The organism is Methylocystis sp. NC52PC, from assembly GCF_055698645.1.
This window is the reverse complement of record NZ_CP170127.1, coordinates 3,118,875-3,175,015: the sequence shown is the minus strand read 5'-3', so window position 1 is coordinate 3,175,015 and position 56,141 is coordinate 3,118,875. Positions and strand designations below refer to the sequence as shown.

51 protein-coding genes and 2 pseudogenes (2 of these 53 cut by a window edge) are annotated in these 56,141 nt (G+C 66.2%); 27 read left to right on the top strand and 26 right to left on the bottom strand.

The genetic code is table 11. The annotated features are described in order from the left end of the window. From amoC to ACETII_RS17430, 3 genes are all read right to left on the bottom strand, one after another. On the bottom strand, window positions 1–556 hold the 5' portion of the coding sequence (gene amoC, locus ACETII_RS17440; protein WP_363345979.1) for a bacterial ammonia monooxygenase, subunit AmoC. 212 nt of this gene lie to the left of the window's left edge; only the first 556 of its 768 coding nucleotides appear in the window; it begins with the start codon at window positions 554–556; its stop codon lies beyond the left edge, outside the window. Window positions 557–1,133: 577 nt separating this feature from the next. Next, entirely contained in the window at window positions 1,134–2,519 is a 1,386-nt protein-coding gene (gene acpA, locus ACETII_RS17435; RefSeq protein ID WP_363348058.1) for an acid phosphatase, read from the bottom strand. Window positions 2,520–2,628: 109 nt separating this feature from the next. Further along, window positions 2,629–3,666, bottom strand: coding sequence for a cytochrome-c peroxidase (locus ACETII_RS17430; protein ID WP_472786357.1), 1,038 nt, complete (start codon window positions 3,664–3,666; stop codon window positions 2,629–2,631). A gap of 290 nt (window positions 3,667–3,956) precedes the next feature. Between ACETII_RS17430 and ACETII_RS17425 the strand changes: the two genes are divergently transcribed. Next, window positions 3,957–5,525, top strand: a complete 1,569-nt coding sequence (locus ACETII_RS17425) for a TadE/TadG family type IV pilus assembly protein (RefSeq protein ID WP_472786356.1) — start codon at window positions 3,957–3,959, stop codon at window positions 5,523–5,525. A 36-nt stretch (window positions 5,526–5,561) separates the two neighbouring features. On the opposite strand, the gene guaB is transcribed toward ACETII_RS17425, so the two are convergent. From guaB to ACETII_RS17410, 3 genes are all read right to left on the bottom strand, one after another. Then, window positions 5,562–7,049 carry an IMP dehydrogenase gene (gene guaB, locus ACETII_RS17420; protein WP_363348052.1) on the bottom strand — a complete coding sequence of 496 codons (1,488 nt, stop codon included), beginning with the start codon at window positions 7,047–7,049 and terminating at the stop codon, window positions 5,562–5,564. A 188-nt stretch (window positions 7,050–7,237) separates the two neighbouring features. After that, window positions 7,238–7,663 (bottom strand): nuclear transport factor 2 family protein, encoded by a 426-nt coding sequence (locus tag ACETII_RS17415; RefSeq protein ID WP_472786355.1) that lies wholly within the window; start codon window positions 7,661–7,663, stop codon window positions 7,238–7,240. Window positions 7,664–7,735: 72 nt separating this feature from the next. After that, window positions 7,736–9,550 carry an ABC transporter transmembrane domain-containing protein gene (locus ACETII_RS17410; RefSeq protein ID WP_472786354.1) on the bottom strand — a complete coding sequence of 605 codons (1,815 nt, stop codon included), beginning with the start codon at window positions 9,548–9,550 and terminating at the stop codon, window positions 7,736–7,738. A 380-nt stretch (window positions 9,551–9,930) separates the two neighbouring features. Here ACETII_RS17410 and ACETII_RS17405 point away from each other — a divergent pair, with 380 nt between their 5' ends. After that, a complete protein-coding gene (locus tag ACETII_RS17405; RefSeq protein ID WP_363348046.1) occupies window positions 9,931–10,098 on the top strand; it encodes a hypothetical protein in 168 nt (55 codons plus the stop codon). A gap of 170 nt (window positions 10,099–10,268) precedes the next feature. Here the strand turns inward: ACETII_RS17405 and ACETII_RS17400 are convergent, their stop codons facing one another. From ACETII_RS17400 to ACETII_RS17390, 3 genes are all read right to left on the bottom strand, one after another. Further along, complete coding sequence (locus tag ACETII_RS17400) at window positions 10,269–11,927, bottom strand: acyl-CoA synthetase (protein ID WP_472786353.1); 1,659 nt, start codon at window positions 11,925–11,927, stop codon at window positions 10,269–10,271. Window positions 11,928–12,021: 94 nt separating this feature from the next. Then, window positions 12,022–12,738 (bottom strand): DUF1013 domain-containing protein, encoded by a 717-nt coding sequence (locus tag ACETII_RS17395; RefSeq protein ID WP_363348042.1) that lies wholly within the window; start codon window positions 12,736–12,738, stop codon window positions 12,022–12,024. A gap of 204 nt (window positions 12,739–12,942) precedes the next feature. Next, entirely contained in the window at window positions 12,943–14,016 is a 1,074-nt protein-coding gene (locus tag ACETII_RS17390; RefSeq protein WP_472786352.1) for a hypothetical protein, read from the bottom strand. Window positions 14,017–14,171: 155 nt separating this feature from the next. On the opposite strand from ACETII_RS17390, the gene purM reads away from it, so the two are divergent. From purM to ACETII_RS17375, 3 genes are all read left to right on the top strand, one after another. Then, window positions 14,172–15,236 (top strand): phosphoribosylformylglycinamidine cyclo-ligase, encoded by a 1,065-nt coding sequence (gene purM / locus ACETII_RS17385; RefSeq protein ID WP_472786351.1) that lies wholly within the window; start codon window positions 14,172–14,174, stop codon window positions 15,234–15,236. Between the two features lie 70 nt (window positions 15,237–15,306). Further along, window positions 15,307–15,972, top strand: coding sequence for a phosphoribosylglycinamide formyltransferase (gene purN, locus ACETII_RS17380; RefSeq protein ID WP_472786350.1), 666 nt, complete (start codon window positions 15,307–15,309; stop codon window positions 15,970–15,972). Further along, entirely contained in the window at window positions 15,965–16,675 is a 711-nt protein-coding gene (locus ACETII_RS17375) for a glutathione S-transferase family protein (protein ID WP_472786349.1), read from the top strand. The genes purN and ACETII_RS17375 overlap by 8 nt, the downstream gene beginning before the upstream one ends. Window positions 16,676–16,792: 117 nt before the next feature. Here the strand turns inward: ACETII_RS17375 and ndk are convergent, their stop codons facing one another. Continuing rightward, on the bottom strand, window positions 16,793–17,215 hold the full coding sequence (ndk, locus tag ACETII_RS17370; RefSeq protein ID WP_281927358.1) for a nucleoside-diphosphate kinase: 423 nt from the start codon (window positions 17,213–17,215) through the stop codon (window positions 16,793–16,795). Window positions 17,216–17,307: 92 nt separating this feature from the next. Beyond that, entirely contained in the window at window positions 17,308–18,081 is a 774-nt protein-coding gene (gene tpiA / locus ACETII_RS17365; RefSeq protein ID WP_472786348.1) for a triose-phosphate isomerase, read from the bottom strand. A gap of 488 nt (window positions 18,082–18,569) precedes the next feature. Between tpiA and ACETII_RS17360 the strand changes: the two are divergent. After that, window positions 18,570–18,841: pseudogene (locus ACETII_RS17360) on the top strand (arsenic resistance protein); the annotation flags it as partial. On the opposite strand, the gene ACETII_RS17355 reads toward ACETII_RS17360, so the two are convergent. Beyond that, window positions 18,835–19,128: a hypothetical protein gene (locus ACETII_RS17355; RefSeq protein WP_472786347.1), complete on the bottom strand. Its 294-nt coding sequence runs from the start codon at window positions 19,126–19,128 to the stop codon at window positions 18,835–18,837. The pseudogene ACETII_RS17360 and the gene ACETII_RS17355 overlap by 7 nt on opposite strands. Before the next feature lie 441 nt (window positions 19,129–19,569). Beyond that, window positions 19,570–20,583 (bottom strand): polyphosphate kinase 2, encoded by a 1,014-nt coding sequence (gene ppk2 / locus ACETII_RS17350; protein WP_472786346.1) that lies wholly within the window; start codon window positions 20,581–20,583, stop codon window positions 19,570–19,572. A 223-nt stretch (window positions 20,584–20,806) separates the two neighbouring features. On the opposite strand from ppk2, the gene ACETII_RS17345 reads away from it, so the two are divergent. Genes ACETII_RS17345 through ACETII_RS17335 form a run of 3 tightly spaced genes read left to right on the top strand, consistent with a single transcriptional unit; the run spans window position 20,807 to window position 24,813 of the window. Further along, the gene (locus ACETII_RS17345; RefSeq protein ID WP_363348026.1) at window positions 20,807–22,711 is read left to right on the top strand and encodes a SurA N-terminal domain-containing protein; all 1,905 of its coding nucleotides are present in this window, start codon (window positions 20,807–20,809) and stop codon (window positions 22,709–22,711) included. Further along, a complete protein-coding gene (gene trpE, locus ACETII_RS17340) occupies window positions 22,708–24,243 on the top strand; it encodes an anthranilate synthase component I (RefSeq protein WP_472786345.1) in 1,536 nt (511 codons plus the stop codon). Before ACETII_RS17345 ends, trpE begins: the two co-directional genes overlap by 4 nt. 54 nt (window positions 24,244–24,297) lie before the next feature. Next, window positions 24,298–24,813, top strand: coding sequence for a DUF6163 family protein (locus tag ACETII_RS17335; protein WP_472786344.1), 516 nt, complete (start codon window positions 24,298–24,300; stop codon window positions 24,811–24,813). Window positions 24,814–24,874: 61 nt separating this feature from the next. Here ACETII_RS17335 and ACETII_RS17330 read toward each other — a convergent pair whose 3' ends face one another. Beyond that, window positions 24,875–25,882: a bifunctional nicotinamide-nucleotide adenylyltransferase/Nudix hydroxylase gene (locus ACETII_RS17330; protein ID WP_472786343.1), complete on the bottom strand. Its 1,008-nt coding sequence runs from the start codon at window positions 25,880–25,882 to the stop codon at window positions 24,875–24,877. A gap of 266 nt (window positions 25,883–26,148) precedes the next feature. On the opposite strand from ACETII_RS17330, the gene ldtR reads away from it, so the two are divergent. The 9 genes from ldtR (at window position 26,149) to ACETII_RS17285 (ending at window position 34,169) form a co-directional block, all read left to right on the top strand. Continuing rightward, window positions 26,149–26,658, top strand: a complete 510-nt coding sequence (ldtR, locus tag ACETII_RS17325; protein WP_363351369.1) for a transcriptional regulator LdtR — start codon at window positions 26,149–26,151, stop codon at window positions 26,656–26,658. A 153-nt stretch (window positions 26,659–26,811) separates the two neighbouring features. Then, window positions 26,812–27,915 (top strand): site-2 protease family protein, encoded by a 1,104-nt coding sequence (locus ACETII_RS17320; RefSeq protein WP_363348018.1) that lies wholly within the window; start codon window positions 26,812–26,814, stop codon window positions 27,913–27,915. A gap of 83 nt (window positions 27,916–27,998) precedes the next feature. Further along, window positions 27,999–28,613 carry an anthranilate synthase component II gene (locus ACETII_RS17315; protein WP_472786342.1) on the top strand — a complete coding sequence of 205 codons (615 nt, stop codon included), beginning with the start codon at window positions 27,999–28,001 and terminating at the stop codon, window positions 28,611–28,613. A 9-nt stretch (window positions 28,614–28,622) separates the two neighbouring features. Further along, the gene (gene trpD / locus ACETII_RS17310; RefSeq protein ID WP_363348014.1) at window positions 28,623–29,642 is read left to right on the top strand and encodes an anthranilate phosphoribosyltransferase; all 1,020 of its coding nucleotides are present in this window, start codon (window positions 28,623–28,625) and stop codon (window positions 29,640–29,642) included. A 139-nt stretch (window positions 29,643–29,781) separates the two neighbouring features. Further along, entirely contained in the window at window positions 29,782–30,573 is a 792-nt protein-coding gene (gene trpC / locus ACETII_RS17305; protein WP_363348012.1) for an indole-3-glycerol phosphate synthase TrpC, read from the top strand. Window positions 30,574–30,601: 28 nt separating this feature from the next. Next, a complete protein-coding gene (moaC, locus tag ACETII_RS17300; protein WP_472786341.1) occupies window positions 30,602–31,084 on the top strand; it encodes a cyclic pyranopterin monophosphate synthase MoaC in 483 nt (160 codons plus the stop codon). A gap of 210 nt (window positions 31,085–31,294) precedes the next feature. Beyond that, a complete protein-coding gene (locus tag ACETII_RS17295; RefSeq protein WP_472786340.1) occupies window positions 31,295–32,512 on the top strand; it encodes a molybdopterin molybdotransferase MoeA in 1,218 nt (405 codons plus the stop codon). 126 nt (window positions 32,513–32,638) lie between these two features. Further along, window positions 32,639–33,337: a phosphatidylserine decarboxylase gene (locus tag ACETII_RS17290; protein WP_363348005.1), complete on the top strand. Its 699-nt coding sequence runs from the start codon at window positions 32,639–32,641 to the stop codon at window positions 33,335–33,337. 13 nt (window positions 33,338–33,350) lie between these two features. After that, a complete protein-coding gene (locus ACETII_RS17285; RefSeq protein WP_472786339.1) occupies window positions 33,351–34,169 on the top strand; it encodes a CDP-alcohol phosphatidyltransferase family protein in 819 nt (272 codons plus the stop codon). Here the strand turns inward: ACETII_RS17285 and ACETII_RS17280 are convergent. The 3 genes and pseudogenes from ACETII_RS17280 to ACETII_RS17270 all read right to left on the bottom strand — a co-directional run bounded on the left by ACETII_RS17280 (window position 34,166) and on the right by ACETII_RS17270 (window position 35,998). Further along, window positions 34,166–34,558: pseudogene (locus ACETII_RS17280) on the bottom strand (PIN domain-containing protein). The gene ACETII_RS17285 and the pseudogene ACETII_RS17280 overlap by 4 nt on opposite strands. 8 nt (window positions 34,559–34,566) lie before the next feature. Continuing rightward, a complete protein-coding gene (locus tag ACETII_RS17275; protein WP_472786338.1) occupies window positions 34,567–34,779 on the bottom strand; it encodes an AbrB/MazE/SpoVT family DNA-binding domain-containing protein in 213 nt (70 codons plus the stop codon). 76 nt (window positions 34,780–34,855) lie between these two features. Further along, entirely contained in the window at window positions 34,856–35,998 is a 1,143-nt protein-coding gene (locus ACETII_RS17270; RefSeq protein ID WP_472786337.1) for an alpha/beta hydrolase, read from the bottom strand. A gap of 267 nt (window positions 35,999–36,265) precedes the next feature. Between ACETII_RS17270 and pqqB the strand changes: the two genes are divergently transcribed. The 3 genes from pqqB (at window position 36,266) to pqqE (ending at window position 39,547) form a co-directional block, all read left to right on the top strand. Then, on the top strand, window positions 36,266–37,195 hold the full coding sequence (pqqB, locus tag ACETII_RS17265) for a pyrroloquinoline quinone biosynthesis protein PqqB (protein ID WP_472786336.1): 930 nt from the start codon (window positions 36,266–36,268) through the stop codon (window positions 37,193–37,195). Further along, window positions 37,192–37,947 carry a pyrroloquinoline-quinone synthase PqqC gene (gene pqqC, locus ACETII_RS17260; RefSeq protein ID WP_363347994.1) on the top strand — a complete coding sequence of 252 codons (756 nt, stop codon included), beginning with the start codon at window positions 37,192–37,194 and terminating at the stop codon, window positions 37,945–37,947. Before pqqB ends, pqqC begins: the two co-directional genes overlap by 4 nt. A gap of 142 nt (window positions 37,948–38,089) precedes the next feature. Continuing rightward, window positions 38,090–39,547, top strand: coding sequence for a pyrroloquinoline quinone biosynthesis protein PqqE (gene pqqE, locus ACETII_RS17255; RefSeq protein ID WP_472786335.1), 1,458 nt, complete (start codon window positions 38,090–38,092; stop codon window positions 39,545–39,547). 184 nt (window positions 39,548–39,731) lie between these two features. Here the strand turns inward: pqqE and ACETII_RS17250 are convergent, their stop codons facing one another. Next, on the bottom strand, window positions 39,732–45,200 hold the full coding sequence (locus tag ACETII_RS17250) for a GH36-type glycosyl hydrolase domain-containing protein (RefSeq protein ID WP_472786334.1): 5,469 nt from the start codon (window positions 45,198–45,200) through the stop codon (window positions 39,732–39,734). Window positions 45,201–45,414: 214 nt separating this feature from the next. Here ACETII_RS17250 and ACETII_RS17245 point away from each other — a divergent pair, with 214 nt between their 5' ends. Then, on the top strand, window positions 45,415–46,122 hold the full coding sequence (locus tag ACETII_RS17245) for a hypothetical protein (RefSeq protein ID WP_472788183.1): 708 nt from the start codon (window positions 45,415–45,417) through the stop codon (window positions 46,120–46,122). Here the strand turns inward: ACETII_RS17245 and ACETII_RS17240 are convergent. Further along, entirely contained in the window at window positions 46,107–47,003 is an 897-nt protein-coding gene (locus ACETII_RS17240; RefSeq protein WP_472786333.1) for a metallophosphoesterase family protein, read from the bottom strand. The two genes, ACETII_RS17245 and ACETII_RS17240, sit on opposite strands and share 16 nt — an antisense overlap. Before the next feature lie 82 nt (window positions 47,004–47,085). Between ACETII_RS17240 and ACETII_RS17235 the strand changes: the two genes are divergently transcribed. After that, the gene (locus tag ACETII_RS17235; protein ID WP_472786332.1) at window positions 47,086–47,583 is read left to right on the top strand and encodes an NUDIX domain-containing protein; all 498 of its coding nucleotides are present in this window, start codon (window positions 47,086–47,088) and stop codon (window positions 47,581–47,583) included. Window positions 47,584–47,609: 26 nt separating this feature from the next. Then, window positions 47,610–48,086: a hypothetical protein gene (locus ACETII_RS17230; protein WP_472786331.1), complete on the top strand. Its 477-nt coding sequence runs from the start codon at window positions 47,610–47,612 to the stop codon at window positions 48,084–48,086. On the opposite strand, the gene ACETII_RS17225 is transcribed toward ACETII_RS17230, so the two are convergent. Continuing rightward, window positions 48,055–48,654, bottom strand: coding sequence for a GNAT family N-acetyltransferase (locus ACETII_RS17225; protein ID WP_472786330.1), 600 nt, complete (start codon window positions 48,652–48,654; stop codon window positions 48,055–48,057). The two genes, ACETII_RS17230 and ACETII_RS17225, sit on opposite strands and share 32 nt — an antisense overlap. A 59-nt stretch (window positions 48,655–48,713) precedes the next feature. On the opposite strand from ACETII_RS17225, the gene ACETII_RS17220 reads away from it, so the two are divergent. Both ACETII_RS17220 and zapE read left to right on the top strand, forming a co-directional pair. Beyond that, the gene (locus ACETII_RS17220; RefSeq protein ID WP_363347982.1) at window positions 48,714–49,211 is read left to right on the top strand and encodes a GNAT family N-acetyltransferase; all 498 of its coding nucleotides are present in this window, start codon (window positions 48,714–48,716) and stop codon (window positions 49,209–49,211) included. Between the two features lie 2 nt (window positions 49,212–49,213). Further along, the gene (gene zapE, locus ACETII_RS17215; RefSeq protein ID WP_472786329.1) at window positions 49,214–50,347 is read left to right on the top strand and encodes a cell division protein ZapE; all 1,134 of its coding nucleotides are present in this window, start codon (window positions 49,214–49,216) and stop codon (window positions 50,345–50,347) included. Between the two features lie 19 nt (window positions 50,348–50,366). On the opposite strand, the gene ACETII_RS17210 is transcribed toward zapE, so the two are convergent. The 4 genes from ACETII_RS17210 to surE form a co-directional block, all read right to left on the bottom strand. Then, window positions 50,367–50,660 (bottom strand): hypothetical protein, encoded by a 294-nt coding sequence (locus ACETII_RS17210; protein ID WP_363347978.1) that lies wholly within the window; start codon window positions 50,658–50,660, stop codon window positions 50,367–50,369. 149 nt (window positions 50,661–50,809) lie between these two features. Then, complete coding sequence (locus ACETII_RS17205; protein ID WP_472786328.1) at window positions 50,810–52,336, bottom strand: peptidoglycan DD-metalloendopeptidase family protein; 1,527 nt, start codon at window positions 52,334–52,336, stop codon at window positions 50,810–50,812. A gap of 201 nt (window positions 52,337–52,537) precedes the next feature. Then, on the bottom strand, window positions 52,538–53,218 hold the full coding sequence (locus ACETII_RS17200) for a protein-L-isoaspartate O-methyltransferase family protein (protein WP_472786327.1): 681 nt from the start codon (window positions 53,216–53,218) through the stop codon (window positions 52,538–52,540). Beyond that, window positions 53,215–53,988, bottom strand: coding sequence for a 5'/3'-nucleotidase SurE (surE, locus tag ACETII_RS17195; protein ID WP_363347972.1), 774 nt, complete (start codon window positions 53,986–53,988; stop codon window positions 53,215–53,217). Before surE ends, ACETII_RS17200 begins: the two co-directional genes overlap by 4 nt. Window positions 53,989–54,118: 130 nt before the next feature. Between surE and ACETII_RS17190 the strand changes: the two genes are divergently transcribed. Then, complete coding sequence (locus tag ACETII_RS17190) at window positions 54,119–54,406, top strand: SH3 domain-containing protein (RefSeq protein ID WP_363347970.1); 288 nt, start codon at window positions 54,119–54,121, stop codon at window positions 54,404–54,406. A gap of 62 nt (window positions 54,407–54,468) precedes the next feature. Here ACETII_RS17190 and serS read toward each other — a convergent pair whose 3' ends face one another. Together serS and tatC are read right to left on the bottom strand one after the other, a co-directional pair. Beyond that, the gene (gene serS, locus ACETII_RS17185) at window positions 54,469–55,809 is read right to left on the bottom strand and encodes a serine--tRNA ligase (RefSeq protein WP_472786326.1); all 1,341 of its coding nucleotides are present in this window, start codon (window positions 55,807–55,809) and stop codon (window positions 54,469–54,471) included. 301 nt (window positions 55,810–56,110) lie between these two features. Further along, window positions 56,111–56,141: the 3' end of a twin-arginine translocase subunit TatC gene (gene tatC / locus ACETII_RS17180; protein ID WP_472786325.1), read on the bottom strand. 758 nt of this gene lie beyond the right edge of the window; the window shows 31 of its 789 coding nt (coding positions 759–789); its start codon lies beyond the right edge, outside the window; it ends in the stop codon at window positions 56,111–56,113.

Below are 56,141 nucleotides of genomic sequence, written 5' to 3'. Positions count from 1 at the left end.
CGACGATCAGGAACGCCAGCGAGTAGCCATGAGCAAAATACGGAATGCGGGTCTTCGCATAGAAGAACGCGCCAACCGCGATCACCGAATAGATCGGATAGCTCATGTAGAACTCGATGATGTGCGACGGCGTGAAGTCCGTGTCGCGAATCACCGTCATGTGCCAGGTGCCGTCCTGCTCCGTGAAGAACGACGCGCCCCAGTAAATGGCGATGCCGTAAACGACAAGCCACTGAACCAGAACCACCAGGCGGCGCATCTCTTCGCGCGGCGTCACCGCGTCGACGTTGCGGTCGCGGGTCTTCCAGAGATAGCCCGCAAGGCCCAGACCAGAGACCAGCTCCAGCGGGATCTCGGTCCAAAGGATCGACATCCAGTAGGTCTGGAACTCCGGCGCGAACGAATCCAGGCCAGCGCGCCAGCCGTAGACCTGCTCGTAAATGCGCACGATCAGATAGAAGATGTTGAGGACCGCAAGGCCGATCCACATTCCGCGAAGATCGACTATTTGTACCTCAGCAGCTGCGCCAGCAGCTGCGCTCGTCGTCGAAGCCATATTAACTCCTCCTATGTGCTCCCAGGGATATGCGCGTGACCGGTATCGCTCCGCCTCCCAGAACAGAGCTGCTTCGTCCTCGTTTGTCTTAAAACGTTAGGCAGGGCCCCCTAAAGGTCGCCCCACGCCATACCGCCCTTTCTTGACGCGGCCATCGGACATGCAGCCTTCAGAAAAATTTCCCGAAAGACCGAACATCCAATCCTGCCGCTTGTTGTTATCGGACGAACACCGACGTCGCCGCCTAAACAAAGCCCACTAGGCCACCCTAAGGGACCAGCCCAGAAAACCCCGTTTAGCGTGGCCCAACCATTCCCCCTCACCAGCATAATGACAATATCCCTTGGTATAGCAAAATGCTGTCTATCGAATAGTAATAACAACCCCAGTGGGTTGGTTATAAACTGTCTTAACGGGTAGGTTAAGCGGCGCCTGCGGAAGACGGCGACTCTCTGCGAACTTGCTGATTTCCCTGATTTTATCTGTCATTGGACCCAGAATGGGCGAGCGGGCGCCAAATATGTGGCGCCACGTGCAGCCGCCCCGCCGACAGGACTGCGGCGATCTGTCAATGACTTTATTGGCCGAGCGGTTCGAGCGCGTTGCGAAAATCCGCCGCCGCCGCGTCTCTCGCCGTGAGCGGCGCCAGGCCGAAGCGGACCTCGATGGTGCGCAGAATCGAGGTTCCGTCATAGACGGTCTTGTCCACGAAGCCCTTGCGCGCAAAGGGAGAAATCAGGAGCCCAGGAACGCGCGTCCCAGGCCCGAAACGATCGATTCGCGGCGGGGCGACATGGTCCCAGAACCCCCCATTCTCGTCCGCGACCACGACGATCAGCATATCGCTCCAGTTCGGGCTGGCCCGGAGCTGGTCGACGATTTCGCCCAGATGCGCGTCGCCGGCGTCGAAAGCCGCATAGGCCGGATGTTCGTTGTAGCGGCCCACCGGCTTGTAGAATGACACCGGCGGCAGCGTCCCTTTTCGGGCGTCCTCCAGGAAATCCGCCTCGTCCTTGAGATGTTCGGCGCGCGCCCGCGTCCCCGGGCCGAAATTCTGGAAATAAATGAACGGCTGGTGGTGAATTTGAAAGTTGTCGGAACCCGAATACGGCTTGCTGCGCCCCGACACGACGTCGGCCCAGCCGCCGGCGTACCAGGCCCAGCTGATTCCCTTCTCGCTCAGCCTGTCCCCGATGGTCAGCGCGGTTTGCGCCGGCAGGACTTCGCCCTCCGCCTGATCGCCCGCGAGCGGCGCGAAGGGCAGAAAGGTGCCGACGGCGAAACCGTCCGGCGTGACCTTGCCGACGTTGCGCCAGTGCGGAACGCCGTCCAGCGCGCTCTTCGGCGAGGTCTGCTTTCGGGCGAGGCGCCCCTCTCCATCGAGCTGCGCAACGAGCTTGTCCGGCGCGTTGGGATAGAGCGGCGCGCAGGCGCAGACGAGGAAAAAATGATTGAGCAGCGAGCCCCCGAACGCAGGGTGGAAGAAATGGTCGGCCAGCGTGAAGTCCTGGGCGAGGCGCCATTGCCGTGAGCCTCTGGCGTCACGATAGCCCATCACGAGCCCGCCAGCGTTGGAGGCCTCTACGAAGCGATCCATTCGGCCGCCGTTGATCTGCTCCTGTTCGACGTAGAACTGGTGGATCGGATCGATTTTTTCCGGCCCGGCGAGCGGACCTTCCAGCAGAAAGGGGGCGTTGGCCTGCTGCGTGTCCAGGCCTGGAAGATAGGGAAGCGGACGGCCGTCCCGGTCGATCTGAGGATTGGCGCGACGGGCGCCCTCGAGCCCCTCGGCGCCGGGAAAGAGGCCAAAGACGTGGTCGAAGCTGCGATTCTCCACGACGATGACGACGATGTGCCCGATCCGCTCGAAAGGGTTGTCGGAAGCTGCGTCGCCCGCTTGCGCCGTCGCCGACGCGCCCAGCAGGCAAATGATCAGGAGCAGCCGCGAGAATGCTTTCGTCATGACCCTCCTACCCGCCACGTCGAGACGCGCCCCGTAGCAGGCGAAGACTGCGCTTTTGCGACAAAAGAAAAGGGCGAGCCTACCAGACCCGCCCCTTTGTTCGTGATGGTTATTGCGGCCGAGGCGTGTCCTTGGTGCGGGCCGGCAGGATCGGATAGGTCACCTTCGGCTGATCGCCCGAGAGCGACCCCAGGAAGGCGACGATGGCCGCGTTCTCGTCCGGCGTCAGGGTCGCGCCGAGCTGATCCTTCGCCATCACGTTGACCGCCTCTTCGAGCGTCCACACCGCGCCGCTGTGGAAATAAGGCGCGCGCAGCGCAACGTTGCGGAGCGGAGCCGAACGGAACACGAAGGCGTCGGCGTCATTGTTGGTGACCTTGGCGCGGCCGCGGTCGGCGACCGGAAGAATGGCGGCGTCCGGCTTCTGCGCGACGCCGAAGGGGAAGTAGCCGTTGCCGCCGACGTTCACGCCGCTGTGACAGCCGCTGCAGCCCTTGTCCATGAACAGGCGCAGGCCCTTCTTCTCCGTGTCGGTCAGGGCGCTGGCGTCGCCGGCGAGGAACTTGTCGAATTTGGCGTTGGGCGTCGTCAGCGTGGCTTCGAAGGCCTCGATGGCGTTGGCCATATTGTCGAAGGTGACGGGATTGGCGTCGCTCGGGAAGGCGGCCTTGAACTCCACCACATAGCCCGGCATGCTCTTGAGCGTCGCCTCGACCGCGGCCGGGGTGTTGTTCATCTCGACGTCGGCTTGCACCGGACCCTTGGCCTGGGCCTTGAGGTCGGTGGCGCGGCCGTCCCAAAACTGGGCGACGTTGAAGACGGCGTTGAGCACCGTCGGCGCGCGGCGCGGACCCTTGGCCCAGCCATGCCCGATCGACGTCGGGCCGGCGTCGACGCCGCCCGTGCCGAGGTTATGGCAGCTATTGCAGCTGATGATCTGGCTCTTCGAGAGGCGCGGATCGAAGAACAGCTTGTGGCCGAGTTCGATCTTCGCCGGGGTGATGGCGTTGTTCTTCACGACCGTGTTGATGCTCGCCGGATCGATAGGCTTGAAGACGGCGGCGGCGTCGGCGCGCAAGTCGTCCGCCTGCGCGAGAACGGGAAACAGCAGCAACGCGCCAGTGGCGACAATCCGAAGTCCGGACATTTCTTCTCTCCCCTACAGCTCTTCTTTGTAGCTGCGCCCCGCCGCCCCCGAGGCGCGCGAAGCTTGCGTCCTGCGCTACCACAACCCCCGACCCGGAGGAAGCCCTCGCCCGAGCGGGCGACGCGCGTCGGAGCGGCGACAGGCATGGAAGCGCGCCCGCGCAAAGATTTGCCGACCTTCGGCGTCGCCTTAAGAAAGGGGCCTTACTGTAAAGCTTCTGTCAAGCCTTCGGCAGCCATAGTCGCCTTTGTCCTCGCTCGATCGACACAGGGAAAAAGGGGCGCGCAATGTTGTTTGGGCAGTTCAAGCGCGGGGCCGCTACGCGGCTCTCCGCCTTCGGGAGGGACAATCGCGGCGTCGTCGCCGTGATCTTCGGCCTGACGCTGGCGCCGGCGCTTTTCCTCGCCGGCGCGGCGATTGATTATGGTTCGGCGCTGCGGGTGAAGGGCAATTTGAAGTCGGCGGCCGACGCAGCCGTCCTTCAGGCCGCCAGAGGCTTTCTCAGCGCCGCGGATGGCGTCGACTGGTATTCCTACAACCTGTATTTGAAAAACAGCCAATATTCGAAATGGCAAGAAATAGACATCAAGCAGCAGACCGCGAAGGCTTTGACCGACGCAGCGATCTCTCAAGCTAACGCCAAGGCTCAAGCGATCTTCAAGGCGGGCGTCGACCCGAAAATCAGAGACGCCAAACTGGACATCACGACTACGGTGAACGACGCCGCCGTTGTCTCTCGGGGCGTATACTCCGGCGCGGCTGACGCCTCTTTAACGAAGGTCCTCGGGTTCAAGAGCCTTCCGATCTCCGGGACTGTCGAGGCGACGGCAGGCCTCCAGTATACTCAGAATTACAAGAACATCTATTTCCTGGTCGACGTCTCGCAATCCATGAGCGTCGGCGGCGCTCAGGCGGACAGGGACAGGCTCGCGCTCTACACGCCCGGCGGGTGCGTTTTCGCGTGCCACGACGTGAGGGACGGCGACGAAACGCTTCCTGTCCAAATCCCCGGCTACCTGACCAGAAAAAACGGGAGATTGACGACGGCCAACGTGGCGGTCGCTGGCGCATTAGGCATTCAGACGCGGCTCGACTACATCCGAAATGCGATGTTGGCGTTCGTCTCCGCCGTCGATCAAAAGGTCTCTCAAATGAAGACCGCGGCGGCCGACGCCGCAAGGAACAATGCGACACAGGCCGGCCTCAGTCAGAGTAAGATTAATAGTGCGGTGAACGATGCGATAAAGGACTGGAATAACGTCTATCGCTTCAGCATTTCGACAATGTATAAGGATAGTTTGGATTACACGGGTCGGACGGATAATTATCCAAACGTGATCGACAGGATCAAAGACAAGATCGTGCTGGGAGACGCGGAGGACAACGAAACCGGTCAGTCCAATATGGGCGATGTGCTTGGCAAACTCGCCTACAAGCTGAATGGCTCGGGTGACGCCGAGGCCAAAGGAACCGCGCAGGACTACGTGATAATCATAACAGATGGCGTCGTACATTATACGCAGCCCCACGACGGAAACGATATTGTAAAGGCCGTTGGATACGATAGTCTAACTTGCACAGGGTTCAAGAAGGATGGAACGAGACGCCGACCCGGCGACCCCGTCGTCATCGTAATTTATACGCCCTACATCAAGTTCATGCCGGGTTACAGCACATATTACGATACGAGTGTGAAACCCCATCAGGAACCCACCGACTGGTACGGGAAAGCATTGCAGGACTACTGCGCCTCGTCGCCGGAATGGTTTTTCGAGGCGAGCGAGGGCCCCGCCATCACAGACGCGCTAAACAAAGTGTACAGCAGGATCATGATGCCGTCTGTGGGGCTCACAAAATAGCGGGGGCGTCGAACGGCCCCCGCCCCTTCGGAGCGCCTACACGCCGGTCGGATAGTTCGGGCTTTCTCGGGTGATCGCCACGTCGTGGACGTGGCTCTCGCGCAGGCCGGCGTTGGTGATGCGCACGAATTGCGCGCGGTCCTGGAATTCGCGGATGGTCGGCGCGCCGACATAGCCCATGGCGGCGCGCAGGCCGCCGGCGAGCTGATAGAGGATGGGCGAGATCGGGCCGCGATAGGGCACCTGCCCCTCGATGCCCTCGGGCACGAGTTTGAGCTGGTCCTTCACGTCGCCCTGGAAATAGCGCGTCGCCGAGCCCGCCGTCATGGCGCCGACGGAGCCCATGCCGCGATAGGCCTTGAAGGAGCGGCCCTGATAGAGGAACACCTCGCCGGGCGATTCCTCCGTGCCCGCGAAGAGCGAGCCGATCATCACCACTTCCGCGCCCGCCGCGACCGCCTTGGCGAGATCGCCGGAATATTTCACGCCGCCGTCGCCGATCACCGGCACGTCGGCTTTGCGCGCCTCGGCGGAGGCTTCCATGATGGCGGTCAGCTGCGGCACGCCGACGCCCGCGACGATGCGCGTCGTGCAGATGGAGCCCGGCCCGATGCCGACCTTGATCGCGTCGGCGCCGGCGTCGATCAGCGCCTTGGCCGCCTCGGCGGTGGCGATGTTGCCGGCGATGATCTGCACCTTGTTGGTCTCGCGCTTCACCCTTGCGACTTGGTCGATCACCGCCTGCGAATGGCCGTGCGCCGTGTCGATCACGATGCAGTCCACGCCCGCGTCGATGAGCTGCAGCGCGCGGTCGAAGCCGTGGTCGCCCACCGTCGAGGCGGCGGCGACGCGCAGGCGCCCTTCCGGGTCCTTGCAGGCGTTGGGGTGCTGCGTGGCCTTCTCGATGTCCTTCACCGTCACGAGGCCGACGCAGCGATAATCCTCGTCGACGACCAGCAGCTTCTCGATGCGGTGCTCGTGCAGCAGCCGGCGCGCCTCCTCCTGCCCCACGCCCTCGCGGATGGTCACGAGCTTCTTCGTCATCAGCTCGGCGATCGGCTCTCGCCTGTCCTGCGCGAAGCGCACGTCGCGGTTCGTCAGAATGCCGACGAGCCGGCCTTTACCGCCGGTCGCCGAGCGCTCGACGACGGGGATGCCGGAGATGCCGTTCGACGCCATCAGATGCAACGCGTCGGCAAGGGTCGCGTCAGGGAAGATGGTGATGGGATCGACCACCATGCCGCTCTCGTAGCGCTTGACCTTGCGCACCTCGGCGGCCTGATCGGAGGGCGACAGATTCTGGTGAATGACGCCGACGCCGCCCGCCTGCGCCATGGCGATGGCGAGCCGCGCCTCGGTCACCGTGTCCATGGCGGCGGAGACGATCGGCAGATTGAGCGTGATCTCGCGGGTGAGGCGCGTCGAGATATCCACCGCCGACGGCATGACGCGGGAATGGCCGGGCCGCAGCAACACGTCGTCGAAAGTGAGAGCTTCGGTCAACGCGGCGGGCAAATGGGCCATGGGCCAACTCCTGTTTCGAGCGAGGCGGCGATGAAACGCGCCTTTGAGGGTTGGCGGGTGCTCTTAGCATTATTCCTTGCAAAGGCAAATGGCGCGAAGCGACGCCCTGCAGCGCGCCTCATCTTTGGCGGCGGCCGGCGATGCGTCCGCTTCGCACGGCGCTCAGCTTCGGCTCCCGCTGGCGCGCGTCAGTCCCGCACCGCTTCGAACATCGCCGCCGTATCGTAATATTCGAAGAACTCGAAGGCCTTGCCGTCCGCGTTGAAACGCCAGGCGTCGACCTTGGGCGTATCGACCGCCCTGCCGTTGGCCTTGTAGCGCCAGGCCGTGCGGCCGAGCATGACCACCCGGTCGCCCTGGGCGACAAAGTGGTCGACGACGTAATTGATCATCTCCCAGTCGTTGGTGAGCGCGCGCAGATAGCTCTCGACGCCTTCGGGAGAATAGCGCTGTTTGGTGAATTCGACCGCGCTCACGCGGCCCATGGCGAGCGAACCAAAGTCGATCTCGTCGGCCATGATCGACAGCCAGTGGTCGACGCTGCCGCCCTTCGTGTCCGCCCAAAGGCGATAAGCTTCCTGCAAAATGGCTGTGTTGCGCGCTTCCTGGGACATGGCGACGCTCCGGTGAAATGCACCGCCCGTGAGAGTAGACGGCTTTCCGCGGATGGGCCAGCGCTTCTGGCGCTACGCGGCCCCCGCCCGCTCCGTGTGGAACTGCAGCTTCGCCAGCCGCGCATAGAGGCCGCCGGCGGCGCTAAGCGTCGCGTGCGTCCCCTCCTCCACGATGCGGCCCTCGTCGAGCACGATGATGCGGTCGGCCTCGAGCACGGTGGCGAGGCGATGCGCGATGACGATGCTGGTGCGGCCGGCCATCACGTCGTGCAGCGCCGCCTGCACGGCGGCCTCGTTCTCGGCGTCGAGCGCGGAGGTTGCCTCATCGAGCAGCAGAACCGGCGCATCGGCGAGAATGGCCCGCGCGATGGCGAGGCGCTGGCGCTGGCCGCCGGAGAGCGTGACGCCGCGCTCGCCGAGCAGCGTGTCGTAGCCCTGCGGCAGCGCCTCGATGAATGCATGCGCCTGGGCGCGCTTGGCCGCCGCGACGATCGCCTCCCGCGTCGCGCCCTCGCGGCCATAGGCGATGTTTTCGGCGACGCTCAGGCCGAAAATCACCGGGTCCTGCGGCGCGAGCGCGATGGCGGCGCGCAGATCGAGCGGATCGAGCGCGCGCACGTCGACCCCGTCGAGCGCGATGGCGCCGCTGTCGACGTCGTAGAAGCGCAGCAGCAGCGAAAACAGCGTCGACTTGCCGGCGCCCGACGGGCCCACGAGCGCCACGCGCTCGCCGGGCTCGACGACGAGCGAGAGGTCGCGCAGCGCCGCGCGATCGGGCGCCGTCGGATAGGCGAAGACGACATGGTCGAAAGATATTTGCCCCCGCCAGCGCGCCGGCGCGGGCGTCGGATAAGGCGGCGCGACAATCTTCGGCTTCACCGAGAGAATTTCCGCGATGCGCGACGCCGCGCCGGCGGCGGCGGCCACTTCGCTCCACACCGAGGACAATTCGCCGAGCGAACTCGCGCCGAGCACGGCGTAGAGCACGAATTGCGAGAGCAGGCCGGCGCTCATACGCCCGGAGAGCACGTCCTGCGCGCCGAGCCAGAGAACGGCGACAATGCTGGTGAAGACGACGAGAATGACGCCCGCCGTCACGAAGGCGCGCATCAGCGTCGCCGCCTGGGCGGCCTCATAGGCGGTCTCCACTGCGCGGCGGAACCGGGAGACGGTCGAGGCCTGCGCGCCATTGGCCTGCATGGCGCGCACGGCGGACAGGTTCTCGCCGGCATAGGCGGCCGCCTGGGCGAGCATGTCCTGGGCATGTTTCGAGCGGCGCCGCACGCTGCGTCCCGACGCAATGAGCGGCAATACGATCACCGGGATCGCCGCCAGCGCCAGTCCCGCGAGCTTCGGGCTCGTCGCGAACATCATCACAACGGCCCCGATGAACATGAAAATGTTGCGCAAGGCGACCGACGCCGAAGAGCCGAAGGCGGATTTCAGCAGCGTCGTGTCGGCGGTCAGGCGGGACAAAAGCTCGCCGGTCTTGGCCGTGTCGAAAAAGGCGGCGTCGAGCGCGGTGAGATGCTTGAAGAGATCGGCGCGCAGGTCGGCGACCACGCGCTCGCCGAGCGTCATCACGAAATAGTAGCGCGTGGCGGAAGCCAGCGCGAGGGTCGCGGCGACGCCGATCATCGCGCCGAAATAGGCGTTCACTGTCCCCGCGCTGTCGGCGGTGAAGCCATGGTCGATCATGCCGCGCACGGCCGCGGGCAAGGTCAACGTCGCCCCCGCCGCGACGATGAGCGCCGCGAAGGCGAGCGCGATCGTCTGCTTGTATCGCAATGCGTAGGGCAGCAGCGGGCGCAGCGGCGCGAGAATCGCGCTGAAGCGTCGCGAATCGGAAGAGGGGGTCGAAGCGGCGGCGGATTGGGTCTCTGTCATAGGCCGTCCCTATAGCGCCCGCCGGGAATGAAAACGACTCTCAGTTTTCACGGCGCCCAGGGCGGCCCCGCTCCGTCCGCCGATGTCCTCGCGCTCTCGGTTCAGCGCCGCCCGGCGCGAACTTTGTGCGGCGGCGACAAAATTTTTTTCGGCCGCGGCGACAGATTTTGCGCTCCACAGCCTCGCAGAGGCAGTTTTTTCAGGGTGTTACGATCTGCGACATGTTGTCGCGGAAAAATGCGCTCCTGGCTGGACAGCGGCGAAACTTATGATACCTTTTGCCTGCGTCGAAATGACGCGTCCGCCGCACGGTGGGGGGCAAAGCGCTAGAAAAACAGAAAATAAGGCGCGGCTCTGGGAACGAAAGAGGAGTGACGAAAATGGCTGACAAAGAACTCGAAATCACGACGAACACCTACATCTTCGCTGGCGTCGGCGCCGTTCTCCTTGGCGGCCTCGCGGCTGCTGCGCTCGGCGGTCTGCCGAACACCATCGCGGCCGCCGTCGTCGGCGCGCTCGCGGGCGGCTGCCTGGGCCTGTTCTTCTAAATCGACAATTCGGCGGAACGCGGGTCTGGCCGCCAGCGTATCGCTAGTCGACACCAGCCAGCAGTCGCGACAGCGGTTGCTGGCTGTGCTGTTTTCAACAGAGCTTTAAAGTAGCCATTTTCAAGAAGCGCGCTTTCCGGACTTAGGCCTCGGGAAGCGCTTTTCATTTCTTACAGGCTCGCCGTCGACGCCCCGCCCGGCCACATCTCGCGCGCGCGATTGCGCAAAATATATTTCTGGATCTTGCCCGTGGAGGTCTTCGGCAGCGGCCCGAAGACGACATGGCGCGGGCATTTGAAATGCGCCAGATGCGTGCGCGACCAGGCGATGATCTCCTCGGCCGTCGCGCTCTCCCCGTCCCTCAACTCGACGAAGGCGCAAGGCGTCTCGCCCCATTTGTCGTCCGGCGCGGCGACGACCGCGGCGGCGCTCACCTTGGGATGCTTGAAGAGAATATCCTCCACCTCGATCGAGGAAATATTCTCGCCGCCGGAGATGATGATGTCCTTGGAGCGGTCCTTGAGCTGGATATAGCCGTCGGGATGCATCACGCCGAGATCGCCCGAGTGGAACCAGCCGCCGTGAAAGGCTTTCTCTGACGCGGATTTGTTCTTGAGATAGCCCTTCATCACAATATTGCCGCGAAACATCACCTCGCCCATGGTGGCGCCGTCGCGCGGCACGGGCTGCATGGTTTCCGGATCAATGACGTCGAGGTCCTCGAGGACGCTGTAGCGAACCCCCTGCCGGGCTTTCATTTTCGCCTGCGCAGCCGCCTCGAGATCGTCCCAGCGCTCCTGCCATTCGTTCACGGCCGCCGGACCATAGGTTTCGGTCAGCCCGTAAAGATGGGTGACGTCGAAGCCCGCGGCCCGCATCGCCGCGAGAACCGCCTGCGGCGGCGGCGCGGCGGCGGTGAAGAATCGCACCGTCTGTTTCAACGGCTTCTTCTCGGCGTCGGTGGCGTTGAGCAGCGTCGACATGACGATCGGCGCGCCGCAGAGATGGGTCACGCCATGCTCCGCCATGAGCTCGTACATATGGCCGGCGCGCACTTGGCGCAGGCAGACATGCGTGCCAGCGGAGACGGAAAGCGACCAGGGGAAGCACCAGCCATTGCAGTGGAACATCGGCAGCGTCCACAGATAGACGGGATGCCGGCCCATGTCGCCGGTGAGAATATTGCCGAGCGCCAGCAGATAAGCGCCGCGATGGTGATAGACGACGCCCTTGGGGTCGCCCGTGGTGCCCGACGTGTAATTGAGCGAGATCGCGTCCCATTCGTCGCGCGGCGGCTCCCAGGCGTAATCGGGATCGCCGCCGAGCAGAAAATCCTCGTAATCGATCGAACCGAGCCGCTCGCCCGAACCTTCGTATTCCGGGTCGTCGTAGTCGATGATGAGCGGCTTCGACTTGGTAAGCGCCAGCGCCTCGCGCATGAGGTCTGCGAACTCGCGATCGACAATCAGCGCCTTGGCTTCGGCGTGGTCGATGGTGAAGGCGAGGATCGGCGCATCGAGACGTGTGTTGAGCGTGTTCAGCACCGCCCCGACCATGGGGACGCCATAATGGCATTCGAGCATCGCCGGCGTGTTGGCCAACATCACGGAAACGGTGTCGCCGCGCCCGATCCCGCCTTTCTCCAGCGCGCCGGCGAGGCGTCGGCTGCGTGCATAAAAGTCACGATAGGTGCGCCGCAAGCCGCCGTGGATGATCGCGATCCGGTCGGGGAAGACCGCCGCCGCCCGGGCGAGAAAGGTCAGCGGCGTCAGGGGCTGGAAATTGGCCGGATTGCGGTCGAGATCGCGATCATAGGCGGATGCGGGCATCAAGGAAGACTCCAAAAGCGCAAGCAAGCGGATCGTCGCTTGCAGGATATATGCAATTTTCCGCTTGTCTGCCGCTTGCCGGCCGCCTCTCGCCTCATTCGCCGAAATCGACGTCCTTGAGACGGCCGAAGACGCGGTCGGCGTCGAAATTGTCCTCGTCCTCCGCCGGGCGCACGGGCGTCGTCGGCTTGCCGAAGACGTCTTCGGTCGTGGTCGGCTCGCGATGGCCCGTGGTGACGGCGGCGGGCACGAGCGTCTGGCCATGATCCTCGACGACCGCCGGCCGGTCCTTGGCGGCGCGGTTGACCTCGAAGTCCAGGTCGATCTGCGAACAGAGGCCGAGCGTCACCGGGTCCATGGGCGTGAGCGCGGCGGAGTTCCAGTGGGTGCGCTCGCGGATCGCCTTCAAGGTCGCCTTGGTAGTGCCGACGAGGCGCATGATCTGCGCGTCCTTGAGCTCGGGATGGTTACGGACGAGCCACAAGATGGCGTTGGGCCGGTCCTGGCGGCGCGACAGCGGCGTGTAACGCGGGCCCCGCGCCTTCTTGACCTCCGGCACGACGACCTTGGAGACCGAGAGCTTGAGCTGATGGCGCGTGTCGCGTTCGCCGCGGGCGATTTCCTCGCGGGTGAGCTGGCCCGAGGTGATCGGGTCATGGCCACGAATGCCGGCCGCGACCTCGCCGTCGGCGATGCCCTTCACCTCCAGCGGGTGCAGTTTGCAGAACTCGGCGATCTGATCGAAGGTCAGCGAGGTGTTTTCGACGAGCCAGACTGCCGTCGCCTTCGGCATCAAGGGGGCGTTGCTCATCTTGAAGAATCTCCTTGGGTGCGGGCATGGGGGGAGCGTCCGGCGCCGCGCCTTTTCGGCGGCGGCGACCCCATTAGGCTCGACCGTCCATGATGGGAATGACCGCAATATAGCCGCTGGACGTCCAAATCGCAATCATTTGCTCAGGTGCGCGCTTGCGCCTTACGCAGACTTCTTCCCTTTTGCGGATGGGAAGGGGCGCCGTCAGCCCCTTTCCCGCGCATGGGCGGGCCGCAGGCCCTGAAGATGCTCCGGCAAAAGCTCCCGCAGGGCGCCGCCGAGCGCCGGGCCGTATTTGTGGAACATCAGCCCAAAGGCGATGAGCGCCACGCCGACGCCCGAGAGTGCAAAGGGAAACAGGATCGAATCCTTGAAGACGTCGGCCGAGAGATAGCCGAGATACATCGTGACCCCGATGGCCCCGAACACGGCGTAGGCGCGGCGCATCAGGAAAATCGACAGGAAGATGAGCCCGACGTTGATGCCGCAATAAAGCGCCTTGCCCAATTCGCCGCCGCTGTGCTGCGCGGTGAGCCCGCCCCAGAAGGCCAGGAGCCCGCCAAGGTGCAGCCAAAAGGCGAAGTCGCCGTTCTTCCATTTCTTCAGATCGATCAGCCAGGCGAGAGCGATGACAATCAGCCCGAAAAACATGCTGACGGTCGCGCGCTGATCCCAGGTGAACTCCTCTACCCGCATCAGCCAGGGCGTCAGATCCATCGACATGAACCACAGGCAAAAGGCGATGATCATGGTAAGGAACGGAAACGGGAAGAACAGCAGCGCGGCCGAGGCCGCCGCGATCGTGCCGACCTCCATCGGCAGCCAGCTCGACTTGATCCAGATGTAAAAGTCTCGATAGCCGCCGGGCGCGTCGATGGGGCTGTGGCCAAGAATCGACTGCAGCGCGTAAATGCCGAGCGGAGCCATGCCGACCGCGCAGGTGACGAGCAGCCCGCCCGGCGTGCGCAGACCCCGCCGCCAGAGAACGGCGCCGGCGAGCAGGAACAGGGCGGCATAGATCACGGCCGTCGCCAGTAAGGCGCCGTCGCCCCAGAGGCCGAAGGCCATGGTCGAGAACATGCCCATGGCGCCAAGCACGATCAGCGCCCCTGCATACCAAAGCACGTGAACGAAATCGTAGCGCGGCGACTGATCCGCCGGAGCGGGCGCGGCGGGGCGCGCGGCCAAAAACGTCGCAAGCCGCTCGTAGGTCGCGGCGTCGATGACGCCGGCGTCGCGCGCGGCCGCGAGATCGTCAATGCGTGAACGTGGTGACATATCGTCCCTCCTCCATCGCGCTGAACGGTAGGCGCGGCGGCGCAGCAAATCTTTGTGCAAACGCACAGAAGCTAGCCGATCGCGGCTCATTTGACAGCGGGGTTCGCATTGCCCATTAACCCCGAGCGGGCGGGAGGGCCCGACGGGACAGCGCCATGCAAGAAAAAGCCAGAGGGCTCAGTTACTCAGACGCGGGCGTCGATATCGACGCCGGCAATCGCCTCGTCGACATGATCCGCCCGTTTGTGCGCGCCACGCGCCGCGCCGGCGCCGATGGCGAGATCGGCGGATTCGGCGGCGTCTTCGATCTCAAGGCGGCGGGCTTTTCTGATCCGCTGCTCGTGGCCGCGAACGACGGCGTCGGCACAAAGGTGAAGATTGCGATCGAATCGGGCCTGCACGGCACAGTGGGCGTCGATCTCGTCGCCATGTGCGTCAACGACCTCATCGTGCAGGGCGCCGAGCCGCTTTTCTTTCTCGACTATTACGCAACCGGAAAGCTCGACCCGAAGGTCGCGGCCGCAGTCGTCAAGGGCGTCTCCGACGGCTGCGTCCAAGCGGGTTGCGCGCTCCTCGGCGGCGAGACGGCGGAAATGCCGGGGCTTTATGCGCGAAACGATTTCGATCTCGCGGGCTTCGCCGTCGGCGCGGTCGATCGTCGGGCGCTGCTGCCGCGCCCCGTGCTGCCGGGCGACGTCGCCTTCGGTCTGCCCTCCTCCGGCCTGCACTCCAACGGCTTCTCGCTCGTGCGCAAAGTCGTGAAAGACATGGGCCTCTCCTGGAACGCGACCGCGCCTTACGCGCCGGAGATGACGCTCGCCCGCGCGCTGCTGGAGCCGACGCGGATTTATGTGAAGCCGCTGCTCGCGGCGCTGAAACGCACGCCGCATATTCGCGCCATGGCGCACATCACCGGCGGCGGCTTTCCAGAAAATCTTCCGCGCGTCCTGCCCAAGGGCGTCGGCGTCGCGCTCGATCTCTCGGCCTTCGCTGTCCCGCGCGTCTTCAAATGGCTCGCCAAGACCGGCGAGATCGAGGCGAGCGAAATGCTGCGCACCTTCAACTGCGGCGTCGGCATGGTCGTGTTCGCGTCGCGCGAGGGCGCAGACGAGGCCGAGAAGGTTCTGCGCGACGTTGGCGAGCATCCGGTGCGGATCGGCCAAGCCATCGACGCGAGCGAGGGCGAACGCGTCTTGATGCAAGGGGCGTTGGGGCTTTAAGGCGCCCTTCCCTCATGAGCGGCCCCTCTCCCCTTGCGGGAGAGGGAAGGCGCCGTGGAGCTGCAATGCAATGACCCGCCTGCGCACCGCCATTCTCATTTCCGGCCGCGGCTCCAATATGGACGCGCTGATCGCCGCGGCGCGCGCGCCGGAGTTTCCGGCGCAGATCGCGCTCGTGCTCTCCAACCGTCCGGACGCGCCGGGTCTCGCCAAGGCGAAAGCCGCCGGGATCGCCGTCGCGGCCGTGGATCACAAGATCTATGCCGGCCGCGAGGAGTTCGAGCGTTCGCTTCAAATCGTCCTCGAGACCTATCGCATCGACTTCCTCTGTCTCGCTGGCTTCATGCGCCTGTTCACGCCCTGGTTCATCAGCCAGTGGCGCGGGCGGATTCTCAATATTCACCCTGCTCTGCTGCCCGCCTATCGCGGCCTGCACACGCATGAGCGCGCCCTTGCCGACGGCGTGAAGATCCATGGCTGCACAGTGCATTTCGTCGTGCCGGAAATGGACGAGGGCCCCATCGTCGCGCAGGCGGCCGTGCCGGTGCTCGATGGCGACGACGCCGAGACCCTCGGCGCGCGCGTTCTCGCGCAGGAGCATGTGATCTATCCGCTGGCGCTGCGCCTCGTGGCGTCGGGCGCCGTGCGCGTCGAGGGCAACCGCGTGCTCGGCGCGCTGGCGGAAAGCGACGCGCGTCTCGTCGCGCCGGCGGGCGACGGGGTCACGAATGGTTAGACTCTACGGCTTCGGCCCCGCGCCCGGCCTGCCGGATCTCTCGCCTTTCGTCATCAAGGCGATGACGCTCCTGAGAATCGCCGGCGTCGACTTCGCGGTGGATACGACCGGCTTTCGTAGCGCGCCCAAGGGCAAGCTCCCATACATTGACGACGACGGCGTGGTTATCGCGGATTCGACCTTTATCCGCTTGCATCTCGAAAAGACCCGCGGGATCGATTTCGACGCAGGCCTCTCGCCGCTCGAACGGGCGCAGGCCGTAGCGATCGAGAAGCTTTGCGAGGATCACCTGATGTGGATCATCGCGCTGCATCGCTGGAAGGATGACGATAATTTCGCGCACGGTCCCGGCCCGGTCTTCGACCGACTTCTGCCGGCGCCGGCGCGCGCGATCGGCAAATGGGCGATCCGGCGGGGTCTGTTGTGGCGGTTCTGGCAGCAGGGCGTCGCCCGGTTCAGCGCGTCGGAGCTCGCCCTTCTCGGCGCCCGCGACGTCGAGGCGCTGGCGACGCTCCTTGGCGACAAACCGTTCCTCTTCGGCGAGCGGCCCTGCGCCGCCGACGCCTCCGCCTTTGGCATGCTCGCGGTGCTCATGGATCCGGCGACCAATTCGCCGACGCGCGACGCGGCGCTCTCGAAGCCGAACCTTGTCGCCTATCGCGACAGGATAATGGGGCGGTATTTTAAAGAAGCGCAGACGTAATGCGCTGCGCCATGGGGCGCTTTGCGGGCGTCGCCTCCTCGCAATGACGAGAAGACCGTCATTGCGAGCGAAGCGAGGTCATCCAGCGCCGGGTATAGGACACCGCGGCGCTGCAAATCAGCCGACGATCTCGTTGCCGGAGAAGAACTGCGCAATTTCGATCGCTGCCGTCTCCGGGGCGTCGGAGCCATGCACGGAGTTCTCGCCGACCGAGAGCGCGTGCTCCTTGCGGATCGTGCCCGGCGCGGCGTTGGCCGGATTGGTGGCGCCCATGACTTCGCGATAGCGCGCGATCGCATTCTCGCCCTCGAGCACCTGTACGACGACCGGCTCGGAGATCATGAAGTCGACGAGTTCGCCGAAGAAGGGACGCTCCTTATGCACCGCATAGAAGGTCTCGGCCTGCTCGCGGGTCATGCGGATGCGCTTCTGCGCCACGATGCGCAGGCCCGCGCCCTCGATGAGGGCGTTAATGGCGCCGGTGAGGTTGCGCTTGGTCGCGTCGGGCTTGAGGATGGAAAAAGTGCGTTCGATCGCCATGAGAGCGCATCGCCTCGTCTAGTTGGAGTGCTGGAAAGATAAGCGCCGCGCTTATAACGGCGGCGCCGCAAGGCGGCAAGCCTTGCCTGTCCTCACGCCGAAAGCGCGCCGATCAAGCGATAGGCGTCGGCGATCGCCACGAAGTCCTTGGCGGTGAGGCTGGCGCCGCCGACCAGCGCGCCGTCGACATTGGCGACGCTCATCAGCTCTTGGGCGTTGGCCGGCTTCACGGAGCCGCCATAGAGAATGCGCACGTTCACGCTCTTGCCGCCGCCGAGCCGCTGCTCGATCCGCTCGCGTGCGAAGGCGTGCATCTGGGCGACGTCGGCGGGCGTTGGCGTCAGCCCCGTGCCGATCGCCCAGACCGGCTCATAGGCGACGACGATCGTGTCCGGCGCGTCGGCGGGCAGCGAGCCGTCGATCTGCGCCCCCACGACGGCGAGGGCGTCGCCGGCTTCGCGCTCGGCGCGGGTCTCGCCGACGCAGACAATCGGCGTGAGCCCGGCCCGCAGCGCCGCCGCAGCCTTGGCCTGCACAATGGCGTCGGTCTCGCCATGGTCGGCCCGCCGCTCGCTGTGGCCCACGATGACATAGGACGCGCCGGCGTCCTTGAGCATTTCGGCGGAAATGTCGCCCGTATGCGCGCCGCTGGCGTCGACATGGCAATCCTGGCCGCCAAGCCCGATCCCCAAGCGCGTCGCGACCTCCACCGCCATGGCGACGAGCGTCGCGGGCGGGCAGACGATCAGCTCGACCCGCGCCTTCAGCGCCGCATCATAGGCTCCACCCATGGCCGCGACCTCGGCGAGGGATGCGAGCGACCCGTTCATTTTCCAGTTACCGGCGACGAGCGGGCGGCGAGTCATGGGCGCGAATCCTCTGATCGTTCGATTTAGGTAACAGAAGATCGCGGAGTCGCAATGCGTCCAGCAGGCGCAGCGTCATGGAGCTGTATATATTCCTACATAATGGGAGGTAGAAATGCAGAAGCCGCCGGCCGCCGCCATCCAGCCGAAGGCTTCGCCTCGAAAGGTCGGGACATTTTCAGCGAGCCGGGCCCCCGCAGAGTTACCGTCTGCGGCAATGCCGCCGCGAGGCCTGTCCGACCCGATTGGAAGCAAGCTCTCCGCGACATCTTCAAACGCTGGAGCCGCAATCCTCGTCCTTCGAGACGCCGCCTGCGGCGGCTCCTCAGGATGAGGACTGCTTGTCAATTTGCTTTTAGAAGATTTGGCAATGCAAGGACCCTCATCCTGAGGAGCGTGCGAAGCACGCGTCTCGAAGGACGAGGGGCCGGTCTCGTCCGCTCATGCGCACTGGGGCGTCGATGTCAACGCGGCGCTGGCCTTAGGGCCTCAACCGCTTGTGCGGCGCGCGCCATTGCGTCGCCGGCCCCTCTGCGCTTATGGGGCCAGCAACTTTTTCAAAGTCGCGGTCGCGGCCGCGATCGGCCTGTTCGGGTTCGACTCCGGAGCGGCGCTGGCGACCGTCGTCGGCGGCTGATCGTTCCCGGTCATGCTCAGCGTCTGCTGGATCGTAAATTGGAGCAAGGGCTGGTGTGAAGCCGGCGCGCTACGCGAAACCCAAACCGCGCCGCCGCCTGCCCTTGAGCTGTCCGATCAGTAGCCGCAGAGGCGATAGCCGAGGCTCGCGAGCTGCACGCCCGTAAGCTTGAGCAGCGGGCCCGGAACCATGCCGCGCGTGGCGCGCACGTGGTTCATGAAGATGCGGCGCAGCGGCGGTTTGTAGGCCGAGGCGAACACGGCGGTCATCTGCGGATCGACGACGCCGCTGTTGGGACCGCCGACCCACGGCGCATGGAAGCCGAAAACGGCGCCCGGGTGCACGCAGCTGTTACGCGCGCCGAGGTAGAGCGTGCAGGAGGAGTCGCACTCGACCGGACCAATGCGCACCGGCTCGCCACGGGACTGGGCCGCAGACAGACGCGCGACGTAAGGTTCAACGCGTCCACCATAGTCATGACGGACCACATCGAAAGCATTGGCGGGCGCAGAAATGAGTACACACGTCATCATTCCTGCGAGACCAAAAGATCGCAGCATGGAGGTTCCTTTATGAGGCGCTTGGCGTTGCGTACGTCGCCGCATTTATACTTGAAGCTCCGCGGGCCAAGCGCTCGCCCCGGAGCCGTTGCCGCCGGTCTATTCATTCCCGTACAGCGTCAGCGTCTCGATTGATACGCGAGGAGCGCCTGCGCGGCAAGTAGCCTATTGATTTTGAACGTAGTTTCGATGAAAAAATTTTGCTCGGAGGCCTTGAAGCGGCGAGATCTTGCGCATACCCCGACAAAAGTGAGGCGCGCTGGCGGCGCGCCTCGACCTCAGCGGCGCCTACTACCCGCGCTTGCGCTTTTTCTCGAGATCCATCGTCAGCGACCTGCCGACGATGTGCTCGCTGCGGCCGATGACATGCGCGCTGGCTCCCACGATCAGCGGGTCGGGGCCGCGCACGACGCTGTGGTCCTTGTTGGGATAATCGAGGCTCGACAGGAAGTGCTGCATGCAATTCAGGCGCGCGCGCTTCTTGTCGTCGGACTTGATCACGACCCAGGGCGAATCCGCTGTGTCGGTGAAGAAGAACATCGCCTCCTTCGCCTCGGTGTAATCGTCCCATTTATCCATGGAGGCTCGATCGATGGGCGACAGCTTCCACTGTTTCAGCGGATCGGTCTGCCGCGCCTTGAAGCGGCGCATCTGCTCCTCGCGCGTCACGGAAAACCAGTATTTGTAGAGTCTGACGCCAGAGCTTACGAACATGCGCTCGAGATCGGGACACTGGCGCATGAAGTCGAGATATTCGTTCGGCGTGCAAAAGTTCATGACGCGTTCGACGCCGGCGCGGTTGTACCAGCTGCGGTCGAAGAAGACGATCTCGCCGCCCGCCGGCAGGTGCTGGATGTAACGCTGAAAATACCACTGGGTGCGCTCGCGCTCGGTGGGCTTCTCCAACGCGACGACGCGGGCGCCGCGCGGGTTGAGATGCTCCATGAACCGCTTGATCGTGCCGCCCTTGCCGGCGGCGTCGCGGCCCTCGAACAGCACGACGATGCGCTGGCCGGCCTCCTTGACCCAGTTCTGGGCCTTGAGCAACTCGACCTGCAAGGCGGCCATATGGTCGAGGTAGACCTTGTTCGACAGTCGCGTCTTGTAGGGAAACTCGCCCGTCTCGAAGGCGTGGCGGATCGCCTCCGAATCGGCGCGCAGCCGGCGGACGTCCTCTCGCTGCGGCGCAGGCTCGACCGCGGCGCGCGCCGGAGCGGCGTCCTGCGGTTCCGCTTCGACCGCGCCGGCGGCTTGTTCGAGCGCTGTGACGGAATCGGCGGCGTTCTCGTTTCTGGTTTCGTCCATTCTCATCCCATTGCTGAAAAGCGCATCGGGCTTCGGCCCACGCCTGGCGCCGCGCGACGGATGCGAGACTGGCGGCCCAGGGCTCGGCCTTGCAATGTCGCAAATCGACGCGCGGGCGCGGATATGCGCGCGGCTCATTGCCACGGCCCGCGCCCCTCCCTATAGTCCGCCGCCAAATCGGGGCCGCACGCCCCCAAAAATCGGAAATAAGGGAACCGGAAAAATGCTCGAGGGCCTGCGCGTCGCATCGCAGAACTGGATCGGCCGCGCCATCATGGCGGTTGTGATGGGCGTCATCGTGATCAGTTTCGCGATCTGGGGCGTCGGAGACGTCTTCCGCGGCTTCACGGCGCAGCGCCTCGCCCGAGTGGGCGCCGGCGAGGTGACGGTCGACCAGTTCCGCACCGCCTTCCAGAACGATCTGCGGCGCGTGCAGCAGAAAATGCGCCGCGCCGTCACCGCCGAGGAGGCCCATCGCGCCGGCATGGACCTGCAGGTCCTGGAGCGCCTGATCACCGACGTCGCCCTCGACCAGAAGGCGCGCAATCTCGGCCTCGCCTCCAGCGACGAGACGACCCAGCGCATCATCGCCAACGAGAAGGCGTTCCAGACGAACGGCGCCTTCGACGCGGACAAGTTCAAGGCCATCGCCCGCGACGCCGGCTACACCGAGCGCGGCTTCCTCGCCGACCAGAAGGCCGCCTATCTTCGCAAGGCCTTGACCGACATCGTCATCGCCGGCGTCGAGCCGCCGAAGCTGATGGTCGAGGCCATTCATCGCTTCCGCAACGAGGCCCGTTCGGTCGACTATTTCGTCCTGCCTGTCTCCGCCGCCGGCGACGCCCAGAAGCCGAGCGAGGAGGAGCTGAAGAAATATTTCCAGGACCGCGAGCAGACGTTCCGCGCCAAGGAATATCGCAAGCTCACGGTCGTTGAGGCGAGCCCCTCCACCATCGCCAAGGTCGCCGACGTCTCCGACGACGACGCGCGCAAGCTTTATGACGACGTCAAAGGCAAGCGCTATGGGACGCCCGAGAAGCGCGAGGTGCGCCAGCTCGTCTTCAAGTCCGACGCGGAAGCGCAGGACGCCGTCGCCAAGCTCAAGGGCGGCGCGGACATCGACGCGCTCGCCGCCGAGCTCAAGCGCAATCCCAAGGACGTCGATCTGGGCCTCGTCGAGAAGCGCGACTTTGGCGACGCCAAGGTCGGCGACGCCGTCTTCGCCTTGCCGCAGCCGGGCGTCGCGGAGCCGGTGACGACCGCCTTCGGCACGGTCATCTCCGTTGTGAAGAAGATTTCGCCTGCGGTGACCACCAAGACCTTCGACCAGGCGAAGACCGAGCTCAAGGCCGAGATCGCGACGCAGCGCGCCGGCCCGCAGGTCAGCAAGCTGCACGATGCGATCGAGGATCAGCGCGCCGCCGGCAAGACGCTGGCCGAAGCCGCCGCCGCCGCGGGCGTCCAGACCCGCGTGATCGACGGCGTCGACGACGCGGGGCGCGGCAAGGACGGAAAGGCGATCGAGGTTCCCGCCGGCGCCGACCTCTTGAAGGCGGCCTTCGCTTCCGACATCGGCGTGGACAATGAAACCGTCGCGACGCGCGACGGCGGCCATGTCTGGTTCGAGGTGAACGCCATCGAGCCCGCGCGCCAGAAGACGTTCGAAGAGGTGAAAGACTCGGTCGCCGAAACCATGCGCGCGGAAAACGCCCAGAAGGCGCTCTCCGCCAAAGCGGACGAGATCGTGGCCAAGATCAAGGGCGGGCAGTCCATCGAGGACGCCGCCAAGGCGCTCAAACTCGAGGTGAAGCGCGCGACCGAGGTGAAGCGCGCGCAGCGGCCCGACTTCACGGTCAACACCATCGTGCAGTTCTTCGACGTTCCGCCCGGCGGCGCGGGCTCCGCCACTGTCGACAACGGCCGGCTGATCTTCGTCGTGAAGGACGCGCAGACGCCGCCCTTCGACCCGAACTCCGTTGAATCCAAGATCATCGCCGACCAGCTCAAGCCAGCCGTGCAGAACGATCTCCTCGAGCAATATGTCGGCGGCCTCGAAAAGGCGCTCAACGTCGAGATCAATCAGAAGGCGCTCGAAGCCGCCGTCGGAGTGGGCAAGGAAGAACAGTGACAGGCGCCGTGTTCGAGCCCGACTTCGGGGCTTTCGCCGCCGATTACGACGCCGGACGTCCGAGGCTCGTCGTGACGCGCCTCGTCGGCGATCTGGAGACGCCGGTCTCCGCTTATCTGAAACTCTCGCGCGAGCGCGCCGGCTCGACCTTCCTGCTCGAGTCGGTCGAGGGCGGCGCCGCGCGGGGGCGCTACTCGATGATCGGCCTCGACCCGGACGTGATCTTCCGCGCGGTGGGCGACCGGGCCGAAATCAACCGCGACGCGCTCGCGGACGCCAACGCCTTTGCGCCCTGTGGCGTGGCGCCGCTCGTGGCGCTGCGCCAGCTCATCGCGGAATCCGCCATCCCGGCCGCCGCGCCGCAGTCGCCGCCAATGGCCGCCGGCGTCTTCGGCTATCTCGGCTACGACATGGTGCGCCAGATGGAGCGGCTGGCGCCCGCCAAGGACGACAAGATCGGCGTTCCGGACGCGCTGTTCATCCGCCCGACGGTCATGGTCGTCTTCGATACTGTCCGCGATGAAATTTCCATCGTGACCCCGGTGCGCCCGCGCGCGGGCGTCGCCGCCAAGGCCGCCTATGAGGCGGCGCTGGCGCGTCTCGACAGGGTCGTCGCGACGCTGGAGGCGCCGCTCGAACATCGCGACGCCGGCTGCGATCCCGCGCTCCTCGCCGAAGAGCCGGTTTCCAACACGCCGAAGTCCCGTTTCCTCGAGATGGTGGAGCGGGCGAAGGAATATATCCGCGCGGGCGATATTTTTCAGGTCGTGCTCTCGCAGCGTTTCACCGCGCCTTTCGCGCTGCCCGCCTTCGCGCTCTATCGCGCGCTGCGCCGCGTCAATCCGGCGCCGTTCCTCTGCTTCCTCGATTTCGGCGCGTTTCAGATCGTCTGCTCGAGCCCGGAAATTCTCGTGCGCGTCGCCGAAGGCAAGGTCACCATCCGACCGATCGCCGGCACGCGCTGGCGCAGCGAGAACAAGGTCGAGGACGAGCGGCTCGCCGCCGAACTTCTCGCCGACGAGAAAGAGCGCGCCGAGCATCTCATGCTGCTGGATCTCGGCCGCAACGACGTCGGCCGCGTCGCGAAAACCGGGACGGTGCGCGTCACCGACAGTTTTACGATCGAGCGCTACAGCCACGTCATGCATATCGTCTCGAATGTCGAAGGCGAGTTGGACGAGAGCCGTTTCGACTGCATCGACGCGCTCGCGGCGGGCTTTCCCGCCGGCACGGTCTCCGGCGCGCCCAAGGTGCGGGCCATGGAGATCATCGACGAACTCGAGACCGACAAGCGCGGCATTTACGGCGGCTGCATCGGCTATTTTGGCTCTGCGGGACAGATGGACACCTGCATCGTGTTGCGCACGGCGATCGTCAAAGACGGCAAGATGCATGTGCAGGCCGGCGCGGGCGTCGTCTATGATAGCGAGCCCGAATATGAAAACCGCGAGTGCGCGAACAAGGCCAAGGCGTTGTTCCGCGCCGCCGAGGAAGCCGTCCGCTTCGCCGCCCGCGCGCGCCGGGGGCAATGATTTGGGGTTTGATCGAGCCGGAGGCCCGCGTCCGGCTCCGCCAAAGGACCGTTGATGGCCGATCCCAGCATCTATGACGACGGCGACGATCCTTATCGTCCGATCCGGGTCGGCGATCCCGGCCCCGCGGGCGACGCGGCCAAATGGGGCATGCTGCTGTCGCGCTTCATGCGCATCGTCGCGCTGTTCTGGCTGATGCAGGGCCTGATGCACTGGCGCATCGTGCTCATGGCCAAACAGTCGATCTTCGACACCATGCCGCAAAACGCCGCCTTCGCGGTGATTTTTTTCGCGGTGCTCGATCTTGTCGCCGGCGTCGGCCTTTGGCTCGCGACGCCCTGGGGCGGCGTGCTCTGGCTGCTCATCGCCAGCGCGCAGATCTTTCTCACCCTGAGCATGCCGGGCTTTTCCGTCGGCGGCTATTGGCTGATCGGCGTCAACGCGCTTCTCATCATCATGTATTTCGGCCTGACCTTCGAGGCGGGCCGGGACGTCGACGCGCCGCGTCTGCGGGAGCGCCGACGCCGCAGAGAGGCGCGCGCCCGCCCCGCCCCGCGTCAGGAAGGCTGACGCTCAGTCGCCCTGCCCTCTCCCCGCCGGCGGGGGAGCGGGAAAGTCCGCGCCTTCAGCTTCAATCCAGACCGAGAAAATGTTCGAGGATGAAGAAGTGATCCTCGAACATGCGCGATCGCATGCCGCTGACTTCATGCATCGGGACCCAGCGTGCGCAAGCTGCGTCGTCGCCGCCCTGAACCTCCGGCAGATCTCCCGACGGAAAGTCGAAGAAGAAGGCGTGGGTGATCGTGCGCCCGCGCAGCGACCGCTGCGGATCGTCGAACACGACCGCGTCGCGCAGATGGCCGAGCAGCGCCGAGGTTGAAACCTCGATCATCGTCTCTTCGCGCAATTCGCGGATTGCCGCGTCGCGCACTGTTTCGTGCGGCTCGACGAAGCCGCCCGGCAGCGCCCACAGCCCACGCCCCGGATCATGCCGGCGTTCGACGAGCAGCACATGGCCCGAATGTGCGACGACGGCGTCGACCGTGACGAAGATCGTCGGAAACGGCGCCTGGGCCCAAGCCCCGCGTTCCGCCTGGATGATGCGATATTCTTCGCGCAGACGCGCAAAGTCGCCGGAACGGCGGAATGTCGAGATCATGTCGAAGACCGCCCCCGGCGTATGGTCTTCGATCAAGCGCAGGCCGCTGTCTGAATCTGCAAAGAGCGCTTCGCAAATTGCTTCAGCCGAAGGCGCCGGCGGCAGATCGATCACAATCTGCGCCCATTGCGGAAACGCACGGGCGTCGTGCGCCGCGCAAAAGAGCGCGACGGATTGTGCGTCGCCTGCGACGCGCGCGACCTGCGCCTGCGTTTCGGCGCGCCAGCGGTGCGCATTGTAGAGATGGTCGCGCAGCGGCAGCGTCGTGACGCGCGACGCCGCCGGCCCGAGCGCGGCCGCGATCATCTCGGCGCGCTCCGCATAGCTCCACGGATGCTTGGGCGTGCGCGCGGCGTCAGAGGAGCCGACGAGCGCAAGCGCGCGATGGGCCTGCGCGAGCGCATGCTCGAGAAGGACGCAATGCGAGTTCTGCACGGGTTGGAAGCGCGCGACGACAACCGCGAGATCGTATTTCGCCACTCTTGCTCCCTTCTGTTTCCGCAAAGATTAATAAAAGCCCAGCGGCTTCTTAACAGTCGCCCGCCAATCCTTAGCGATCCAGCGCATTACGCCAAACTTGCCGCTTTCGGTTCAACTTTGATTCACCCAAAGCCCGCAAGTCTGGGTAAACGCGCGATTCAGGCTGTTATTTAAACTCAAGTTCATTCGTGAGCAGATAATTTGACCTCATCAAGCAAGACATGCGCGACGCAACGAAAACGATGGAGAAAAGGATGAGCGCCGTTATGAAGACCGCCCAGCCCGCCAGAAACGAAGCCGCCGCCGACCGCGCGGGCGAGGTGAGGCCGGTCTATCTCGAGGCGCTCACCCTCGTCGAGCGTCTGCATCGTCGCCTGCTCGACGTCATCAAGGACGAGTTCGACCGCCGCGACCGTGGCGACGTCAACGCTGTGCAGGCGCTCCTGCTCTACAATATCGGCGACAAGGAGCTCACCGCGAGCGAACTGCGCACGCGCGGCTATTATCTGGGCTCCAACGTCTCCTACAACGTCAAGAAGCTCGTCGACACGGGCTATCTGCACCATGCCCGCTCGCGCCTCGACCGCCGCTCCGTGCGCATCAGCCTCACCCCCAAAGGCAAGGAAGTCCACGACATTGTCGCGCAGCTCTACGACAAGCACGCCAAGACGATCGAGCAGATCGGCGGCGTCTCTCCCGAGGAGTTCCGCTCCCTGAACCAGTCGCTCACCCGTCTCGAGCGCTTCTGGACGGACCAGATTCGTTTCCGTCTCTGAAAAAACCGCTTCCTTTTCTTTGTCGTAAACTTCGCCGGCGACGCCTCGGGCTTCGCCGGCCTTTTCTTTTCAACGCCCTGATTCAGCTGCTCTGGCGCAACAGCCGGCGACGCCCTATGTCTTGACGACTTGTTTACGCTGCGGGGTTTCCGGATGCGCTGGTCCTTTACGCTTGGCACGTTCAGGGGAACGGCCGTGCGCATTCACATCACTCTCCTGCTTTTCCTGGCCTGGATCGCCATGGCCGCCTTTCAACGCGGCGGCGCAGAGGCGGCGGGCCAGAGCGTCCTGTTCATCTCCGCGGTGTTCGCCTGCGTGGTTCTGCATGAATTCGGCCACATCCTCATGGCGCGCCAGTTCGGCATCGCCTCGCCCGAGGTGACGCTGCTCCCCATCGGCGGCGTCGCCGATATGGAATCGATGCCGCAGAAGCCCTGGCAGGAGTTGCTGGTCGCCATCGCCGGCCCGGCCGTCAACATTGTCATCGCGGCCGTCCTGCTCGGGGTCTCGGGCGCGTTCAACCTCGGCGAGGCGGCGCAGATCGCCAACCCGTCGGTCAGTCTCTGGGAGCGGTTGGCCGCCACCAATATTTTCCTGGCCGTCTTCAACCTCATCCCGGCGTTCCCCATGGACGGCGGGCGGGTGCTGCGGGCCGCGCTCGCCATGTGGCTTGGCCAGTCAAAAGCCACGAACATTGCGGCCTATATCGGCCAGGCTTTCGCCTTCCTTCTCGGATTTGCGGGCCTCTTCGGCAATCCGATGCTGCTTTTCATCGCGATCTTCGTCTATATCGCCGCCGCGGGCGAGGCGCAGATGACGACCATGGCGGAAGCCGCGCGCGGCATACCGGCGGTCGACGCGATGGAGACCCGCATCGCCGCCATCGGGCGCGGGGCCACCGTCAGCGAGGCCGTTGAAATCCTGCTCGCCACCTCCCAGGAAGATTTTCCCCTTGTCGACGCGCTCAACCGGCCCGTCGGTCTCCTGTCGCGCGCCGAAATCGTCGACGCCCTGCGCGCCTCGGATCCTGGCGCGCCGGTCGCTCCCTTCGCCAGCAAGACGCTCGCGACCATTGGCGCGCATGAAAATGTCGAGGCCGCGCTGACCTCGCTCAACGCCGGGGCCCCCGTCGGCGTGGTGGATCGCGACGGGCGGCTCGTCGGCCTGCTGACGCGGCAGTCGCTCGGGGAGATCATGATGATCCGCGACGCGCGGCCCGATTGGCGCCTCCCGCACCGCCAGATCGCGTCGCAATAGACGCGCGCCGCGCGAGGTTGCCTAACGCGGCCCCGGGGCCTATTGGGGTTTCAAAGCAACGCCGCGAACGCGCCGGAAGAACCATGTCCAATATCACGCTGATCGACAATTACGACAGCTTCACCTTCAACCTGGTCCATTACTTCGGCCAGCTGGGGGCGACTGTCACCGTGCACCGCAATGACGCGGTTTCCGTCGCGGAAGTGCTCGCCGGCGGGCCGGACGCCATCGTGCTGTCGCCCGGCCCCTGCACCCCGCACGAGGCCGGCGTCTGCATGGAGCTGATCGCCGCCGCCGCCGAGACGGTCCCGATCTTCGGCGTCTGCCTCGGCCACCAGTCGATCGGCGAAGTGTTCGGCGGCGAGGTCATCCGGGCGCCCATGCCCATCCACGGCAAGATGGCGACCATCCTGCATCAGGGCGACGCGGTGTTTCGCGGCATTGAGGGGCCTTTCCAGGCGACCCGCTATCACTCGCTCGTCGTCAAGCGCGAAACCCTGCCCGACTGCCTGCGCGTCACCGCCGAGACGCCGGACGGGCTGATCATGGCGCTGTCGCACAACACTTTGCCGACCCATGGGGTGCAGTTCCACCCGGAAAGCATCACCTCGCAGCACGGCCATAAGATCCTGCGCAATTTCCTCGATCTCGCGCAGGAATGGAACGAGGCCCGCCGGGGTCGGGCGAAGGTGGCTTAAGGCCGCCGAATGCAGGATTTCAAACCCTATATCGCCGCTCTCGCCGAAGGCGCACCGCTCGCCCGCGAGGAGGCCCGAGCCGCCTTTGCGCTGATCTTCGACGGCGCGGCGACGCCGGCGCAGCTCGGCGCCTTTCTCATGGGCCTGCGCCTGCGCGGCGAGACGGTCGAGGAGATCATTGGCGCGGCGGAGGCCATGCGCGCCGTCATGACGGCCGTCGAAGCGCCGCCCGGCGCGATCGACATCGTCGGCACGGGCGGCGACGGCGCCGGCACCTACAATATTTCGACGCTCGCCGCCATCATCGCCGCCGCCTGCGGCGCGGTCGTCGCCAAGCATGGCGGCAAGGCCTCGTCCTCGCGCTCCGGCGCCTCGGACGTTCTGGGCGAATTGGGCGTCAAGGTCGGAATCCCGCCCGCGGCCGCGGCGGACTGTCTGCGCAAGGCGGGCCTGTGTTTCATGGCGGGACCGACGCATCACCCGGCGCTGCGCCACGCCGCGCCGGTTCGCGCCGAACTCGGCGTGCGCACGATCTTCAATCTCTTGGGGCCGCTGTGCAATCCGGCGCGGGTCGAGCGCCAGACCATCGGCGTCTATTCCCGCGACTGGCTGGAGCCGCTCGCCCGCGTCCTGCACGAGCTCGGCGCGCGCCGGGTCTGGCTGCTCCACGGCGCGGACGGGCTCGACGAAGCGACCACGACCGGGGTCACTCATGTCGTGTCTTTGACCGACGGCGCGATCCACGCTTTCGACATTACGCCCGAAGACGCCGGCCTGCGCCGCGCCACTGCGCAGGAGCTCGTCGGGGGCGACCCGGCTCATAACGCCCGGGCCTTGCGCGCGGTGCTCGAGGGCGAAAAGAACGCCTATCGCGACATCGCGATGCTCAACGCGGCGGTTGCTCTCGTCGTCGCCGAGCGCGCCGCCGATCTGCGCGACGGCGCCGCGCTCGCGGCGCAGGCGCTGGACTCGGGCGCGGCGGCGGCGACGCTCGAGGCGCTCGTCGAGCATTCCAACGCTGCAGGGTGACCCCCGCCACAACCTCCCCCCGCTCTGCGGGAAGGCGCGGTCTACCGCGACTTTCTACGGGATAGGATTGCAGACGGCGATCGGCTATGCAGGTAATGAATCAGCGAGGCGCGCCGGCGCCTCCTTCGGGCCTGAAGACATGACCGATATTCTCGACCGTATCGAAGCCTATAAGCGCACCGAGATTTCCGAGGCGAAGGTGCGGATGCCGCTCGCGGCGCTCGAGCGCAAGGTGCGCGACCACGACCCGCCGCGCGGCTTTGTGCATGCGATCGAGGAAAAGCTCAATCAGCGCCGCATCGCCCTGATCGCCGAAATCAAGAAGGCCAGCCCGTCGAAAGGCGTCATTCGCGACCATTTCGACCCGCCGAAACTCGCCAGAGCCTATGAAAAGGCCGGCGCCGCCTGTCTGTCGGTCTTAACCGACGGCCCCTCCTTCAAGGGCAAGCTCGAAGACCTCGAGGCTGCGCGCAAGGCGACGCACCTTCCGGCGATCCGCAAGGATTTCCTGTTCGATCCCTATCAGGTCTTCGAGGCGCGCGCCTTTGGCGCCGACTGCATCCTCATCATCATGGCCGCCGTCAGCAACGAAGAGGCCAAGGCGCTCAACACCGCCGCCCACGACCTGCGGATGGACGTGCTGGTTGAAGTCCACGACGAGCGCGAACTCGATCGCGCGCTGGCTCTGGAAACGCGGCTGATCGGCATCAACAACCGCAATTTGCATGATTTCAAGGTGTCGCTCGAGGTGAGCGAGAAACTCGCGGAGAAAGTGCCGCGCGACAAGATCATCGTCGCCGAAAGCGGCATCGCGACGCATGACGACTGCCTGCGGCTGGAGAAGTCGCACATCTTCACCTTCCTTGTCGGCGAAAGCCTCATGCGGCAGGACGATGTCGAGGCGGCGGCTCGCAAGCTCTTGCACGGATGAGAACCCCCGCCGTCAACGCCGCTGAATCATGACCAAATTGACGCATCTCACCGCAACGGGCGACGCCCATATGGTCGACGTCTCGGCCAAGGCGGAGACGAAGCGCGTGGCGCGAGCGCGGGGACGCGTGGTCATGGCGCCGGAGACCCTGGCGCTCGCCGTCGCCGGGCAGGCCAAGAAGGGCGACGTCTTCGGCGTCGCGCGCGTCGCCGCCATCATGGCCGCGAAGAAGACGAGCGACCTCATCCCGCTTTGCCATCCCCTGCCCCTCGCCAGCGTGTCGGTGGAGATCGCGGCGGACGAGTCGCTGCCCGGCTTGCGGGTTGAGGCGGAGGCGACCGTCGCCGGCAAGACGGGAGTCGAGATGGAGGCGCTGACCGCGGTCTCCGTGGCCTGTCTGACGATCTACGACATGCTGAAGGCCGCCGACCGCGCCATGCGAATCGAGGGCGTCGAGCTCGTTGAAAAGCAGGGGGGCAAGAGCGGCCATTGGCGACGCGACGACAGTTGAATGGAGAAGGGCGCCGCCCACTCTCCCTCTCCCCGCGCACGGGGAGAGGGTTGGGGTGAGGGGCGAGGGCATGGAGGCGCACGGGTTCGGCGCAGGACCATTGCGACAAGTCGCAGCCGTGCGCTTCGACCCCAGGCCCCTCACCCTGCCCTCTCCCCGCAGGCGGGGAGAGGGTTTTGCGCCCCGAACGCGCGCGAAAGGAAGGAAAGCATGGCGGACAACAAACTCCTTTCTGTCGACGAGGCCCTGGCGCGCGTCCTTTCGGACGCCGCGCGGCTGGGGGAAGAGGAGGTCGCGCTTGCAAAGGCCCGCGGCCGCACGCTCTCACGTGATCTCGTCGCCAAACGCACGCAGCCGCCGGTCGACGTCTCGGCGATGGATGGATACGCCGTCCGCGCGGCCGACCTCGCGGCCGGCCCGGTGCGGCTCGTCGGCGAGAGCGCCGCGGGCCATGGCTATGGGGCTCCGCTGCAAGCCGGCGAGGCGGTGCGCATCTTCACCGGCGCGCCGACGCCGCAAGGGGCCGACGCGATCCTCCTGCAGGAGGACGCCGAGGTCGCGGACGGCCTGGTGAAGGCCAAGGAAGCGGCGAGGCCGGGCCAGCACATTCGCGCCGCGGGCCTCGATTTTTGCATGGGCGCCGCGGGTCTTTGCGCCGGCGTGCGGCTCGGGCCAGCAGAGCTCGCCCTTGCGGCCGCCATGAATCACGCCCGACTGCCCGTGTCGCGGCGGCCGCGGGTGGCGATCATCGCCTCGGGCGACGAGCTCGTGGCCCCGGGCGCCGAGCCCGGCCCCGCGCAGATCATCGCCTGCAACGGTTTCGCCGTGGCCGCGATCGCCGAGGAGGCGGGCGCGGAAGTTGTCGACCTTGGCATTTTCCGCGACGATCTCGCCGAACTCGAGCGCGGCATCGGGCTGGCCCGCGAGTCGCAAGCCGACGTGCTGGTGACGCTCGGCGGCGCCTCGGTCGGCGACCGCGATCTGCTGCGGCCGGCGCTGGCGCGCCAGGGCATGACGCTCGATTTCTGGAAGATCGCCATGCGGCCGGGAAAGCCCTTGATCTCTGGCCGCCTCGGCGACGCGCATATTCTCGGATTGCCGGGCAATCCGGTGGCGTCGATCGTCTGCGCGCTCGTGTTCCTGGCGCCTCTCGTTCGCGCCCTGCAGGGCGATCCAAACGCCGCCGCCGACCAGACCGAGGCGGCGATCGCCGGCGCCGACCTTCCCGCCAACAAAGGCCGGCGCGATTATATGCGGGCGCGGCTCGCCCGGGACGACGCCGGCCGCCTCGTCGCGACGCCGCAGCCCCTGCAGGATTCCTCGCTCCTCACCGAACTCACGCAATCGCAGGCGCTGCTCATTCGCGAGCCGGGCGAGCCGCCGCTCGCCGCCGGATCGCCCTGCCGCATCCGCCGCCTGCCGGGGTGACCTCAGTCTCTCCCGTTATGGGGGTAATTTCCAAAGGTCGTCCGCCCGTGACTTTGCCGGCGCAAAATGGCAAAGAGGCGCGACGAAGCGCTGTGTCAGAACGAGCGCCACGGAGCTATCAGCCGCATGTCCGTCATCGATTCCGTCCGCAAAATCCTCGTGCCGATTCATCCCGAGGGCTATGTTTTCATCGCGGGCTTCGCCGTCGCCGCCTTCGTGCTCGACTGGATCTCGCCGACGCTCGGCTGGATCGGCTTCATTGCCACGGCCTGGTGCGTCTATTTCTTCCGCGATCCGCCGCGCGTCACGCCGCTGAGGGAGGGGCTCGTCGTCTCTCCGGCCGACGGCGTCGTCTGCTCGATCGGATTCTTCCTGCCGCCGCCGGAGCTCGGCATGGGCGCCGAGCCGCTGCAGCGCGTCTCAGTGTTCATGAGCGTCTTCGACTGCCATGTGAACCGCATGCCGACGACCGGCCGCGTCACGAAGATCGCCTACAAGCCCGGCATCTTCATCAACGCCGACCTCGACAAGGCGAGCGAGGACAATGAGCGCAACGGCCTCGTCATCGAGACGCCGCGCGGGCGCTTCGGCGTCGTGCAAATCGCCGGTCTCGTCGCGCGCCGCATCGTCTGCTTCGTCAAGGAAGGCGAAAGCCTCGGCGTCGGCGACCGCTTCGGCCTGATCCGCTTCGGCTCGCGCGTCGATGTCTACATGCCGTCATCCGCGCGCCCCATGGTGGCGGTCGGAACGCGCGCCGTCGCCGGCGAGACCGTGCTCGCGGATATGACGGCCGAGACGGCGGCGCTCACCTTCAAGACCGGCTGAGGGTCCAAAACAGATGAACGACAATCCCGAGCTGTCGGCCTCCGAGCTGCGGCGGCTGCGCTTTCGCAACATTCCGCTGCGCGTGGTGCTGCCGAATCTCGTGACGCTGCTCGCGCTGTGCATGGGCCTGACCGCGATCCGCTATGCGATCGAGGAGGATTTCGTCAAAGCCGTCACCGCCATCATGGCGGCCGCGGTGCTCGACGGCCTCGACGGCCGCCTGGCGCGCGCGATCAAAGGCACCTCGCGCTTCGGCGCCGAGCTCGACTCGCTTGCCGACTTCGTCGATTTCGCCGTGGCGCCGGGGCTGCTGCTCTATCTGTGGAGCCTGCACGAGATCAAGGGCCTCGGCTGGTTCGCCGTCCTCGCCTTCGCCATCGCCGGCGCGCTGCGCCTCGCGCGCTTCAACGTGATGATCGAAGACCCGAGCAAACCGGCGTGGCACGCCGAGTTTTTCGTCGGCATGCCGGCTCCCGCGGGCGCGGTCACGGTGCTGCTGCCGCTCTATCTGCATTTCTCGGCGCTGGAGCTGCCAGCCTCCAAAGCGTTGACGCCCTTCTACATCGCCTATGTCCTCGCCATCGCCTTTCTGATGGCGAGCCGCATTCCGCATTTCTCGGGAAAGCGCATCGGCCGCATCCCGCGCGATCTCGTTATCCCGGTGCTGTTCGGCGTCGGCGTGACGGCGCTGCTGCTGGCGATTTATCCCATGGAAGTGCTCGCCGTGGTGAGCGTCGCCTTCCTGGCGGCGATCCCGGTGAGCGTGAAGCGGTATAATGCGCTGGCGAAGGCGGAGGCGGAAAAGGGGGAGGTGGAAGGCGCGGAAGGCTAGGCCAACTCAGGAACGTCGGTCTGATCCCGTCTTTGAGAAATAAAGAACGCCGGGCACGTCCTAAAGTGCGCGTCACAGGTGAGCACGTCGGCGCCGAACGCCAACGCGCTCGCATACACGATCGCATCGGCGGTCGCCAGCTTATGGAGCGCTGCGAGTTCTGCCGCCGAAAGGGCAATTTTCGTATCGAGCGGCGCGACGACACACAGCTCTGTGAACGCGATGACCTAATCCGCTTTTTCTTCTCCCGCTTCGCGCCCCAGCCATTTCGCGAGTTCGAGCTGAACAATGGTCGGCACGAGCCACTCTTCCTGCTCCGGCAGTCGCGCGATGAGGCTCTCTCCCGTCTCGGAGCCAATCAACCACTCGATCCATGCCGACGTATCCACAAGCCGCGTCAAACGCGGTCTTTTCGATCGCGATAGTCACCGGCTTCGGCTCCCCTGGCGATCCCCGAGAGCTGGTCGCGTGTCGGGACGGGCACGATGAGAAGGCCCGCGCCCCTGGGAATGAAGGCGAACCGCTGGCCGGCTTTCCAATTCCGGGCCTCGCGGACGCTCTTAGGGATCGAGATTTGGAACTTCGCCGAGAGCGTCGCGGTGTCAGCCATTTTTCATACACTTCAAGAAACGATCACGCCGCCGTAAAAGTAACGGTCCTTGGCAATCTTTCAAACCCGCGGACGACTACCGCCCCGCCACCGGGGGCAGCGGCGACGTCTCCACCTTCTGGCTGGCGGCCGGCGGCGGCGTTTGCGCCGTTCCTCCATCGACCTGATCCCCCCGGAAATCCGGGATGGCCATTTGGTCCGCGTCCTGCGCGCGCGGCGCGGCGATATGCGCGCCGATCTTGCGCACCACGTCGGGCGCCTCGGCGAAGGCGCCGTGACCAATGAAATCCGTCGAGAAGGACGAGATGTCGTGCACGGCGACGCCGAGCCGGTCCAGCTCGGCCTTGTCCTCGGGCTTTTCCGTGTCCATGGCGCCGAGCCTCGGCCGTGCGCCGGCGATGCGCGACGACAGCGACAGGGCGCGGTCGTTGTTCGCGACGAAGATCGACACATGGCGCGGATCGATCCGCCCCAATTGCTGGCGGAAGACATTGAGGTCGATGTCGGGATTGGCCAGCATCACCTCGCCCAGGCGCCCGTCGAGATCGGGATGGCCGGAGATGGCGGCGTCGCGCAGCGTCTCCATGGTGAGCCACGCGCCCATGGAATGAGCGAGCACGTGCACGCGGCCGAGACCCGGCGTTTTGGCGAGCGACAGCAGCACTTTCTCCAGCGCGTCGCGCGAGACCGTCGCCGCCTCCTTGTCGGATTCGTAATTGAACAGTCCGCCGCGCGAATTCCAGGCGAAGAGCGCCGGCACGCCGGAGAAGCCGCCGTCGGCGACGATCTGAGCGAGGCGGAAACGCGATTCGTCGAGGCTGGTGTTAAAGCCGTGCACGTAAAGGAGAACGTCGCGCGAGCTGCCGACGCGGCCCGACACATGGGCCGCAAGCTCGCCGTAGAACTCCTCTTCGTCCATGTTGCGCTTGGCGAGAACGGTAAAATGCCGGCTTTTGTCGGCGCCGCCGAAACTCGGCTTTTCCACCGCGCCGGGCCGATGGGTCTGCGGCACACCGATGGCGGTCAGCGAGAAATGCGCGCGGCCGTCGTCCGCCGCCCCCTCGCCGCGCCGGGTCGACGCCACGAAGAGCGGCACGCGGCTCGGCTCGCCCTGTGGGCCGGAGACGAGCGAAACGGCGTTGTTCATATGGCCGTCGATCGCGCGCATGCTTTCCGAGGCGCACCCCGTGAGAAGCGCCGCCGCGAGTAGGGCCGTCAATGTCAATGAAGCCTTGCGCAAATAGCGGATCCAGCGCGGCCGGGGATTCTTCATGAGTGATCGAGTGCGCGCCCGGCCGGACCCTGTTTTCGCGCGAGAAGGCGACGAAACTGGGGCGCAGCCGGTAACGCGGCTGCAGCATTGTCGTCCATCCCGGTTAACTGCAGGCAAATTTGCCGCACTTGCGCCGTCGCGCCGAGGGTGCATAGTGCGCGCAAAAGAAAACAACGGGGAGAAGGCGCTCGTTAACGAGCGGCCGGAAACGCGATGCGGATCAGGATTTTGGGCTCGGGCGCCGGCGGCGGCTTCCCGCAATGGAACTGCAATTGCGCTAATTGCCGCGCCGTGCGCGCAGGCGCCCCCGGTTTCTCGCCTCGCACCCAGTCGTCGCTCGCGGTGAGCGCGGACGATCGGAGCTGGGTTCTCCTCAACGCCTCGCCCGATTTGCGCGAGCAGATCGCCGCCGCGCCGCAGCTCGCGCCCGCAGAGGGCGATCCCGTCCGCGCGAGCCCCATCAAGGCGGTCGCGCTCACCAATGGCGACGTCGACCATGTCGCGGGCCTGCTCAATCTACGCGAGGCTCAGCCCTTCACTATCTACGCCGCCGGACGCGTGCTGCAGGCGCTGGGCGCCAATCCGATCTTCACCATTCTGCAGACGCCGCTCGTGCCGCGCATCGAACTGCCGATGGACGAGACGATCCCGCTCAAGGGCGCGGGCGTCGATCTCGGCCTCGCGATCCGCGCGTTCCCCGTGCCCGGCAAGATTGCGCTTTATCTCGAAGATAAAAACGCGCCCAATTTCGGCACCAGCGCCGGCGACACGCTCGGCCTCGAGATCATCGAGACCAAGACGGGCAAGTCTTTCTTCTACGTTCCGGGCTGCGCGAGGGTCGACGCGCCGCTGGCCGCGCGCCTGAAAAACGCGGCGCTCGTTTTCTTCGACGGAACGCTGTTCCACGAAAATGAGATGATCGAACAGGGGCTCCTCGGCAAGACCGGCTCGCGCATGGGCCATGTGAACATGAGCGGCGACGACGGCTCGATCGCGGCCTTCGCGCCGCTCGGTGTCGCGCGCAAAATCTACGTGCACATCAACAATTCGAATCCGGTCCTCGACGCCGGCTCCGAGGAAAACGCGGCCGTGCGCGCCGCGGGCTGGGAAGTCGGCGCGGACGGCATGGAGGTGACGCTATGAATCAGATCGTGACCGACTGGCGCGACGCCGCGCCGCTCTCCAGAGTTGATTTCGAAGCGGCGATCCGCAACGTCGGGGTCGAGCGCTATCACGACAAGCACGAATTTCATAAGCTGCTGCATGGCGGCAAGCTCAAAAAGCCGCAGGTCGCCGCCTGGGCCTTGAACCGCTACTGCTATCAGGAGGCCGTGCCGCGCAAGGACGCCGCCTTCATGAGCCGCGTGCACGACCGCGAATTGCGTCGCGAGTGGATTCACCGCATTCATGATCACGACGGCCTCGGCGAGGAGGCGGGCGGCATTGAACGCTGGCTGGTGCTCACCGACGCGCTCGGCTTCCCGCGCGATTATGTGACCTCGCGGCGCGGCGCCCTGCCCGCCACCAAATTCGCGGTCGAAGCCTATGTGCGCTTCGTGGTCGAGCAGCCGCTGGTCGTGGCGGTGGCGTCGTCGCTCACCGAGCTGTTCGCGCCCTCGATCCATCGCGAGCGCATCGTCGGCATGCTCGAGAATTACGACTTCGTCGACGACCATGTGATGGCCTATTTCAAGCGCCGCCTCAGCCAGGCGCCGCGCGATTCCGACTTCGCGCTCGCCTATGTGCTCGACAACGCCCGAACGCGCGAGGAGCAGGAAGCCTGCGTCGCGGCCGTCCGCTTCAAATGCGACGTCTTGTGGGCGCAGCTCGACGCCTTACATCACGCTTACGTCACGCCCGGGCTGATCCCGCCGGGGGCCTGGCGGCCGGAATGACGCCTCCGCAACCGTCCCCCGACTTGCGGGAGATGAAGGGGAGCGTGGTCTTCATCCACGCCGCGCGTGAGCGCCCCCTCTCCCGCGAAGCGGGCGAGGGACAGGGAGGGGGCCAGCAGCCCCGACAAGAGCCGAACGTAAAATGACGACACGCTACATCATCGGCCCGGACTCCCGCCCCGCCTTCACGCGCTATGCGCGCCTGCATGAAGACCGCGCGCGCGGCCGCACAGTTATTCTTGCCCCCGAACGCGCCTATGAGCTCGACGCCATCGGGCTGATCGTGCTCGAGGCCATCGACGGCGAAACCCGCATCGCCGACCTCTGCGCGAAGCTCGCGCAGCAGTATTCGGCGCCGCTCGAGGTCATCACGCGGGACGTGAGCAATTTGCTTCAGGGCCTCGCCGACAAGCGCCTGCTGCGCGACGGCGTCGATCCCTTCTCGGCCCCGAAGCTCTCGGCCTTCGCTTCGTCCATCGGACCCTTCGCGGGCGGCCCCGCCGGACTTCTCGCGGAGCTGACGCATCGCTGCCCGCTGCAATGCCCCTATTGCTCCAATCCGCTGGAGCTCGAAAAGTCGAACGTCGAAATGACCGCCGGGGAATGGGGCGAGACGTTTCGTCAGGCCGCGTCGATCGGCGCGTTGCAACTGCATCTTTCCGGCGGCGAGCCGACCGTGCGGCGCGATCTCGAAGAAATCCTGGCGCAGGCCGTGGAGGCGGGGCTTTACACTAATCTCGTGACTTCCGCGGTGCTGCTGACGCGTGAGCGGCTCGAGCGTCTGGCTGAAATCGGCCTCGACCATGTGCAGGTGTCGATTCAGGACATCGTCCCCGAGAGCGCCGACCGCATCTCCGCCTATGACGGCGGCGTGCCGAAGAAGCGCGACGTCGCGCGCTGGACGCGCGAATTGGGCATGGGCCTCACCATCAATGCGCCGATGCATCGCCAGAACATCGCGCATCTGCCGCGGATCATCGATTTCGCGGTGGAGGTGGACGCGCAGCGCATCGAGATTGCGCATATCCAGTATTACGCCTGGGCGCAGGTCAATCGCGCCGCGCTGATCCCGACGCGCGAGACCTTCATGGAGACGGTGGGCGTTGTCGAAGAGGCGAAGAAGCGGCTGCAGGGCGTCCTGAATTTCGACTTCGTCATCCACGACCATTACGCCACGCGGCCCAAGCAGTGCACAGGCGGCTGGGGCCGCTCGATCATGGCGGTGACGCCCTCCGGCAAGGCCCTGCCCTGCCACGCCGCGCAGACGCTGCCGGGCCTGACCTTCGACGACGTGCGCGCGCGGCCGCTCGGCGACATCTGGCGCCATGGCGCGGCCTTCAACGCCTATCGCGGCGCGGACTGGATGAAAGAGCCCTGCCGCTCCTGCGACCGCCGGGAGATTGATTATGGCGGCTGCCGCTGCCAGGCCTTTGCGGTGACCGGCGACGCGGCGGCGACCGACCCGGCTTGTCATCTCTCGCCCGACCACGCCCGTTTCGCCGCCTTCGCCGAAACGGAATCAACGGCGCCGGCGCCCGACTTCATCTACCGCCGCTACGGCGGCGCGCCGCAGAAGGCCGCGGAAAAAGAGCCGGCCTGACGCGCGCCACGCGGTCTCGGCGTGGATGCCCGCGACACGCGCGGGCATGCGGCCGAAGTCGCGATGACAGCGCGACTCCACCCGAACTTTTGAGCCCGTCATGGCCGGTTTGACCCGGCCATCCACGAAGCCGGGAGGGAACTCGCCGCGCTGATTGTAAACAGCTCGTTCGCCTCTGTTCGCATTAAGTACTGCGCTTGTTCTGGGCGGTGAAGCTCTTGCCCCGGTAAGTAACGCATTCGAGGCGCAGATCGCCCTTGGGTTCGAAAGCGTCGGGCCGGGGCTTCAATTCGCCGCTCTCGAATTCCAGCCCGAGCATGGCGTAGGCGGCGGAAAGCATGCGGGCGGCGGCGCCCGTGTACCAGTCCCAGCCGCCGCGGCCCTCATAGCCCTCGCCCTCATAGACATCCGCCGGCTGCTGATGCGGGGGCAGGCCGTAGACATCCGCCTCGGCGGGCGTTCTGAGCTTCGAGATCGGCGAGATGGCGATCCAGACCTCGAAGGCCTCGCGGAACAATTCCGTCGCGGCCTGCAGGTCGCCTGCGGCCTGCGCCTGCGCCCCGAGCTTCGCCAGCGCGTCCACGAACCAGGAGACGCCATGCGAATATTGCCCGCCGTTTTCGCGGACGCCCGGCGGATATTCGGCGCTGCGTCCCGGATAGGGATCGGAATGTTCGTTGAAGGGCGGCGTCACGAGCAGCACCCGATTGGAGCGGCCGAGCATCGCAAGCGCCTTCTCGATCGCCTCGCGGCCGCGTGCAGGATCGACGGCGTTGGAGAGCGTCGGCCAATGCGCCGTCATGGCGCTCATCGGCGCGAGCTCGCGGCCGTCGTCGGCGAAGTCGCGCACATAGCGGTCGCCGCGCCAGCATTCGGCGAGCGCCGCGCGCAGTTTCTCGGCCCGCTCTCGATAGCGGTCGGCGCGCGCCTTGTCGCCTTTCGCCTCGAAGATCGGCGCGATGTCGACAAGGACGCCGTGCAGGAAGAAGCCGAGCCAGACGCTCTCTCCCCGCCCTTCGACGCCGACGAGATGCATGCCGTCGTCCCAGTCGCCGGAGCCGACCAGCGGCAGTCCATGCGCGCCGAAGCGGTCGAGCGAATAATCGATCGCGCGGGCGCAATGGCCGAGCAGCGTGTCCTTGTCCCGCGATTTGAGCGGCACGGTCACGTCGCCCTCCTGATCCTTGGGCACCGGATTGGCTTCGAGGAAGGTCTCGACGGCGTCGAGGATGCCGGCGTCGCCCGTGCCCTTCACATAGCGGATCGTCACATACGGCAGCCAGAGATGCGGATCGGACGAATGGGTGCGATCTGCCAGTCCCGTGCCGCCGCTCGCCGAGCGGTGCCACCATTTGGCGGCGTCGCCTTCGAGATATTGATGCCGCGCATGCAGAAGGATCTGCGCGCGAGCGCGTTCCGGCGCGAGATGAATGAGCGGAATGACGTCCTGCAACTGATCGCGATAGCCCGTTGCGCCGGAGCGCTGCGCCGGGCCCGTGCGGCCCCAGAGCCGCGACGCGAGCAATTGATAGGGCAGCCAGTCGTTGACGAGGCGATCGACGTCGGGGCGGTTGGTCTTGATGCGCAGCACCGAGAGCTGATCGTTCCAGGCCTCGACGCTCGCCTCGAGCTGACGCCGCGCAAAAGCGGGGTCGCGCGCCATTTTGGCGAGCCGCTTGGCCTCCTCCATCGTCGTGGTCTGGCCGAGCGCGACGACGACGACCGCCTCCTCGCCGGCCGCCACGTCGATCGCGCCGCAGAAGGCCGCGACCTTGCGCTGGTGCTCCGGCGCGCCAGCGTCGGGATGGCCGTGCTCGACCATGTAAGGCAGATAAGGGTTGCGGCTTTCATGGCCGAGGAATCGGCGCCGCGAGGTCTCGGCGAACTCCGCGTTGATGGAGGTCGAGACGAAGGCCCAGCCGTTGACGAAATGGTTGCGCGGATTGCGGAAGTAGATCGACTGCAGATCGTCGTCGATGACCGATTGTATGTCGCCCAGGCTTTCCGTCGGCGTCTCGGCCAGCACCACTTCCATCGCCGGCACGATCTGCAGGAGCCGCTCGTGCACCGTCTTGTTGCGGATTTTGAGCAGGCGAAACTCGATCGGCTCGGTCGGACTGACGAAGACGGTCATCTCCAGTTCGAGGTGATCGCGCTCGGCGCGGAAGATCGCCGAACCCGGGGCATAGGTCACCTCGTAGCGCGCGTCGCGGCGGCGCAGCGGCACGAAGGTCGGGCTGTGGGCGTCGGCGCGGGCGAGGTCGTAGACGTAAATCATCTGCCCCGCGGGCGACATGCGGCCTTCGCCGAGACGGAACGGCGTGAAGCTGTTCAAGCGCGAATTCACCGAGAAGGAGAAAATGTCCCCGTCATTGGTGAGCACGCAGCCATGCCCCAATTCATTGGCGATGACATGCGCGAAGGGCCGCGGCGTGCCCGGGGCAAGGGTCAGACTGCGGCCGTCCGGAGAGAAGGCGAAGCGATGCTGCTTGGGCGCCGGCGGCATGACCAGCGCGCGTCGCCGCGACAGGGCGCGGTCGAGAATTTCGGGGGCGACGGGCGGAACGCCAAGATGGCGCGCGACCGAGTCGGTGGCGCGCCCCATGTCGCGCGCCCAGCCGTCGATGATGATGAGCTCCGCGCTGCCGTCGGGCGGCAGGTCGATCTCGACGCGGAGGCTGGCGCAAGGCTGGAAGCCGTAGAGCAGGCCCTCGTCGTCGGGGCTGCGCGGCGCGTCGCCGAGCCCGAGGAGACTGTCGGGCGCATTGGTCGGCCCCATGCCGTAGAAGCGCGACTTCACGTCCTCATAGCCGACGATGGTCATTTTGGTGTCGGCTCCCGCGCCGATGGCGTGGAAGCCGACCTCGGGCGACAGCCGGCGATCGACGGTCCGGCGCGCGCCGCCCTTGAGCAGGCGGTTCTGGGCGAAGATCGCGTTCAGCGACTTCACGTACCATGTGCCGATGTGGATGGCGTTGTAGGGCGGATCGCGCACCTCGACGCTCGTTTCGTTGAGCACCCATTCGCGCAGCGAGGCGAGGGTGAGCCTTCGCGGGCGCGCCTCCAGATTGACGATCTTGAGCCGCTTGATTTCGACGGCCTCGTCCGGCGCGAGAGAGACGCGCGATTCAACCGCAAAGCCGTTCTGCTCCGCCATGTAGAAGAGGCAGTTCTCGTCCGCGTCGACGAGCTTGCCGCACGGGACCCCGCAACGGGTCGGCGCGTCGCCGACTGACCACAGCCCGCCGCCCTGCTCCCGCAGAAACAGAAAGCGGCCGCGCGGATGGGCGTGATCCAGAGGCTGGCGCGTGAGATCGATCGCCGGGCCGCCGCGCGCGACGCCCTCGATGCGGATCGCCCCTTGCCCGTCCTCGAACCATTCGCTGGTCATGAGGCCGTTGGTGAGCTTGAGCGGCCGCGAGCCCGGCACGCCGCCGGCGCCGGTGATGCCTTCGATTGGGATTTTCTGGGCCTGCGCCAGACGCCCGAGCAGGAACAGCACGAGGCCGAGCGCGACGAGGCCGGCGTAAGCGAGATAGCCGCCGACGAGATAGGTGTAGGACGGCGGCCGCGTGACGCTCATCTGCTCGGCGGCGCTCCACGCCTTGTCCCATTCGGCGCCCCGCGGGATGTAGAAGGGCAGCAGCAGCGGCGCCCAGGTGCCGAACCGGCGGATGCCCTCGGGAATCGCGCGGCTCACTTGCTCCTTGCCGAGGAAACGCGCCGCCGATTCGTCCGCCGCGTCGCCGCCGACGAAGGAGAGATTGACGAGCGTCGCGACGCGCAGGCCCATGTGATCGAACCAGATCAGCACGCGCAGCACGTCATAGGCGAGAAGCGCCGTGAAAATATCCAGGCTCCAGGCGCGGAAATCGTTGTCCGGCAGGATGTAGCTCATCCATGTCGCGACGCCCGTGCGGATCAGGCCGTCCTGATTGTACCAGGCCGGGTCCGGCGTGGCCTTGAGGAAGGAATAGATGACCGGCGCCATCCACAGGCCCCAGCGCAACACGCGCACCGCATTCTCGATGAGCATGTCCAGCCCTTCCCAGCTTGCGAGCTGACGCAGCGGCTGAAGGCTGCGCTTCACCAACGCGGTGAGGAAGAACAGGTTGATCGAGAACAGCGGCGCGGCGAAGACCCATTGGATCACGCCGGAGAAGGACTCGTTGTAAATGAGGCGCACGCCGCCATCGACGGGACCGAGATTGGTGGCGCCCCACTTCGAGAACAGCGGACGGACGATGTAGTCGTTGATCGGCCTGCCGTCGGCGGCGTAGTCGAGCGAGATATAGGCGAAGAATTTTCGCACCACGGTGCCGAGTTGGTCCGTGTCGAAATACCAGGCGATCGCGCCGGCGACGAGCGCGCCGAGCAGCGCGCCCAGCGTATAGACGCGCCAGCTTCGGAAATGCTGCCGGCGCACGCGCAACAAGGCGTGGAAATCGAAGGCGAGATCGACCCCCGCATAGGCGAGCGCCCCCACGAGGGCGCCGTAAAGGAAACGATTGCTCCCGCTCGCCGCCGGCAGATCGAGCATCAGCGCAATGCCGACCGCCGCGCCTGCGACGGCGCCGCGGGCGTAATTGGCCGGGCGCACATAGGCTTCCTCGACCCGGCCGCTGAACGGCGGCGTCGAATCGGTGCTTTCGACGATGGCGCGCGCCAGCGGATAGGTCAGCGCGCCGATGATCGCCGCGCTGAGCGGGGCCGAAAGCACGACGAACGACGCCGCGGCGGGCGAGGAAACGACGAGGCCGACCGCCAGCAGCAGCGCCATGAAGACGAAGCCATAGACCGCGCCCTTCTCGGCGCCCGTTTTCCAGTCGTGATAAACCACGATGGAAAGCGAGGGCGTCGCGCGAAAAAGGCCCGCGATCGCCTGGGTCACCAGATAGGTTTGTCCCCAAAGGCCCGCCTGCGCCAACGCCGTCAGGAAAGCTGCGGCGAGGGCGGCGATCGGGGCCGGCAGATAGGGCGTGACGAAGACCGGCGCGGCGGAGGCGATGAAAGGCGTGAGCGTCGCGAAGAAGGCCGAGACGAACAGCATGCCATGCGGGCGCCATTGCCGCGGCAGGAAGCGCCCGAGCGCCAGCGGCACGCCGATGACCACGGCTTCATTGAGCAGGAAGAGGATGAGCGTGCGCCCGGCGATCTTCGCGACAAAATCGGGCGCCGGCAGGCCCAGGAACAACGCAGCGCCGATCTGAGTGACCGGCGGCGAGCCGAGCGCGACCAGCAGACTGAACAGGAAGGGCGTGAGGAAAAGCGCGACGCGCAGCGGCATGCGCGAGCGCGCCGTGAGGACGAGGACGCCCGCGATATAGAGGATGGTCGCCGTTCCGGCGCCGACCGGCGAGAAGCGGAACAGTTGCTCGATCGTCTCGGGCGCGCGCCACAAAACCCAGGAGCGGTCGCAGAGCGCCGCGAAGACGCCGACGGCGGCGAAATCGACGGCAAAATTCACCGATTGGCGGCCGCTCTCGCTCGAAGGGCGCAAGAGATAGAGCGCCGCGCCGGCGAAAAAGCCAGCGACCAGAATATGCTCGGGGCCGCCCGAAGCCTCCAGCGCCGCGACCGCCGCGAAGACGAGACCAAAAAGGATGCGCTCGAAGAGCGCGCCGCCGGCATCCGATTCGGCTTGCGCAGCCATAGGGGGTCCTCCGGGCGTCCGTTTCGCCGGCGCCATTTTTCGTTCCTGCCGGAATCGCCGGCAGCCTAGCTGATTCCCTAGCCTTGGCGTGGGGGAAAAGTAAGACCCCCGGCAAGGCTTTGTCCTTGCCGAGCTTCGCATCCGGGACCTGTACCGGTATAGTAACGAAAGCGTTAATTCCGCGCGCCGTCCGAGGGCGAAGCGAGTGAGCGACATGGAAGAGCCTGTGCCCGCCCCGACCGATGGCCCCCGCCCGTCCCTGCTGAGAAAGGCTGCGAGCGAGCGCCTCTCGGTCGCCGCCGCGGCCGAGGAAGTTTCCGGCCGGCACGACCCCGCCAAGGCTGCGCCCGAGCAGCGCATGGCCAACCTCACCGTGGCGCTGCGCCGCGCCCGCATCGAGAATGCCGAACATTCGGCCGCCCTCGCCGATTTGCGCGCGGCCGAAATCGTCAGGCTGGAACTCCTCGCCGACGCCCTCGCGCCAGTCCTCGCGCAAATTCCCCCAGACGTCGACATATTCGACGTCGCCGTCTCGCCGGGCGAAAGACCGCGGCTCTTTCTCGACCAGATCGGTTTCGTCGAGATGGACCGCGACCGGCGCACCTATCGCTTCCTGCAGGACACGCGGCATGGCCGCATCACGCTGTGCGAAAGCGCCGATATCGATGAGATCGTCGACGCCGCCACCCATTACATCGCCCATCGTCTGATCGAGCGCGAAAAGGCGCTGGCGATCGATTACGCCAGCGGCGGCGCCGCCAAGGTCGTGCGCGAGGCGGCCCCGGAGAAGAAGACCGTCCCCACCCACGACAAGGCGTTTGCGGCTTTCCTGTTCGTCATCGAATTTTTGGGCTCGGCGGCTTTTTTCGGGCTGCTGGCGATCATCGGTCTGTGGGCCTACCGGACTTATTTTCCGGCCTGACCCAGTTCCTCGGCGCCTGCTTCGACGACCTCGCCCGCCTCGTTGAGGACGCGGCGACGCAAAGTGACGCGCGCCCCCTCGCCGGCGCCCTCGATGGCGTAGAGGTTATATTCCGCCGCCGGATAATGGCCGCCGGGGCGCGCCGAAGCGGAGGCGACGCCGACGACGGGCGTCTGACCCTGCCGCCCATCGATATAGGCGACGCTCGGCTTGTGGTTATGGCCATGCACGACCAGCTCCGCGCCGTGTCGCGCGATGACCGCCTCGAAGGCGGCCGCGTCGTCGAGACCGCGCAGCACGCGCGCGCCGCCGACATGCGGCGGATGATGCAGGAAAACGACCCGCGCCAGCCCCTCGGCTTTCGTCTGATCGAGCAGCCGGCCGAGCGCCGCAAGCTGAGTCTCGCCGAGCCGGCCGGAAGCCACGAAGGGCGCAGTGGGCACGCCCGAATCGAGGCCGATCAGCGCCACGCCGGCGCGCCGGCGCAGGAAGGGAAAGCCCGCCGCCCCGGTCTCGCCCACGGTCCAGGGCTCGAAGACCTCGTGCACGAGCTTCGTCGCATCGGCCACATAGGCGTCGTGATTGCCTGGCGTGAAGCTCACCGCCTCGGAGCCCCCGAGCGTGGCGAGCCAGTCCTTGGCGAGCGCAATCTCGGCCGGCAGGCCGATATTGACGATGTCGCCCGTCATGAGCACATGGTCCGGCCGCTGCGCCTGCATGTCCGAGACGAGCGTTGCCAGCACCCCCATGTCGTGCTGGCCGGCGCGCTTGTAGAGCCAGTTGACATAGCCGGTGACGCGCTTGCCGAGCAATTCGGCGAGATTGGGCCGCGGGATCGGACCGATATGCGCGTCGGAGAGATGGGCGAGGAGAAAGCTCAAGGATCGTCCTTCGTTGGCGAGATAGTCCTAGAGCCTTCGCGCGCCATTTGCCATAGTCGCGATTGTGAGAGAGGAGCCTTCCGTGACGACGACGCTGCAAAAGCCGCGCGCGGCGCATGCCGTCCACAGGAAGATCGTCTCGAAACTCATCACCTTGGGCGGCCTCTTCAACCGCGCCATGACGCTCGGCGTTCGCGGCCTCGTGATCGACGCGGAAGAGCGCGTGCTGCTCGTGCGCCACACGTACGTCCCGGGCTTCTATCTGCCGGGCGGCGGCGTCGAGCGCGGCGAGACGATGCTTCAGGCCCTCGCCCGCGAACTTCAGGAGGAAGGCGGCGTGCATCTTTTGGGCGCGCCGGCGCTTCACGGCGTCTATCTCAACCGCCGCGTCTCGGCCCGCGACCATGTCGCGCTCTATGTCGTGCGCCACTTCCATCACGAGGGTCCGCGCGCCCCGGACCGCGAGATTGCCGAGGCCGCCTTCTTCCCGCTCGCCGCTCTGCCGCCGGACGCGACCCCGGCGACGCGCGCCCGCATTGCCGAGGTTCTGGATGGCGAGCCCGTCTCGCCTTATTGGTGAGCTGTAACTTTTCCGAGGACTTTCCGATGAAGCTCTATCTCGCCGCGCTCGCTTTGACGCTGGCCGGCGGCGCGGCGTGGGCGCAAAGCGACGCCCACCATATGCTCGACGCGATCTTTCAGCTCTTCGACGAGGACCGCGACGGCGTCATCACCGCCGCCGAAGCCAATCGCGTCATCGACAGGACCTTCGCCGAGATGGACCCGAAAAAGACCGGCGCCATCAAGCCCGAGGCGTGGATGCGCTTCAGCTTCGGCCTCGCCGATCTCGCCGCGGATCAGGGCCGCTCGGACGCCTATGACAAGGCCAAATACGAAATCTTCAAACGCTGGGACCGCCGCCACGCGGGCGCCTTGACCCTCGAGGACTATCGCGCCGGCGTGCTCGGCGACGCGCGCAAGGGCATGGCCGGCAAGCCCAAGGAAGGCGAGGAGCTGAAAATCGACCTTGCCGCCTTCAAGCGGGCGCCTTTCATGCGCCGGCTTCTGAAGAGCCTCCACTGAAAGCGAGCGGGCGCAAATCCCTCCAACCATACGCCATATCCGCCAAAACGAGCCCGTAAATCTCCCACACGCCCTCGACGCCCGTCGGCGTGGCGCCATGCGCCTCGTAAAAGCGCCGCGCATGGGCGGCGTCCCGGAAGACCCAGAGCCCGGCGCTGTTGAAGCCTTGCGCGAGAAGATGCTCCGCCATGGCGCCGAGCAGCCGCCGCCCCGCCCCGCGCCGCTGGATCCTGCGCAACAGATAGAGCGACGTGATCTCCCCCGAGAACCCCAGCGGCAGCAGCTTCTCGGAGCGCTGGCGCCGGCAATAGCCGAAACCCGCGGCGTCGCCGGTTTCATCCAGCGCCAGAAAGGTCGCCGCTGCCGGATCGTCGTCGGAGAGATATCCGCGCCAGCGTTCGGTCCATTCCGCTTCGTCGAGCGCGGCGAGAGTCTCGGCCGGCATCATCTGCGCATAGGTTTCGCGCCAGCTCGCGATATGGATTTGCGCAATGGCCCGCGCATCCTCGACCCCTGCCCGTCTGATCCCGATCGTCATGCGGGAGAGCTTGGCGCCGCGCGCCGGCAAGTTCAATGCGCCAAGGTTTTGCCCTCTGCGCCGCGCGTGTTATGGGCTCGCTCAGGCTCATGATCGACCTTGTCATCAAATTCTTCCCCATGACCGCCGCCGACGAGGCGCAGATCGAGAAACTCGACGAGCGCGCCTTCGGCCCCGGTCGCTACGCCCGCACCGCCTATCGGCTGCGCGAGGGCGTCGCGCCCGATCTGTCCTTGTCCTTCGTGGCGCGCGTCGGCACGCTGCTCGTCGGCGCCAACCGCATGACGGGCGTTCTCATCGGATCGACGCCCGCGATGCTGCTCGGTCCGCTCACGGTCGAACCCGCTTTTCGCTCGCAGGGGGTGGGCGAGAAGCTCGTCAATCATTCGCTGGAGGCCGCCCGCACGGCGGGCCACGGGCTGGTGCTCCTCGTCGGCGATCTCGATTATTATGCGCGGCTCGGCTTCGACCGCGTGCCGCGCGGCAAGATCACCATGCCGGGGCCGGTCGATCCGGATCGAATCCTTTATTGCGAATTGCGGCCCGGCGCCTTCGAGGCCGCGAGCGGCCAGATGCGGCGCGCGTGATCATGACGCGCCCCCTCGTCGAGCGCTACGACGCTCTCGTTATCGAACGCGGCCTCCACCCCGACGCCTCGCAACGCGCCGCGGTGAAGAAGCTGCAGGCGCTCGTCGACGCGCTCGCCAAAGGCCAGGCGCCGAGCGCGCCGCTGCCGCGCGTGCTGCGCGCCTTTTTCTGGCAGGAGGAGCGGCCGCGCGGCCTCTATCTCTGGGGACCGGTCGGTCGCGGCAAGACCATGTTGATGAACCTCTTCTTCGACATGGCGCCTGTAGAGAAGAAGCGCCGCGCGCATTTCCATGGCTTCATGGCCGACGTGCACGAAAGACTGCACCGGATGCGCAGGCAGTCGGCCGCCGGGCTCGCCGATCCGGTGACGCGCGTCGCAACCGAGATCGCCCATGAAACGCAGCTTCTCTGCTTCGACGAATTCGCAGTCACCGACATCGCCGACGCAACCATTCTCGCGCGGCTGTTCACGACGCTCTTTGCTGAAAATGTCGTGGTGGTCGCGACGTCCAATGTCGAACCGTCGCGGCTCTATGACGGCGGCCGCAACCGCGATCTCTTCCTGCCCTTCATCGCGCTGTTGCAGGAGCGCATGGACGTGCTGCGCCTCGCCGCGCCGATCGACTATCGGGGTCGGCAAGATTGCGCTGGCGAGGTTTATTTCACGCCCTCCGACGAGCGCGCCCATGCGGCGATGGACGCGCTGTTTCTCTCGCTCACCGGCGCAAAACGCGGCGCGCCGGCCACGCTGGAACTGAAGCGGCGCGCCGTCTTCGTCCCGCAGACAGCGGGCCGCGTGGCGCGTCTGGGCTTCGACGATCTTTGCGGCCGTCCGCTCGCCGCCTCGGATTATCTCGCGCTGGCGCAACGCTTCGACGCCATCATGCTCGATGACGTGCCGATCCTCGCGCCCGAGCAGCGCAACGAGGCGCGCCGGCTGATCATGCTCATCGACGTGCTCTACGAGGCGCATGCGCTGCTCGCCATTTCGGCGGCGGCGGAGCCCGAATGCCTCTACGAGGCGCCCGAAGGCCCGGAGGCGCGGGAATTCCAGCGCGCGGCGTCGCGGCTCGCTGAAATGCGCTCCCGCTATTACCTCGAACGCTGCGCCGCCGGCAAAGCGCTGGCGACGTAGCGCCCACTCCCCGAGCGGCTTACGGCTTCGACATGCACTCCTTGATGTCGCTTTCCTTTTTCATCTGCTCGAAGCGGTCTGTGCAATAGCGCTCGAGGTCCGGCCTGAGCTTGGGATCTCCTGCTGCGGCGCGCATGCCCATGGCGCCGTCGAGCAATTCCTTCTGCGCGGCGTGGACCTGTTTGGGCGAAAGCAGCGAAGAGCAGGCCTCGTAGCGCTTCAGCAGCGCGTCGCATTGCGGAATGCCGGTCGGGTCGACGGCGAAGGCGGGCGTGGCGGCAAGGACGAAAAGGCAGGCGAGACGGTATTTCACGGGCGTTTTGTCCCTTGTTGGTTCTTAAGGCTTCGCCGCCTCCTATAGCGCATCCGCGGATAAAATAAGAGGCGGCGGGCCTTTCCTGGGACCCGCCGCCCTGCTCCGAACGTCAGTGTCTCGCGAACGCCGGAGATTCCTTCTCCGGCTCAGAGCCCGGCGAGATAGCTCGTCGGATCGACCGGGGTCGCGCCCTTGCGCAGTTCGAAGTGCAATTGCGGGGAGCCGACGTTGCCGCTCTGCCCGGACTTCGCAATCGTCTGGCCGCGCTTCACCGTATCGCCGCGCTTCACCTCCAGCTCGCCATTGTGGGCGTAGGCGGTGACATAGCCGTTGGGGTGACGGATCAGCACCAGATTGCCATAGCCCTTGAGCTCGCTGCCAGCGTAGGCGACCTGCCCACCCTCGGCGGCCTTGACCGGCGTGCCTTCGGGCACGGCGATGTTGATGCCGTCGTTGCCGCCGGTCGAGAAACCCTGAATGATGCGGCCGCGCGCCGGCCAGCGGAATTCGGGGCGATCGGGATCGGACGTCGAGACCTTGGTCGCCTCTTCGGCCGCCGGCGGGACAGAGGCGGTGGTCGTCGTCTTGTCGATGGAGCGCGCCGCGGGAGCGGCCTCGGCCGGCTTCTCGGCGGCGGCGACCTTTGCCGACTTCTCGGCCGCGGCGACCTTGGCCTGCTTCTCTGTGGCCGCGACCTTGGCCTGCTTCTCGGCCTGCGCCGCGGCGGCGGCTTCCTCGGCCTTCGCCTGGCGCTCGGCTTTGGCGGCCTTGGCGGCCTCGGCCTCGGCGAGCTTGGCTTCCTTCGCGGCCTTCGCGGCTTCGGCCTTCGCCACGGCGTCAGCCTTCGACTTCGCGGCCTCGACCTTGGCCAGCTTGGCCTTTTCGGCGGCGAGCTTCGCATCGGCGGCCTTGGCCTCGGCGGCCTTCTTGGCCTCCGCCTGCCTGGCTTCCGCAAGCTTCTTCGCCTCGGCGGCCTTGTCGGCGGCGGCCTTGTCGGCCTCGGCCTTCTTGGCGCGCTTGGTCTCCTGCTCCTTGGCGAGCGCCTCGGCCTTCTTCGCCTTGAGCTCTTCCTCACGGGCGAGCTTCGCCTCGCGCTCCGCCTTAGCCTTCGCAGCCGCTTCTACCTTGGGATCGGGTTTCACGACGGGTTTCGCGGCGGCGACAGCTTTGGCCTCGGCGGCCCTGGCTGGCGCGACCGGCGCGGGGGCCGCCGACGCGACGGCGCCCGCGCGATAGACCGGGATGATGAGACGGGCGCCCGGCTGCACCTGGGCGGCGTTGCTGTAGCCATTCGCGCGCAGCAGAGCGTCGGCGGGCACGCCGTAACGGGTCGCGAGCATGGCGGCCGTCTCGCCCGCGGCGACGGTGACGGGCGTGCCGCCGTCGGCGGTCCAATGCGAAGCCCCGGCGCCGCCGGTCGCTGCGGCCGGAGCGGAAGCGACGGGCGCGGGCGTGCGGGGCGCGGCCTGAGCGACGGGGGCCGGCGCCGTCGCGCCCGGCAGCGGGCGGGATTCGACGCGGCCCGGCAGATTGGAAGGCTCCGGCGTCGCCGTGGCGGCGATAGAGCCGGTCGGCGCACGATCGACGCCGCGGGCGATCTTTGGCGCTGAGCCCGAGGAAAACGGATCGGAGAATGGATCGGAAAAGCGCGAGGCGTCGGAACAACCCGCCATCAGAGCGGCCGCTCCCGCAGCCATCATGAGCCGCACTGCGACTCGCGAAAAAGCAATATGACGCTCGATAAGCATGACGCGACCCACTCGCACGCAACTTCAACACGCATGTTGTAGGCGATGGCCGGTTAAGGGAGCGTTTAAGATGAATCGTCCGCTTCGCGTTTTCGCGGCGCTGTCGGCAATTGAGCAACCATGCGTTTACAATGATTTCGCAAGGCCAAACGCTGCAACGCCAAGGCTGTGCGGCCCTAAATCGGTTTCGTGCAAGGCGCCGCGTTCATTGTAATCTAGCTTAATCAACCGTTGACGCGGACGCTTCTCGCCTGCCTTTTTCTCGCTCAAAACGTAAACGAGCGTCCCGTCGGGCGCGAGGCGGCTGAGAAGGTCTTTGGGCGGCGCGGCAAGCGCGGCCTGCAGAAGGATGCGGTCGAAGACGCCGAGCTCGGGATCTGGCGAAAGCCCATCGGCCTGGATCACCCGCACATTGTCGACGCCGAGCCCCTCGAGGCGTCGCGCCGCCTCGATGGCGAGCGTCGCGAAACGTTCGAGCGACACGACTTCCTTCGCCAGCCGGCCGAGAATCGCCGTCCCGTAGCCGGAGCCCGTCCCGATTTCCAACACACGATGGCCCCGCCCAACGTGCAGCGCCTCGATGCGCCGGGCCATTCCCGCAGGGCGCGACATGGTCTGCCCGCAACCCAGCGGCAGAGAGATGTTGCGATTGGCGAGATCGCGATAGCGATACGGCACGAAGTCTTCGCGCGCCACAGCCTCGATCGCGCGCATGACCGAAATGTCCCGCACGCCGGCCCGGCGCACCGCGAGGAGCAGCGCGGCGCGCTCCTCGACGCCGCCGCCGGCCGCCTCGTGATCGCTCACGACTCGGCCTCGAAAGCGGCGGCGAGCCGAGTCACCGAGGGATGGTCGGTGAGATCGAGCTGCAAGGGCGTGATCGAGATCTTGTGTTCGTCGACCGCCAGCAGATCCGTCCCCGGCCCGGGCGTGAAATTGCCGCGCTGGAAGGAAATCCAGTGATAGGGATTGCCGCGACCGTCTTTCCGGTCCTCGATTCTCATCAAATCGTTGCTGCGCCGGCCCTGCATGGTGACGGCGACGCCTTTGACCTCCTGCGGCGCGCAATTGGGGAAGTTGACGTTCATCAGCACGTTGCGCGGAATGCCAACGTCGAGAAGCTTTCGCACGACGGCGACGCCATGCGCCTCGGCGCATTCCCAGCGCACCACGCGGCGGCCGGCGAAGAAGTCGTAGACCTGCGACAGCGCGATGGCCGGAATGCCGAGAATCGTCGCCTCCATCGCGCCGGCGATGGTGCCCGAATAGGTGACGTCCTCGGCGATGTTCTGGCCGCTGTTGACCCCGGAAATGACGAGGTCCGGCGGATGGTCGAGCATGATCTTGCGCACGCCCATGATGACGCAATCCGTCGGCGTCCCTTTCAAGGCGAAATGACGCGGGGAGATTTCTCGCAGCCGCAGGGGATCGTTGAGCGAGAGCGAGTGCGCCACGCCCGACTGCTCGAACTCTGGCGCGATGACGAAGATGTCGTCCGTGAGCTGGCGCGCAATCCGCTCCGCGACGGCGAGGCCCTCGGCGTGGATGCCGTCGTCATTGGTGAGGAGAATGCGCATCAGGCTGATACCTCCGGCAGAGCGCCGCGGAGCGACATTGGGAGGCGGTCTTTCTGCACCGATTCGGCGACAGACCCCCAACGGCGCCCTACATCGGTTGGGGCGCTGGGCGATGCGGAGGGAGCTTGGAATGCCTTCAAACCTTACGCCTCTGTTCGTTGCTGCGGCGCTCGCCGCTTCGATCGGCGCCGCCGGGGCCTATCCCGCCACCGTCTCGGCCGCGATGCCCATGCATGCGCTTCCGTCGAGCGGCAGCCCGGTCGTCGCCGTCATCCCCGCTTCCGCGCCCATCGACGCCAACTCCTGCCGCTCCTGGTGCCGGGTCTCATATGGCGGCCTGGTGGGCTATGTCCAAGCGCCCTTCGTGGTCGCAGGGACGCCCGCGCCGGGTCATTACGGGTCCAGCCTGCCCTATTGACGCCTTGCGGCGACGGCGCACGTCAGGGCCGGGCCGCGCCGACGCCGGCCCTGAACGGCCGCTCACCGCGCTGTTGGCGCAATGTGGGTGAGGCCGCTCATATACGGCCGCAACACGAGCGGCACCGTCACCGAGCCGTCCGCCTCCTGGTAATTTTCCAGGACGGCGACCAGGGCGCGGCCGACGGCGACGCCGGAGCCGTTGAGCGTATGCACATGGCGCGGCTTGCCGTCGGCGTCGCGATACCGCGCGCCCATGCGCCGCGCCTGGAAATCGCCGCAGACCGAGCAGGATGAAATTTCGCGATATTTGCCCTGCCCCGGCAGCCACACTTCGAGATCATAGGTTTTCTGCGAGGCGAAGCCCATGTCGCCCGTGCAGAGCGCGACCTTGCGGTAGGGCAGCTCCAGCGCCTGCAAGACCTTCTCGGCGCAGCCGGTCATGCGCTCATGCTCCTCGAGCGACTGCTCGGGGGTCGTGATCGAGACGAGCTCCACCTTGTAGAACTGATGCTGGCGGATCATGCCGCGCGTATCCTTGCCAGCGGCGCCCGCTTCGGCGCGGAAGCAATAAGTGCCGGCGGTCATGCGCATCGGCAGCTGCGCCTCGTCGAGAATCGACTCGCGCACGAGATTGGTGAGCGGCACTTCGGCCGTGGGGATGAGCCAATAATCGGCTGTCGGCACGAGCGCTTCGCTCGCGTCGGGCTGGCCCGTCGCCACCTGGCGGCCAGCCGTCACCGAGAACTGGTCCTCGCGAAACTTGGGCAGTTGCGCCGTGCCGAACATGGCGTCGTCGCGCACGAGCAACGGCGGCGCGACCTCGACATAGCCATGATCGTTCGTGTGCAGATCGAGCATGAATTGCGCCAAAGCGCGTTCGAGCCGCGCGAGCGGCCCCTTGTTGACGACGAAGCGCGCGCCCGAAAGCTTGGCGGCCGTTTCGAAGTCCATCAGTCCGAGCCCTTCGCCGATCTCGAAATGCTCTTTCGGCGTGAAGTCGAAGGCGCGCGGCGTGCCCCAGCGCGTCACTTCGACATTGTCGTTTTCGTCCTTGCCGTCGGGAACGCTGTCGAGCGGCGTATTGGGGATGCTGGCGAGCGCCGCGTCGAGCTCGGCGATGGCGTAGCGCTCCGACTCTTCAAGCTGGGGCCACGTCTCCTTGATTTGCGCGACCTCCGCCTTCAGCGCTTCGGCTTTGGCGCTGTCGCCCGCCTTCATCGCGGCGCCGATCTCCTTGGAGGCGGCGTTGCGGCGCTCCTGCGCCTTCTGCAATTCGGCGATCGCCGCGCGGCGGGCGTCGTCGAAGGCGAAGAGCTGCGCCGAAATCGGGTCCAGCCCGCGCCGCGCGCGGCCGCGGTCGAAGGTCTCGGCGTTGTCGCGAATCCATTTGATGTCGTACATGTCGGGCCACCGGCGCTCGAAGTCGAAAGGTCAATGCGTCATGCCGGCCTTGCGCCGGGCATCCACGCTGCGCCGCGAAGGCGGCATTCCGAGAGAGCGCCGCAGCATCTCGACGTGGGTGGCCGGGACAAGCCCGGCCATGACGGCGGGGCGTTCGGGCGCCTTTGTCTCGCAGCCGCGAAGGGGGGTCAAGCGGGCGCGTTGTCGCCGCGGCTGATGGTGAAGCGCCGCACGCCGCTGACAAGATTGCCGCCGCGTCTCGGCGTAGGCGGCCGGGACAAGCCCGGCCAGGACGCCGGGGCTACTCCTGCGTCGCCGCGGCCGCCGCCGCC

What these genes read in the sequence shown, in the direction of transcription:
- acpA (WP_363348058.1), bottom strand. Translation starts at nt 2,519, where the DNA reads ATGACGAAAGCATTCTCGCGGCTGCTCCTGATCATTTGCCTGCTGGGC.
- ACETII_RS17430 (WP_472786357.1), bottom strand. Translation starts at nt 3,666, where the DNA reads ATGTCCGGACTTCGGATTGTCGCCACTGGCGCGTTGCTGCTGTTTCCC.
- guaB (WP_363348052.1), bottom strand. Translation starts at nt 7,049, where the DNA reads ATGGCCCATTTGCCCGCCGCGTTGACCGAAGCTCTCACTTTCGACGAC.
- ACETII_RS17415 (WP_472786355.1), bottom strand. Translation starts at nt 7,663, where the DNA reads ATGTCCCAGGAAGCGCGCAACACAGCCATTTTGCAGGAAGCTTATCGC.
- ACETII_RS17410 (WP_472786354.1), bottom strand. Translation starts at nt 9,550, where the DNA reads ATGACAGAGACCCAATCCGCCGCCGCTTCGACCCCCTCTTCCGATTCG.
- ACETII_RS17405 (WP_363348046.1), top strand. Translation starts at nt 9,931, where the DNA reads ATGGCTGACAAAGAACTCGAAATCACGACGAACACCTACATCTTCGCT.
- ACETII_RS17400 (WP_472786353.1), bottom strand. Translation starts at nt 11,927, where the DNA reads ATGCCCGCATCCGCCTATGATCGCGATCTCGACCGCAATCCGGCCAAT.
- ACETII_RS17395 (WP_363348042.1), bottom strand. Translation starts at nt 12,738, where the DNA reads ATGAGCAACGCCCCCTTGATGCCGAAGGCGACGGCAGTCTGGCTCGTC.
- ACETII_RS17390 (WP_472786352.1), bottom strand. Translation starts at nt 14,016, where the DNA reads ATGTCACCACGTTCACGCATTGACGATCTCGCGGCCGCGCGCGACGCC.
- purM (WP_472786351.1), top strand. Translation starts at nt 14,172, where the DNA reads ATGCAAGAAAAAGCCAGAGGGCTCAGTTACTCAGACGCGGGCGTCGAT.
- purN (WP_472786350.1), top strand. Translation starts at nt 15,307, where the DNA reads ATGACCCGCCTGCGCACCGCCATTCTCATTTCCGGCCGCGGCTCCAAT.
- ACETII_RS17375 (WP_472786349.1), top strand. Translation starts at nt 15,965, where the DNA reads ATGGTTAGACTCTACGGCTTCGGCCCCGCGCCCGGCCTGCCGGATCTC.
- ndk (WP_281927358.1), bottom strand. Translation starts at nt 17,215, where the DNA reads ATGGCGATCGAACGCACTTTTTCCATCCTCAAGCCCGACGCGACCAAG.
- tpiA (WP_472786348.1), bottom strand. Translation starts at nt 18,081, where the DNA reads ATGACTCGCCGCCCGCTCGTCGCCGGTAACTGGAAAATGAACGGGTCG.
- ppk2 (WP_472786346.1), bottom strand. Translation starts at nt 20,583, where the DNA reads ATGGACGAAACCAGAAACGAGAACGCCGCCGATTCCGTCACAGCGCTC.
- ACETII_RS17345 (WP_363348026.1), top strand. Translation starts at nt 20,807, where the DNA reads ATGCTCGAGGGCCTGCGCGTCGCATCGCAGAACTGGATCGGCCGCGCC.
- ACETII_RS17335 (WP_472786344.1), top strand. Translation starts at nt 24,298, where the DNA reads ATGGCCGATCCCAGCATCTATGACGACGGCGACGATCCTTATCGTCCG.
- ldtR (WP_363351369.1), top strand. Translation starts at nt 26,149, where the DNA reads ATGAAGACCGCCCAGCCCGCCAGAAACGAAGCCGCCGCCGACCGCGCG.
- ACETII_RS17320 (WP_363348018.1), top strand. Translation starts at nt 26,812, where the DNA reads ATGCGCTGGTCCTTTACGCTTGGCACGTTCAGGGGAACGGCCGTGCGC.
- ACETII_RS17315 (WP_472786342.1), top strand. Translation starts at nt 27,999, where the DNA reads ATGTCCAATATCACGCTGATCGACAATTACGACAGCTTCACCTTCAAC.
- trpD (WP_363348014.1), top strand. Translation starts at nt 28,623, where the DNA reads ATGCAGGATTTCAAACCCTATATCGCCGCTCTCGCCGAAGGCGCACCG.
- trpC (WP_363348012.1), top strand. Translation starts at nt 29,782, where the DNA reads ATGACCGATATTCTCGACCGTATCGAAGCCTATAAGCGCACCGAGATT.
- moaC (WP_472786341.1), top strand. Translation starts at nt 30,602, where the DNA reads ATGACCAAATTGACGCATCTCACCGCAACGGGCGACGCCCATATGGTC.
- ACETII_RS17295 (WP_472786340.1), top strand. Translation starts at nt 31,295, where the DNA reads ATGGCGGACAACAAACTCCTTTCTGTCGACGAGGCCCTGGCGCGCGTC.
- ACETII_RS17290 (WP_363348005.1), top strand. Translation starts at nt 32,639, where the DNA reads ATGTCCGTCATCGATTCCGTCCGCAAAATCCTCGTGCCGATTCATCCC.
- ACETII_RS17285 (WP_472786339.1), top strand. Translation starts at nt 33,351, where the DNA reads ATGAACGACAATCCCGAGCTGTCGGCCTCCGAGCTGCGGCGGCTGCGC.
- ACETII_RS17275 (WP_472786338.1), bottom strand. Translation starts at nt 34,779, where the DNA reads ATGGCTGACACCGCGACGCTCTCGGCGAAGTTCCAAATCTCGATCCCT.
- pqqB (WP_472786336.1), top strand. Translation starts at nt 36,266, where the DNA reads ATGCGGATCAGGATTTTGGGCTCGGGCGCCGGCGGCGGCTTCCCGCAA.
- pqqC (WP_363347994.1), top strand. Translation starts at nt 37,192, where the DNA reads ATGAATCAGATCGTGACCGACTGGCGCGACGCCGCGCCGCTCTCCAGA.
- pqqE (WP_472786335.1), top strand. Translation starts at nt 38,090, where the DNA reads ATGACGACACGCTACATCATCGGCCCGGACTCCCGCCCCGCCTTCACG.
- ACETII_RS17250 (WP_472786334.1), bottom strand. Translation starts at nt 45,200, where the DNA reads ATGGCTGCGCAAGCCGAATCGGATGCCGGCGGCGCGCTCTTCGAGCGC.
- ACETII_RS17245 (WP_472788183.1), top strand. Translation starts at nt 45,415, where the DNA reads ATGGAAGAGCCTGTGCCCGCCCCGACCGATGGCCCCCGCCCGTCCCTG.
- ACETII_RS17230 (WP_472786331.1), top strand. Translation starts at nt 47,610, where the DNA reads ATGAAGCTCTATCTCGCCGCGCTCGCTTTGACGCTGGCCGGCGGCGCG.
- ACETII_RS17220 (WP_363347982.1), top strand. Translation starts at nt 48,714, where the DNA reads ATGATCGACCTTGTCATCAAATTCTTCCCCATGACCGCCGCCGACGAG.
- zapE (WP_472786329.1), top strand. Translation starts at nt 49,214, where the DNA reads ATGACGCGCCCCCTCGTCGAGCGCTACGACGCTCTCGTTATCGAACGC.
- ACETII_RS17205 (WP_472786328.1), bottom strand. Translation starts at nt 52,336, where the DNA reads ATGGCGGGTTGTTCCGACGCCTCGCGCTTTTCCGATCCATTCTCCGAT.
- surE (WP_363347972.1), bottom strand. Translation starts at nt 53,988, where the DNA reads ATGCGCATTCTCCTCACCAATGACGACGGCATCCACGCCGAGGGCCTC.
- ACETII_RS17190 (WP_363347970.1), top strand. Translation starts at nt 54,119, where the DNA reads ATGCCTTCAAACCTTACGCCTCTGTTCGTTGCTGCGGCGCTCGCCGCT.
- serS (WP_472786326.1), bottom strand. Translation starts at nt 55,809, where the DNA reads ATGTACGACATCAAATGGATTCGCGACAACGCCGAGACCTTCGACCGC.